At 34.6% G+C, this 57,671-nt stretch carries 54 protein-coding genes (1 of these 54 cut by a window edge); 24 read left to right on the forward strand and 30 right to left on the reverse strand.

Going from position 1 to position 57,671, the window contains the following annotated elements; translation table 11 throughout:
• The 7 genes from MTP08_RS12840 to MTP08_RS12870 all read left to right on the forward strand — a co-directional run.
• On the forward strand, positions 1 to 1,043 hold the 3' portion of the coding sequence (locus MTP08_RS12840) for an HAL/PAL/TAL family ammonia-lyase (RefSeq protein ID WP_243576276.1). Its footprint begins 475 nt before the window's first position; the window shows 1,043 of its 1,518 coding nt (coding positions 476–1,518); its start codon lies off the left edge, out of view; it ends in the stop codon at positions 1,041 to 1,043.
• Positions 1,044 to 1,091: 48 nt separating this feature from the next.
• Positions 1,092 to 1,823 carry a 3-oxoacyl-ACP reductase FabG gene (gene fabG, locus MTP08_RS12845; protein ID WP_243576277.1) on the forward strand — a complete coding sequence of 244 codons (732 nt, stop codon included), beginning with the start codon at positions 1,092 to 1,094 and terminating at the stop codon, positions 1,821 to 1,823.
• 133 nt (positions 1,824 to 1,956) lie between these two features.
• Positions 1,957 to 3,177: a beta-ketoacyl-[acyl-carrier-protein] synthase family protein gene (locus MTP08_RS12850; RefSeq protein ID WP_243576278.1), complete on the forward strand. Its 1,221-nt coding sequence runs from the start codon at positions 1,957 to 1,959 to the stop codon at positions 3,175 to 3,177.
• Between the two features lie 4 nt (positions 3,178 to 3,181).
• The gene (locus tag MTP08_RS12855) at positions 3,182 to 3,436 is read left to right on the forward strand and encodes an acyl carrier protein (RefSeq protein ID WP_243576279.1); all 255 of its coding nucleotides are present in this window, start codon (positions 3,182 to 3,184) and stop codon (positions 3,434 to 3,436) included.
• Between the two features lie 109 nt (positions 3,437 to 3,545).
• The gene (locus MTP08_RS12860) at positions 3,546 to 4,430 is read left to right on the forward strand and encodes an LpxL/LpxP family acyltransferase (RefSeq protein WP_243576280.1); all 885 of its coding nucleotides are present in this window, start codon (positions 3,546 to 3,548) and stop codon (positions 4,428 to 4,430) included.
• Between the two features lie 152 nt (positions 4,431 to 4,582).
• The gene (locus MTP08_RS12865; RefSeq protein ID WP_243576281.1) at positions 4,583 to 6,097 is read left to right on the forward strand and encodes a phytoene desaturase family protein; all 1,515 of its coding nucleotides are present in this window, start codon (positions 4,583 to 4,585) and stop codon (positions 6,095 to 6,097) included.
• Positions 6,098 to 6,107: 10 nt separating this feature from the next.
• Entirely contained in the window at positions 6,108 to 7,784 is a 1,677-nt protein-coding gene (locus MTP08_RS12870) for a C45 family autoproteolytic acyltransferase/hydolase (protein WP_243576282.1), read from the forward strand.
• A 25-nt stretch (positions 7,785 to 7,809) separates the two neighbouring features.
• Here MTP08_RS12870 and MTP08_RS12875 read toward each other — a convergent pair whose 3' ends face one another.
• Both MTP08_RS12875 and rho read right to left on the reverse strand, forming a co-directional pair.
• Positions 7,810 to 8,406 (reverse strand): superoxide dismutase, encoded by a 597-nt coding sequence (locus MTP08_RS12875; protein WP_209388512.1) that lies wholly within the window; start codon positions 8,404 to 8,406, stop codon positions 7,810 to 7,812.
• A gap of 175 nt (positions 8,407 to 8,581) precedes the next feature.
• A complete protein-coding gene (gene rho / locus MTP08_RS12880) occupies positions 8,582 to 10,399 on the reverse strand; it encodes a transcription termination factor Rho (protein WP_243576283.1) in 1,818 nt (605 codons plus the stop codon).
• A 144-nt stretch (positions 10,400 to 10,543) separates the two neighbouring features.
• Here rho and MTP08_RS12885 point away from each other — a divergent pair, with 144 nt between their 5' ends.
• The 3 genes from MTP08_RS12885 to MTP08_RS12895 all read left to right on the forward strand — a co-directional run bounded on the left by MTP08_RS12885 (position 10,544) and on the right by MTP08_RS12895 (position 13,417).
• The gene (locus MTP08_RS12885) at positions 10,544 to 10,933 is read left to right on the forward strand and encodes a DUF4293 family protein (RefSeq protein ID WP_243576284.1); all 390 of its coding nucleotides are present in this window, start codon (positions 10,544 to 10,546) and stop codon (positions 10,931 to 10,933) included.
• Positions 10,934 to 11,210: 277 nt separating this feature from the next.
• On the forward strand, positions 11,211 to 13,049 hold the full coding sequence (locus MTP08_RS12890) for an ABC transporter ATP-binding protein (RefSeq protein ID WP_243576285.1): 1,839 nt from the start codon (positions 11,211 to 11,213) through the stop codon (positions 13,047 to 13,049).
• A 20-nt stretch (positions 13,050 to 13,069) separates the two neighbouring features.
• On the forward strand, positions 13,070 to 13,417 hold the full coding sequence (locus MTP08_RS12895) for a DUF1801 domain-containing protein (protein ID WP_243576286.1): 348 nt from the start codon (positions 13,070 to 13,072) through the stop codon (positions 13,415 to 13,417).
• 42 nt (positions 13,418 to 13,459) lie between these two features.
• Here the strand turns inward: MTP08_RS12895 and MTP08_RS12900 are convergent, their stop codons facing one another.
• The 6 genes from MTP08_RS12900 to rsfS all read right to left on the reverse strand — a co-directional run bounded on the left by MTP08_RS12900 (position 13,460) and on the right by rsfS (position 19,722).
• Positions 13,460 to 14,788, reverse strand: coding sequence for a peptide-N-glycosidase F-related protein (locus tag MTP08_RS12900; protein ID WP_243576287.1), 1,329 nt, complete (start codon positions 14,786 to 14,788; stop codon positions 13,460 to 13,462).
• Positions 14,789 to 15,000: 212 nt separating this feature from the next.
• Positions 15,001 to 15,654 (reverse strand): phosphatidylserine decarboxylase family protein, encoded by a 654-nt coding sequence (locus tag MTP08_RS12905; protein ID WP_243576288.1) that lies wholly within the window; start codon positions 15,652 to 15,654, stop codon positions 15,001 to 15,003.
• Between the two features lie 63 nt (positions 15,655 to 15,717).
• Positions 15,718 to 16,590, reverse strand: a complete 873-nt coding sequence (locus tag MTP08_RS12910) for a phosphatidate cytidylyltransferase (protein WP_243576289.1) — start codon at positions 16,588 to 16,590, stop codon at positions 15,718 to 15,720.
• 22 nt (positions 16,591 to 16,612) lie between these two features.
• The gene (locus MTP08_RS12915; RefSeq protein ID WP_243576290.1) at positions 16,613 to 17,194 is read right to left on the reverse strand and encodes an LUD domain-containing protein; all 582 of its coding nucleotides are present in this window, start codon (positions 17,192 to 17,194) and stop codon (positions 16,613 to 16,615) included.
• Positions 17,195 to 17,327: 133 nt separating this feature from the next.
• Entirely contained in the window at positions 17,328 to 19,337 is a 2,010-nt protein-coding gene (gene ftsH, locus MTP08_RS12920; protein ID WP_243576291.1) for an ATP-dependent zinc metalloprotease FtsH, read from the reverse strand.
• Positions 19,338 to 19,353: 16 nt separating this feature from the next.
• Entirely contained in the window at positions 19,354 to 19,722 is a 369-nt protein-coding gene (rsfS, locus tag MTP08_RS12925; protein WP_209388521.1) for a ribosome silencing factor, read from the reverse strand.
• Between the two features lie 86 nt (positions 19,723 to 19,808).
• Between rsfS and MTP08_RS12930 the strand changes: the two genes are divergently transcribed.
• Positions 19,809 to 20,522, forward strand: a complete 714-nt coding sequence (locus MTP08_RS12930; RefSeq protein ID WP_243576292.1) for a biotin--[acetyl-CoA-carboxylase] ligase — start codon at positions 19,809 to 19,811, stop codon at positions 20,520 to 20,522.
• On the opposite strand, the gene MTP08_RS12935 is transcribed toward MTP08_RS12930, so the two are convergent.
• The 4 genes from MTP08_RS12935 to MTP08_RS12950 form a co-directional block, all read right to left on the reverse strand.
• A complete protein-coding gene (locus tag MTP08_RS12935; RefSeq protein WP_243576293.1) occupies positions 20,516 to 21,628 on the reverse strand; it encodes an LptF/LptG family permease in 1,113 nt (370 codons plus the stop codon). The genes MTP08_RS12930 and MTP08_RS12935 overlap by 7 nt on opposite strands.
• 9 nt (positions 21,629 to 21,637) lie before the next feature.
• Complete coding sequence (tgt, locus tag MTP08_RS12940) at positions 21,638 to 22,768, reverse strand: tRNA guanosine(34) transglycosylase Tgt (protein WP_243576294.1); 1,131 nt, start codon at positions 22,766 to 22,768, stop codon at positions 21,638 to 21,640.
• Between the two features lie 52 nt (positions 22,769 to 22,820).
• Complete coding sequence (locus MTP08_RS12945; RefSeq protein ID WP_243576295.1) at positions 22,821 to 23,198, reverse strand: DUF4296 domain-containing protein; 378 nt, start codon at positions 23,196 to 23,198, stop codon at positions 22,821 to 22,823.
• Between the two features lie 155 nt (positions 23,199 to 23,353).
• On the reverse strand, positions 23,354 to 24,070 hold the full coding sequence (locus MTP08_RS12950; protein ID WP_243576296.1) for a polyprenol monophosphomannose synthase: 717 nt from the start codon (positions 24,068 to 24,070) through the stop codon (positions 23,354 to 23,356).
• 75 nt (positions 24,071 to 24,145) lie between these two features.
• On the opposite strand from MTP08_RS12950, the gene MTP08_RS12955 reads away from it, so the two are divergent.
• From MTP08_RS12955 to MTP08_RS12970, 4 genes are all read left to right on the forward strand, one after another.
• Positions 24,146 to 24,814, forward strand: a complete 669-nt coding sequence (locus tag MTP08_RS12955; protein ID WP_209388527.1) for a DUF4271 domain-containing protein — start codon at positions 24,146 to 24,148, stop codon at positions 24,812 to 24,814.
• A 10-nt stretch (positions 24,815 to 24,824) separates the two neighbouring features.
• Complete coding sequence (locus MTP08_RS12960; RefSeq protein WP_209388528.1) at positions 24,825 to 25,565, forward strand: uroporphyrinogen-III synthase; 741 nt, start codon at positions 24,825 to 24,827, stop codon at positions 25,563 to 25,565.
• A gap of 88 nt (positions 25,566 to 25,653) precedes the next feature.
• Positions 25,654 to 27,699 carry a S9 family peptidase gene (locus MTP08_RS12965; protein WP_243576297.1) on the forward strand — a complete coding sequence of 682 codons (2,046 nt, stop codon included), beginning with the start codon at positions 25,654 to 25,656 and terminating at the stop codon, positions 27,697 to 27,699.
• A 68-nt stretch (positions 27,700 to 27,767) separates the two neighbouring features.
• Positions 27,768 to 28,112, forward strand: a complete 345-nt coding sequence (locus MTP08_RS12970; RefSeq protein ID WP_209388530.1) for a hypothetical protein — start codon at positions 27,768 to 27,770, stop codon at positions 28,110 to 28,112.
• Between the two features lie 53 nt (positions 28,113 to 28,165).
• Here MTP08_RS12970 and MTP08_RS12975 read toward each other — a convergent pair whose 3' ends face one another.
• From MTP08_RS12975 to MTP08_RS12985, 3 genes are all read right to left on the reverse strand, one after another.
• Positions 28,166 to 28,489, reverse strand: coding sequence for a hypothetical protein (locus MTP08_RS12975; RefSeq protein ID WP_243576298.1), 324 nt, complete (start codon positions 28,487 to 28,489; stop codon positions 28,166 to 28,168).
• Positions 28,489 to 29,304, reverse strand: coding sequence for a 3-methyl-2-oxobutanoate hydroxymethyltransferase (gene panB / locus MTP08_RS12980; RefSeq protein WP_243576299.1), 816 nt, complete (start codon positions 29,302 to 29,304; stop codon positions 28,489 to 28,491). Before panB ends, MTP08_RS12975 begins: the two co-directional genes overlap by 1 nt.
• A gap of 107 nt (positions 29,305 to 29,411) precedes the next feature.
• Complete coding sequence (locus MTP08_RS12985; protein WP_243576300.1) at positions 29,412 to 30,125, reverse strand: Crp/Fnr family transcriptional regulator; 714 nt, start codon at positions 30,123 to 30,125, stop codon at positions 29,412 to 29,414.
• Positions 30,126 to 30,213: 88 nt separating this feature from the next.
• Between MTP08_RS12985 and MTP08_RS12990 the strand changes: the two genes are divergently transcribed.
• From MTP08_RS12990 to MTP08_RS13025, 8 genes are all read left to right on the forward strand, one after another.
• Entirely contained in the window at positions 30,214 to 32,592 is a 2,379-nt protein-coding gene (locus MTP08_RS12990) for a heavy metal translocating P-type ATPase (protein WP_243577760.1), read from the forward strand.
• Positions 32,593 to 32,701: 109 nt separating this feature from the next.
• Positions 32,702 to 32,923 carry a cbb3-type cytochrome oxidase assembly protein CcoS gene (gene ccoS, locus MTP08_RS12995; protein WP_209388535.1) on the forward strand — a complete coding sequence of 74 codons (222 nt, stop codon included), beginning with the start codon at positions 32,702 to 32,704 and terminating at the stop codon, positions 32,921 to 32,923.
• 5 nt (positions 32,924 to 32,928) lie between these two features.
• On the forward strand, positions 32,929 to 35,190 hold the full coding sequence (gene ccoN, locus MTP08_RS13000) for a cytochrome-c oxidase, cbb3-type subunit I (protein WP_243576301.1): 2,262 nt from the start codon (positions 32,929 to 32,931) through the stop codon (positions 35,188 to 35,190).
• Between the two features lie 17 nt (positions 35,191 to 35,207).
• The gene (locus tag MTP08_RS13005; RefSeq protein WP_209388537.1) at positions 35,208 to 35,405 is read left to right on the forward strand and encodes a cbb3-type cytochrome oxidase subunit 3; all 198 of its coding nucleotides are present in this window, start codon (positions 35,208 to 35,210) and stop codon (positions 35,403 to 35,405) included.
• An 11-nt stretch (positions 35,406 to 35,416) separates the two neighbouring features.
• Positions 35,417 to 36,295 (forward strand): c-type cytochrome, encoded by an 879-nt coding sequence (locus MTP08_RS13010; RefSeq protein WP_209388538.1) that lies wholly within the window; start codon positions 35,417 to 35,419, stop codon positions 36,293 to 36,295.
• 91 nt (positions 36,296 to 36,386) lie between these two features.
• On the forward strand, positions 36,387 to 37,841 hold the full coding sequence (ccoG, locus tag MTP08_RS13015; RefSeq protein ID WP_243576302.1) for a cytochrome c oxidase accessory protein CcoG: 1,455 nt from the start codon (positions 36,387 to 36,389) through the stop codon (positions 37,839 to 37,841).
• A 10-nt stretch (positions 37,842 to 37,851) separates the two neighbouring features.
• Positions 37,852 to 38,304: a FixH family protein gene (locus tag MTP08_RS13020; protein ID WP_209388540.1), complete on the forward strand. Its 453-nt coding sequence runs from the start codon at positions 37,852 to 37,854 to the stop codon at positions 38,302 to 38,304.
• A complete protein-coding gene (locus tag MTP08_RS13025; protein WP_243576303.1) occupies positions 38,295 to 39,056 on the forward strand; it encodes a sulfite exporter TauE/SafE family protein in 762 nt (253 codons plus the stop codon). Before MTP08_RS13020 ends, MTP08_RS13025 begins: the two co-directional genes overlap by 10 nt.
• A gap of 480 nt (positions 39,057 to 39,536) precedes the next feature.
• Here MTP08_RS13025 and MTP08_RS13030 read toward each other — a convergent pair whose 3' ends face one another.
• A complete protein-coding gene (locus MTP08_RS13030; protein ID WP_243576304.1) occupies positions 39,537 to 41,699 on the reverse strand; it encodes a DUF5689 domain-containing protein in 2,163 nt (720 codons plus the stop codon).
• Positions 41,653 to 44,397 (reverse strand): TonB-dependent receptor, encoded by a 2,745-nt coding sequence (locus MTP08_RS13035; RefSeq protein ID WP_243576305.1) that lies wholly within the window; start codon positions 44,395 to 44,397, stop codon positions 41,653 to 41,655. Before MTP08_RS13035 ends, MTP08_RS13030 begins: the two co-directional genes overlap by 47 nt.
• Positions 44,398 to 44,637: 240 nt before the next feature.
• Here MTP08_RS13035 and MTP08_RS13040 point away from each other — a divergent pair, with 240 nt between their 5' ends.
• A complete protein-coding gene (locus MTP08_RS13040) occupies positions 44,638 to 45,837 on the forward strand; it encodes an endonuclease/exonuclease/phosphatase family protein (protein WP_243576306.1) in 1,200 nt (399 codons plus the stop codon).
• 63 nt (positions 45,838 to 45,900) lie between these two features.
• Here MTP08_RS13040 and MTP08_RS13045 read toward each other — a convergent pair whose 3' ends face one another.
• The 13 genes from MTP08_RS13045 to MTP08_RS13105 all read right to left on the reverse strand — a co-directional run bounded on the left by MTP08_RS13045 (position 45,901) and on the right by MTP08_RS13105 (position 57,446).
• Positions 45,901 to 47,079 carry a DUF2062 domain-containing protein gene (locus MTP08_RS13045; RefSeq protein ID WP_243576307.1) on the reverse strand — a complete coding sequence of 393 codons (1,179 nt, stop codon included), beginning with the start codon at positions 47,077 to 47,079 and terminating at the stop codon, positions 45,901 to 45,903.
• Positions 47,079 to 47,564: a hypothetical protein gene (locus MTP08_RS13050; protein WP_243576308.1), complete on the reverse strand. Its 486-nt coding sequence runs from the start codon at positions 47,562 to 47,564 to the stop codon at positions 47,079 to 47,081. The genes MTP08_RS13045 and MTP08_RS13050 overlap by 1 nt, the downstream gene beginning before the upstream one ends.
• Before the next feature lie 3 nt (positions 47,565 to 47,567).
• On the reverse strand, positions 47,568 to 47,942 hold the full coding sequence (locus MTP08_RS13055; RefSeq protein ID WP_243576309.1) for a hotdog family protein: 375 nt from the start codon (positions 47,940 to 47,942) through the stop codon (positions 47,568 to 47,570).
• 2 nt (positions 47,943 to 47,944) lie between these two features.
• Positions 47,945 to 48,580 carry a hypothetical protein gene (locus MTP08_RS13060; RefSeq protein ID WP_243576310.1) on the reverse strand — a complete coding sequence of 212 codons (636 nt, stop codon included), beginning with the start codon at positions 48,578 to 48,580 and terminating at the stop codon, positions 47,945 to 47,947.
• Positions 48,546 to 49,172, reverse strand: coding sequence for a LolA family protein (locus tag MTP08_RS13065; RefSeq protein ID WP_243576311.1), 627 nt, complete (start codon positions 49,170 to 49,172; stop codon positions 48,546 to 48,548). The genes MTP08_RS13060 and MTP08_RS13065 overlap by 35 nt, the downstream gene beginning before the upstream one ends.
• Positions 49,165 to 49,920: a polysaccharide deacetylase family protein gene (locus MTP08_RS13070; RefSeq protein ID WP_243576312.1), complete on the reverse strand. Its 756-nt coding sequence runs from the start codon at positions 49,918 to 49,920 to the stop codon at positions 49,165 to 49,167. Before MTP08_RS13070 ends, MTP08_RS13065 begins: the two co-directional genes overlap by 8 nt.
• A 26-nt stretch (positions 49,921 to 49,946) precedes the next feature.
• The gene (locus MTP08_RS13075; RefSeq protein WP_243576313.1) at positions 49,947 to 50,519 is read right to left on the reverse strand and encodes a hypothetical protein; all 573 of its coding nucleotides are present in this window, start codon (positions 50,517 to 50,519) and stop codon (positions 49,947 to 49,949) included.
• A gap of 30 nt (positions 50,520 to 50,549) precedes the next feature.
• Positions 50,550 to 51,611: a beta-ketoacyl synthase N-terminal-like domain-containing protein gene (locus tag MTP08_RS13080; protein ID WP_243576314.1), complete on the reverse strand. Its 1,062-nt coding sequence runs from the start codon at positions 51,609 to 51,611 to the stop codon at positions 50,550 to 50,552.
• On the reverse strand, positions 51,611 to 52,807 hold the full coding sequence (locus MTP08_RS13085; protein ID WP_243576315.1) for a beta-ketoacyl-[acyl-carrier-protein] synthase family protein: 1,197 nt from the start codon (positions 52,805 to 52,807) through the stop codon (positions 51,611 to 51,613). The genes MTP08_RS13080 and MTP08_RS13085 overlap by 1 nt, the downstream gene beginning before the upstream one ends.
• Positions 52,808 to 52,843: 36 nt before the next feature.
• The gene (locus tag MTP08_RS13090) at positions 52,844 to 53,362 is read right to left on the reverse strand and encodes an acyl-CoA thioesterase (protein WP_243576316.1); all 519 of its coding nucleotides are present in this window, start codon (positions 53,360 to 53,362) and stop codon (positions 52,844 to 52,846) included.
• Positions 53,350 to 54,114 carry an HU domain-containing protein gene (locus MTP08_RS13095; RefSeq protein WP_243576317.1) on the reverse strand — a complete coding sequence of 255 codons (765 nt, stop codon included), beginning with the start codon at positions 54,112 to 54,114 and terminating at the stop codon, positions 53,350 to 53,352. Before MTP08_RS13095 ends, MTP08_RS13090 begins: the two co-directional genes overlap by 13 nt.
• Before the next feature lie 227 nt (positions 54,115 to 54,341).
• Complete coding sequence (locus tag MTP08_RS13100; RefSeq protein ID WP_243576318.1) at positions 54,342 to 56,453, reverse strand: TonB-dependent receptor; 2,112 nt, start codon at positions 56,451 to 56,453, stop codon at positions 54,342 to 54,344.
• 240 nt (positions 56,454 to 56,693) lie between these two features.
• Complete coding sequence (locus tag MTP08_RS13105) at positions 56,694 to 57,446, reverse strand: WG repeat-containing protein (protein WP_243576319.1); 753 nt, start codon at positions 57,444 to 57,446, stop codon at positions 56,694 to 56,696.
• Positions 57,447 to 57,671 lie beyond the last annotated feature (225 nt).

The raw sequence follows: 57,671 nt of genomic DNA on the forward strand, positions 1-57,671 counted from the left end.
TCTATAAAGGTGAAAGAAAATCAACGAAAGAAGTTTTTGGGATTGAAAATTTACAGCCTATCAAAGTAGAAATACGTGAAGGTCTTGGCTTGATGAACGGAACTTCTGTAATGTCGGGAATAGGGATTGTAAATGCACACAAAGCAAGAAAACTTACCGAAATTTCTCTGCAGTTTTCGTGTGCAATTAATGAGCTTGTTCAGGCGTATGACGATCATCTTTCTGAATCTCTCAATAACACTAAAAGACATATCGGGCAGCAAAAAATTGCTGAGAAAATGAGAAATCATCTTGCAGACAGTAAGCTGATCAGGAAAAGAGCAGACCACCTCTACACCCGTTTTGATGAACAAGAGAAAATTTTTAAAGACAAAGTTCAGGAATATTATTCAATACGGTGTGTTCCGCAGATTTTAGGCCCTGTTTTAGATACTTTAGAATTTACAGAACAGATTTTGGAAGACGAAATCAATTCTGCGAATGATAATCCTATTATTAATGTAGAAGAGCAGCATGTTTACCATGGCGGAAATTTCCATGGCGATTATATTTCTCTGGAAATGGATAAACTGAAAATTGTGGTTACAAAACTGACAATGTTGGCAGAAAGGCAGCTTAATTATCTTCTAAATGCAAAAATTAACGAAATTTTCCCTCCATTCGTAAATCTGGGTAAGCTGGGTTTCAATTTTGGAATGCAGGGCGTTCAGTTTACAGCAACTTCCACAACGGCAGAAAGCCAGATGTTGTCAAATCCTATGTACGTTCACAGTATCCCGAATAACAATGATAATCAGGATATTGTAAGCATGGGAACCAACGCTGCGGTGATCTGCAGAAAAGTAATTGAGAACGCATTCGAAGTACTTTCCATTGAGGCAATTACCATTGTGCAGGCAATAGAATATCTTGGTTTCCAGGATAAAATTTCTTCAAAAACAAAAGAACTGTATGATGAGATAAGAAACATTATTCCTGCTTTTTCGGATGATATGGTCATGTATCCTTATCTGCAAAAAGTAAAAGATTACCTTAAAAAGTAATAGGTTTAAAGTTTTGAAAACCAATTAAATAAAACTAAAACAAAACACATGAAATGTGCAATCATAACCGGCGGTTCCAGAGGGATAGGAAGAGCAATTTGCCTTAAGCTAGCGGAAGAAAAAAATTACCATATTTTAATTAATTATACTTCCAATGAAGCTGCCGCAAGTGAAACTTTAGAAAAGGTTAAAGCTCTAGGTTCTACAGGAGAAATCTTGAAATTTGATGTTGGGAATGCCGAAGAAACCAAAAATATTTTAACAGAATGGCAGGAAACTCATCCCAATGCCATCGTGGAGGTCATTGTAAATAATGCCGGGATTACCAGAGATGGCTTGTTTATGTGGATGAGTACTGAAGACTGGAACTCTGTGATTAATACAAGCCTGAACGGTTTTTACAACGTCACCAATTTCTTTATCCAAAAATTATTACGAAATAAATACGGAAGAGTCATCAATATGGTTTCCGTTTCCGGCGTGAAAGGTACGGCTGGGCAAACGAATTATTCTGCTGCAAAAGGAGCTTTGGTAGCCGCTACAAAAGCTTTGGCACAGGAGGTTGCCAAAAGGAATATTACCGTAAACGCTGTTGCTCCGGGCTTCATAAAAACAGATATGACGCAGGATTTTAACGAAGATGAGTTGAAGGCAATGATTCCCGCCAACCGTTTTGGTGAAGCGGAAGAGGTGGCAGATCTGGTTGCATTTTTAGCATCAAAGAAGTCATCTTATATTACAGGAGAAATCATCAATATCAACGGAGGAATTTATTCGTAATTAATGTATATTATTGCAATATAACAATGTACCAAATTAATGTAAAAGGATAGCAATATAACAATTTACCAATCTGATTCGGCTTTGTAAAATTGATGCATCGGTACATTATTAAATTGTTAAATTTAAAAAGATGGAAAACAGGGTTGTGATTACCGGAATGGGAATTTATTCCTGCATAGGAACTTCTTTGGAAGAGGTGAAAGAATCTCTCTATCAGGGCAAATCCGGTATTGTTTTAGACGAAAACAGAAAAGAATTTGGCTTCCGCTCGGGTCTTACCGGCGTGGTTCCGAAGCCTGATCTCAAAAACCTTCTCGGCAGAAGACAGCGCATCAGTATGGGTGAAGAAAGCGAGTATGCTTACATCGCTACGCTCGATGCATTGAAACAGGCTAATATCACGCAGGAATTTTTAGATGAGAATGAGGTGGGTATTTTATATGGAAATGACAGTGTTTCTCAGGCAGTTGTAGAGTCTATCGACATTGCAAGAGAAAAAAAAGACACAACACTCATGGGCTCGGGAGCAATTTTCAAGTCGATGAATTCTACTGTTACGATGAATCTTTCAACCATTTTTAAATTAAGAGGGATTAATCTTACCATCAGTGCAGCTTGTGCAAGCGGTTCTCACTCGTTAGGTCTTGCTTTTATGATGATTAAAAATGGCTTTCAGGATATGATTATCTGTGGCGGAGCACAGGAAACCAACAAATATTCGATGGCGAGCTTTGATGGGCTGGGCGTTTTTTCTGTTCGTGAAAATGAGCCTACAAAAGCATCAAGACCTTTCGATTCTGGAAGAGATGGTTTAATTCCCAGCGGTGGTGCTGCAACTTTAATTGTTGAAAGTTTAGAATCTGCTCAAAAAAGAGGAGCCAATATTATTGCAGAAATTGTCGGCTACGGATTTTCTTCCAACGGCGGTCATATCTCTACTCCTAATGTAGATGGTCCTGCTTTGGCCATGAACAGAGCATTGCAACAATCTGGTTTGCAGGTGAAAGATATTGATTATATTAATGCTCACGCTACGTCTACCCCAATTGGGGATGCTAATGAAGCAAAAGCAATCTACGAAATTTTCGGTGATGAAGTTCCCGTAAGTTCTACAAAATCAATGACGGGGCACGAGTGTTGGATGGCTGGAGCAAGCGAGGTGATTTATTCTATCCTAATGATGGAGAACGATTTTGTGGCGCCGAATATCAATTTGGAAAATCCTGATGAAGAAGCACAAAAGATAAATTTAATCTCCGAAACCAAAAATCAAAAAATTGACGTATTTTTGTCGAATTCTTTTGGATTTGGCGGAACCAATTCCGCTTTAATCGTTAAAAAATTTGAATAAAAACATGGAAAAAGAAAAAATTGTTGCCATTGCAAATGATTTTTTAATCAATGAATTTGAGGTAGATGGAGACGAAATAAATAACGAGGCACACTTCAAAAAAACTTTGGGATTAGACAGTTTAGACTATATAGATTTGGTAGTGGTTATCGAATCTAATTTTGGCGTAAAACTGGGCGAAGCAGATTTTAAAGACATCATCACTTTCGACGATTTCTATTCGACGATTGAGAAAAAAATTGCAGAAAAAAACGCTTAACTATTGATTAAAATTTTACTCAAAAATGTAATAATATAACATCTGACAGTAATGCAATATTTAAAGAGATTGCTGTTTTGTCAGATTGATACATTATTAAACTAATGCTATGAACAAATGGAAAGGTAAATCTAAAGGTACTATTTTAGGGTACCGGATTTTTGTTTGGTGCATTAGGAATTTAGGCATCCGCAGTTCATATTTTGTACTTTATTTTGTTGCATTTTATTACTTTTTATTCGAAAAGAAAAGCAACAGATATTACAGGTATTATTTTCAGAAACGCCTTAAGTATGGTTTTTGGAAAACAAAGCGTTCTCAATTTAAAAATTACTTCACATTCGGGACCATTTTAATCGATAAAACTGCTATTTCAGCTGGTTTGCGCAACAAATACACCTATGAATTTGACGGAATTGAAAATTTAAAAAACCTTTTATCAGAAAAAAAAGGCGGCGTCCTCATCAGTGCACACATCGGAAATTTCGAAGTGGCAGAACATTTTTTCGCAGAGATAGATTTCGATTGTCAGATTAATTTAATCACAACAGATCAGGAAGTTACCATTATAAAAGAATACTTGGAAAGCGTTTCTGTGAAGAAAAGCAATATGAAGTTCATTTACATCAAAGAAGATATGTCGCATATTTTCGAGATTAACGAAGCACTTTCAAAGAATGAACTCATCTGCTTCACAGGCGACCGTTATTTCGAAGGTTCAAAATTTTTGGAAGCTGATCTCTTGGGAAAAACTGCCAAATTTCCTGCCGGTCCATTTCTTATAGCTTCCAGGCTGGGCGTTCCGGTGGTTTATGTGTATGTGATGAAAGAAAAAAATCTACATTATCATCTTTATGCAAGAGTTGCCCAAAATATCAAAAAGAGAGATTCTCAGGGACTTTTAAACTCCTACGTTCAGAATCTTGAATCTATGGTGAAAAAATATCCGCTTCAATGGTTTAATTACTTCGATTTTTGGGACGATGTAGATTAAAATTTAATATTTTTAGGGTACTTTTTCATCCACAAAAGGATTTGCGATTAGGATATAAACAACTCCACACATAAAAATTCCCCTCCCTTGGAGGGGTTCGGGGTGGTTTTATACATATTTAAAATAAAAACGGAAGTCAAAATATCTTAAAATTGAAAAAACATTACGACATATTAGTCATCGGGAGCGGTATCGGAGGGCTTGTTTCCGCATTGATCCTTGCAAAAGAAGGCTTGAAAGTCTGTGTTTTAGAAAAAAATAATCAATACGGCGGTAATCTTCAGACATTTTCCCGTGATAAGCATATTTTTGATACCGGAGTTCATTATCTTGGCGGACTTTCCGAAGGGCAAAATCTTCATCAGTTTTTTTCTTATCTGGAAATCATAGACGACCTTGAACTTCATAAAATGGATGAAGATGCTTATGATAAAATCACTTTCGGCGATGATAAAACCGAATATCCTCATGCACAAGGTTATGAAAATTTCGTAAAACAACTTTCTTTACATTTTCCTGATGAAAAAGAAAATCTGGAGAATTATTGTGAAGAAATCCAGCGGGTTTGCAGTAATTTTCCCAGATATAATGTAGTGGGACAAAACAGGTATAATGAAGAAGTTCTTCATCTGAATACCAAGAGATTTATCGAGTCCATTACCGCAGATAAAAAATTGCAGGCGATTTTGTTGGGTTCCAATTTTCTCTATGCTGGTGATTCTGAAAATATCCCTTTTTACGTACATGCTTTAACGGTAAATTCTTATATCCAAAGTGCTTATAAATGTTCAAAAGGCGGAAGCCAGATTTCAAAATTACTCATCAGAAAATTGAGGGAATATGATGCTGATATTTTTAAACATGCTGAAGTTTCTGAAATGATCTTTGACGAAAAAGATATTCTTAGAGGAGTAAAAATACGTTCGGGGAAACAGGTTTATTCAAACCTGTTTATCTCAAATATTGAAATTCGTTCCATCATCAAATTGATCGGAGAACATCGACTGAAAAAATCATTTGTCAATAGAATTAGCAGTTGGGAACCGGTTTCTTCGTGCTTCAGTGTTTATTTTGTTTTAAATCCGAACACCATTTCAAACTTTAATTATAATGTTTATCATTTTTCGTCTAAAGATTTAGTTTGGAAAGCTTTTCAATATAAAAAAGAAAACTGGCCGGAAACCTACATGCTTTCATCAACGCCATCTAAGAAAAATCAAGAATTTGCAGAGAGTTTAACGGCAATTTCCTATATGAGCTTTGAGGAGGTGAAAGAATGGGAAAAGACTTTCAACACGATTGCTGATGAACGTGAAAGAGGAGAATGGTACGAAAAATTTAAAAATGAAAAAGCCGAAAAAATGCTTCAGGCTTTGGAAAAAAAGATGCCTCATCTTAGAGAATCCATAAAAAGCATTTATACCTCATCACCACTGTCATATCGGGATTATATCGGAAGTTTTGAAGGAAATATGTACGGTTATTCAAAAACCTCAGAAAACCCTTTAAAAACCATGGTTTCACCACGTACCAAGATTCCTAACTTATTTCTCACCGGTCAGTCAGTGAATATGCACGGGATTTTGGGTTGTACTATTGGTGCTTTCAACACTTGTGCAGAGATTTTAGGTAAAGAATTGATTGATGAACGTCTGTCAAAATTGTAAAGTTTAACCGATGAAAATTAAAACAATAATTTTTTTCATTCTGATTCTGCATCTTACTGGTTGCGGAACAAGAAACTCGGTGAAGCACCTTCCGGATATAAAGCAATATTCTTTAGAAATTCCGAAAGTTCAGAAAATCAACGATTCTACCTTCAGTTTTAATCAAAATTATTTAACCAAAAACAAACAGCAGCTTTGGGAGCTTTATATCAAAGGAAATTCTTTACAGCTGGGTTATAACAACGGAGCTCTAACACAGAATTTAATGCAGAGACAGGAGGAAATTTTCTTTTCTAAGGTAGAAAATTTTGTTCCATCAAAATTTAAGCAGAATCTTCTGAGAGGTTTTCTCAAATGGTACAACCGAAAAATGTACCTGAATGTACGCAACGATTTTCAGGCAGAATTGTTCGGTTTATCTCGATATTCATCGGATCAATATGATTTTATTGCACCCAAATTCAGAAGAGCTATGTATTTGCATGGTGCACATGATATTGGACATGCTATGCAGGATTTGGCAATGGTAGGATGCTCGTCTTTAGCCGTCTGGGGTGATAAATCGGAAGACGGCAATCTGCTGATCGGAAGAAATTTTGATTTTTATGTGGGCGATGATTTTGCCAAAAATAAACTGATAGAATTTGTAGAACCGGAAGAAGGAATTCCGTACATGTCTGTAAGCTGGCCCGGAATGATTGGAGTGGTTTCTGGGATGAATAAAGAAGGTATAACAGTCACAATTAATGCCGGGAAATCTAAAATTCCGTTGGTAGCTAAAACACCTGTTTCGTTCGTTACAAGAGAGATTTTACAGTTTGCCAAAACTATTGACGAAGCCATTGCCATCGCAAAAAAACGAAAGGTCTTTGTGTCCGAATCTATTTTGGTAGGAAGTGCCAACGACAAAAAAGCACTTACTATTGAGGTTTCTCCAGATAATTTTGGCGTTTATGAGGTTGAAAATTCCAATACATTGGTTTGTACCAATCATTTTCAGTCTGCGGCTTACAAAAACGACAAGCGGAATCAAAAGCAGATTGCAGAAAGCCATTCCGAATATCGTTATGAAAAATTACAGGAGTTTTTAAATGAAAATAAAAAGTTGAATCCTGAAAAAATTGCTAAAATTCTTCGAGATAAATCTGGTTTGAAAGGAGAAAAAATCGGATATGGAAATGAGAAGGCTTTGAACCAACTTTTGGCGCACCACGCAGTGATTTTTTCGCCGGAGAAAAGGCTGGTCTGGGTTTCTTCTAATCCGTATCAGTTGGGAGAATTTATCTGTTATGATTTGAATGAAATCTTCTCTGATAAGCAATTGAAAAATGGAAAATTTGCCAAATCGGAATTGAATATTGCCAAAGATCCTTTTGTTGATTCTCAGGAATATAAAAATTATGAAGAATTTAAAACTCTTAGCACTCAGTTTGACGGTAAAAAATTGCTCTCAGATGAGTTTATCAATCATTATCAATCTTTGAATCCGGATTTTTGGTTCGTGTATAATCAGTCTGGAAAATATTATTATGATCAGAAACATTATTCTAAAGCAAAATCAGAATTTGAAAAAGCTTTGACTAAAGAAATCACCACCATTCCGGATAAAAAGAATGTTGAGAAATATTTGAACAAAACATTAAGAAAACTCAATTATATTAAAACAAAAAAAGCTCAGATAAACTGAGCTTTAAAATTTATATAATCGGAGATTATTTGTTGAACAATTCTTCAACTTTATCCCAGTTAACTACATCAAAAAATGCAGAAACGTAATCTGGTCTTCTGTTTTGATAGTTTAAATAATAAGCGTGTTCCCAAACATCCAATCCTAAAACCGGAGTACCTTTCACATCTGCAACCGGCATTAATGGGTTATCCTGATTTGGAGTAGAAGTTACCGAAACAGACCCGTCTTCATTTTTTACAAGCCAAGCCCATCCAGAACCAAATCTTGTTTTAGCAGCATCAGAAAAATCATTTTTGAATTTCTCGAAACCGCCATAATTTTCAATGGCAGCTTTTACGCTTCCTACTGGTTCTTTACTTCCTCCTGGAGTTAAAATTTCCCAGAACAATGTATGGTTAAAATGTCCCCCTCCATTATTTCTTACTGCCGGCTTTTCTACAGCAGTTTTGCAAATTTCTTCAATAGATAATGCGTCTAAATCTGTACCTTCAATTGCTTTATTTAGATTGTCTACATAAGCCTGATGATGTTTTGTATGGTGAATCTCCATTGTTTTTGCATCAATAGTCGGCTCTAATGCATCATAAGCATATCCTAATTTTGGTAATTCGAATGACATAAGTTTTGTTTTTAATGTTAATATGTAAATTTAGCCAATATTCAAGCCAAGTTCAAAAAAACAGTATTATTTTAATAAATCTTTAACATTGATATTTTAATTCGTGAATAAGATTCCAGGAAAATAAAAAAGCACGGAATTAATCCGTGCTTAATAAATGAAAACTAAATTTCGTTTATTTATTCATAGACATTAGGAATTCTTCATTATTCAGAGTTCCTTTAATGTTTTTATTTACAAATTCCATAGCTTCCACCGGATTCATTTCAGAAAGGTATTTTCTAAGAATCCACATTCTTTGCGAAGTTACTTCATCCAAAAGTAAATCGTCTCGACGCGTACTGGATGAAACCAAATCTATGGCAGGATAAATTCTTCTGTTGGCAATTTTTCTGTCTAACTGAAGTTCCATATTTCCTGTACCTTTAAATTCTTCAAAGATAACTTCATCCATTTTAGATCCTGTATCTATTAAAGCAGTTGCAATAATCGTTAAAGATCCGCCACCTTCAATTTTTCTTGCCGCTCCGAAAAATCTTTTCGGTTTATGAAGTGCATTGGCATCAACACCACCAGAAAGCACCTTTCCGGAAGCAGGAGTTACGGTATTATAAGCTCTTGCCAATCTTGTAATAGAATCTAAAAGAATTACTACATCATGGCCACATTCTACCATTCTTTGTGCTTTAGCCAAAACAAGATTGGCAACTTTTACGTGTTTATCCGCAGCTTCATCAAATGTAGATGCAATTACTTCGGCATTCACGCTTCTTTCCATATCGGTTACCTCTTCAGGTCGCTCGTCTATCAAAAGAACCATCATGTAAACTTCAGGATGATTGGATGCAATAGAATTAGCAATATCTTTCAGTAACATGGTTTTACCGGTTTTAGGCTGAGCGACAATCATTGCTCTCTGACCTTTTCCTATCGGTGCAAAAAGATCTACAATTCTTGTGGATATGGTAGAATTATTTCCTGCAAGATTAAATTTTTCTTCGGGGAAAAGCGGCGTAAGATATTCAAAAGCCACTCTGTCTTTAATGAAAGCCAAATCTCTACCGTTTACTTCGGTAGGTTTCAGAAGAGAAAAATATTTTTCTCCTTCTTTTGGCAAACGTACAATTCCCGTTACAGTATCTCCGGTTTTTAAACCATAATTTCTTATCTGAGCCGTAGAAACATATACATCATCCGGCGAAGAAATATAACTGAAATCGGATGATCTTAGAAACCCGTAATTATCCGGTAAAATTTCTAAAACTCCTTCTATACTTACCATTCCATCAAAACTGAATTCCTTTTTAGGCTCAGATTCTTCATGTTTTTCTGAATTCCTGTTAGGATTTTGGTTAGGATTATGATTAGGGTGATTGTTCTGATTTCTATTTTGAGAATTTCCGTTATTTTGATTCGGATGATTCTGACCTTTTTGATTTTGAGACTGACCTTGTCCTTGTGGTCTTTTAGGCCTTTCTTCTTTAGCCTGAACTGGCTGAGAATCTGCATTTACAGGAGTTTCGGAAGTTTCCTCGACTGTTGTTTCTGTTTTTGGAGTAACAGAAACTCTTTTTCTTTTTTGCTTTGGAGCGTTTTGCGGTTTTTCTTCAGAAGTTTCTTGAGCTTCTTTGTTTTCGGGAACTTCAGGCAAAACAATTTCTTCTGGTTTTATATCATCCTGTGTTGCAATCTGCGTTTCCTCTTCTTTTGCTTCGGGCTCTGCAACTGGCTTTCTGGTAGTCTTCTTAGGAGCAGGTGTTTTTCTGGAAGTGTTTTTTACAGGTTTTTCTGCAGTTTCTTCTACTTTGTTTTCAGAAACTTCTGTAGAACTGAAATATTCTTTTGTTACCTTAGGGTTAGAAGCCTGAAAATCTAAAATCGCAAAGATTTTATCATTTTCATTGCTTGTTCTTGCAACCTTCACGCCCAAATCCTTTAAGATTTTAGTCAACTCCGTAACGGATTTTGACCTCAACGTTTCTATGTTAAACATATATTATGTAAAAATGTAATTAATTGTGAGTAAGAAAAGTAAGTCGGGTGACTTTTGTTTTCAAGTACATTGTATAATGCAAATCTACACTTATTTTTGAATTTTGCAAAATTTATATTATTTTTGCTGAGAATTTTAAATTCTATGCTACAAAGAATACAGACAATTTGGATGTTACTTGCCGTTTTGGGTGCAGTATTTCTATTTATAACAGGAAAGGATGTAGATATTTTCGGAGCATTTCCGGTAATTGATGTTGCATCTGTTATTCTTGTTTTACTGGGTGCATTCAGTCTGTTCAGCTTTAAAAACAGAAAGAGACAATTAATGCTGAATACCATCTGCATTATTATAAACGCTTTGTTGATTGGCATATTGGCGTACTGGTTGCAAAATTTATCCGGAGGAATGAATTTTCCTGAGAAGGGTATTGAGCCAATTTTCCCGTCTATCGCTGTAATTTGTTTGCTTATCGCAAATATTTTTATCCGAAAAGATGAGAGGCTCGTAAAATCTGTAGACAGGCTCCGATAACCTAACAACGATTTTTTGAGTGAGAACAGCTTCTTTATAAGGAGCTGTTTTTTATTTACCTAAACACTCCATTCAATCTGAAATAAAAATGCTCTGCTTGAAACATTTTTCAAAAAAAAGTTACTTATATAAAGTAAATAATTTGTTTACAACGTCAATCAATATAACCGATTTTTGAAAACAGGAAATTTAATCCCGAATAAAAAGTTATTAATAGTATACTAAAAATGTTTCATCATTATATTTTTAAGTATTTTTGCTAATCCAATTATAATTAATGAACGAATATAAAAAAATACTCAAGTTCGCAAGACCGCACCGTAAATATATCTACGGAAGTTTATTTTTCAACTTACTATACTCCGCATTTCAGATTGCTTCTTTGGGAACAATTTTACCCGTTTTGGGAATGCTTTTTGGCACTATTAAACGTGAAAAGTTCGAGGCTGTACCAGTATATTCCGGGAATCTAGTCGATTTATTTAAATATCTAAAATCATACGCCAATTATTATATACAAACTTTAGTGGATGATTATGGTACTTTAAATGTTTTGGCTTGGCTTTGTTTCATCACTGCATTTATGTTTTTTCTAAGAAACTTATTCAGATATTTAGGTTCTTATCTTTTGATTAATTATCGTGTAGGCGTTACTAAAGACCTTCGAGGTGAAATGTACCGTAAAGTATTATCTCTACCTGTATCATTTTTTACAGACAGTAGAAAAGGCGATATGATGTCGCGTATGTCTAATGACGTTGGCGAAGTAGAAGGAAATATTTTAGGTAGTTTGGTGGAATTAATCAATGCTCCGTTTATGCTAATTAGCACATTACTTAGCTTGTTTTGGTTAAGTCCAGAAATGACACTGTTCTCCCTTCTCGTTTTACCCGTAATGGGAACTCTTATTGCTTTGATTGGCAAAAGCCTAAAAAAAGATTCTCATGAAGCCCAACATGAAATGGGAACTATTTTTTCTATCGTAGATGAGACCTTAAAATCTTCTAAAGTAATTAAGATTTTCAGTGCTGAAAAGATTATGAACAACCGATTTATGGGTTCTATGAACAAATGGATCAACAGTTCCATAAGATTGGGAAGAAAAAAAGAACTTGCTTCGCCCATAAGCGAATTTTTAGGGTCTGTTACTTTCTTAATTATTGCGTGGTATGGCGGTAAACAGATTGTAGTAGAACATAGCATTGCTCCGCAAGAATTTCTTGTATTTTTAGGAATGTTCTTTCAAATCTTACCTCCGGTAAAGAGTTTATCTTCTTCTATTTCTAACATTCAAAAAGGTGAAGCTTCATTGCATAGGGTTCTGGAAATTCTTGAAGCAGATGTAAAAATAGAAGAAATTGCAGAGCCTGTTTCAATTTCTACTCTTGATAATCAAATTGAATTTAAAGACATCGGATTTTATTATGATAAATCTAATTTAATTCTAAAAAATTTCAATCTCACAATTCCTAAAGGAAAAACCGTCGCATTGGTTGGACAAAGCGGAAGCGGAAAAACTACAATCGCTAATCTTCTGGCTCGTTTTTATGATGTTTCGGAAGGCGAAATTTTAATTGATGGTGCCGACATCAAACATTTAAAACTTACAGAATATCGTAAGCTTTTAGGGATGGTTACTCAAGAATCTGTCCTATTTAATGATACTGTATATAATAATATTTTAATGGGCAAACCGGATGCAACAAGAGATGAAGTTATTGCCGCCGCAAAGATTGCCAACGCAGATACATTTATTTCTCAGCTTCCTAATGGTTATGAAACCAATATTGGTGATGATGGTGGTAAACTTTCGGGCGGACAAAAGCAAAGAGTTTCCATTGCAAGAGCTGTTCTCAAAAACCCTCCTATTATGATTTTGGACGAAGCAACCTCTGCTTTGGATACAGAATCTGAAAAATTTGTACAGGATGCACTAGAAAAAATGATGGAAAACCGTACTTCACTGGTAATAGCCCACAGACTTTCTACCATTCAGAAAGCAGATTGGATTGTTGTGATGGAAAAAGGCGACATCATAGAACAGGGAAGCCACCAAGAACTTATGGCAAAAAATGGAGTTTATCATAAATTGGTAGAGCTTCAAAATTTCGATTAATTCGTTGCACAACTTTTAAAATGAACCCTATACAAGAATACTTCTACAAAATCTGTGAACCAGAAAGAAGTATTCTTTTGTTTTTAAGAAAAAAAATACTGGAATCTGATATGGAAAATATTACCGAAACGCTGAGTTTCGGTGTTCCTTTTTTCAAGTATAAAAAGAAAATGCTCTGCTATTTTTACTTCAGCAAAAAGCATAAGCAATATTACATCAGTTTTTATCACGGCGACCGATTAAACCATCCTTTGCTTATTAGTGAAGGCAGAAAGAAATTTAAAATCTTATTAATTGATGCAGATTCAGATTTGCCTATTAAGTCGATTTTGAATATCCTTAATGACGTTAAAATGTACATTAAATGAAAAAGAGAAACTTCGATAGTTTCTCTTTTTCATTTATAGAATTTATTTTCTGATAACTTTATGTTTAAACTGAGTTCCACCTTCTAATGTAATATCCAAAAGATATGTTCCTGCGATATAGGATGTGAGATCTATTTTTGAATCTTTAACTTCATTAAGTTTTTTTCCTTCAATAGAATAAATGGCAATATTTTTAACTTTTTTATCTGATTTTATATTGACGAAGTCGGATGTTGGATTGGGATAAACCGCCACATCAACTATTGAAAGATCTTTAACCGATAAAAGATCATTATTGCTCTGCATATACATTGAAAGTACAATACGCCCATCCTGATTATAGAAAACTGCACTTGGAACTTCATATTTCAAAACATGATTTCCCGCTGCAAGAGATGTTGCCGTAAAACTTCTGATCGGAATGGAATTACCGGGACACCAGTTATTCCAAGAAGTCCACCAGTTGATATTTTGCGGGTAGCTTCCGTAAATCCCATTCCCTTGAGTATTATATTGTCTATATGGCTCGCAAGATATTCCACCAGGAGTAAATGTTAAAACCTGAGCATTATCCAGAGATACAAAATTTTGTCTTCTTACATATTCTTCACCATTAGGACCGGCACCATGTGGCGATGTAACAATAAAAAATTTAGCATTATTCGTATTTTGAGACAAATTAAAATTTACCAATCTCACCGTTTCTCCTGGCTGATCTGTATTATTATAATTATTTAATTCGTTTGAATCTAATAAAGGAAGTAAATTATTATACGTACTCGTAATTGAAGGATCGTTATAGGTAACAAAATCAAGCGTTCCGGCAAATACATCATTTCTTCCTGAACAACCTGCTACTTCTGTATTTGCAGCGTAAGGAACACCAAAAACATCCAGTTCTACCCAGATATCATAAGTATTTCTTAATGTAGTATTACTGAAAACCGAATAAAGATTGTCTACCTGAAAAGTATAAGGAACTTCTGTTGGCGAAACATTTTTATTCATGAATGGTGTAATGTATCTTCCAATTTCGATTCTCTTAACTAATGGATCATTAATTGTGTAAGAAATTTTATTTTTAGGCACTAAAGCGATATGCACTCCTCCAATTCTGTCATAATTGTCACAAAGTGCACCAATGGTAACATTCATTTCAATTTTATTTTTGAAAGAGTTCAGTTCTGCATTCGTGAGTTTTTTAGTATATCTGGAATTTGTCAATCGTAATGTATTAGACGGAACAGGAGCAGAAACATTAGCTGCATACCCATCGTAAAAAACGATCTGAGAAAATACATTGATATTTGTTTGTTGCGCATTACTGCAAACTCCAATAAAGTAAAGTAAAAGTGGTAAAAGTTTTTTCATGGACTTAAATATAATTTTCAGACATCAAAATTAAATTTTAATTTTAAACTCGACAATACAATTACTAAAAATTATAAATTATTTTCACGAATAAGATGAAATAAATACCGATTCACTAATAAAAATTAATTTTCAATTAAATACCGAAATTTAAAATCATAAAAAAAACCATTCCGATTTGAAATGGTTTTTCTTATAATTAAATTTTACTTTTAATTTTTCATTTTCGCTATAACATCAATTCCGCCTTTTGTTTTATCACCAATTTTACAGATAATTTCTGTATCTAAAGGTAAAAACACATCCATTCGGGAACCGAATTTAATAAATCCGAACTCATGCCCGGCTTTTGCGGAATCTCCTTCATTACAGTAAAAAACAATTCTTCTGGCAACATATCCTGCAATTTGTCTGAAAACAACTTTATGGTTGGTTAAACTTTCCACAGCCATTGTAGTTCTTTCGTTTTCTGTAGAAGATTTTTCGTGCCATGCAACCAAATATTTTCCGGGATGGTATTTTTTGTAAATTACTTTTCCCGAAACTGGAAATCTACAGATATGAACATTAAGAGGAGACATAAAAATAGAAACCTGAATTGCTTTTTCCTTCAAAAATTCGGATTCTTCTACTTCTTTAATCATTACTACTTTCCCATCAACAGGAGCAATTACACTTTCCACATGATCCAGAATCTCGCGGTTGGGTACTCTGAAAAACCAAAAAACAAGGCAGTATATTACCAATAAAGGCACAATAATCAATAAGGAAAACATTTCCAAATAATAAATAGAAACTGCCGAAATAATGGTAAAAATTATGGTGGCTACCGCAATTGTTCCTTTCGATTCTTTATGTAATTTCATAATGATGCTAATTGTTGTTCTTTACCCATTTCTCATTACTGAGGATAAGTAATAATATAATTTTTAAATAAACTTTTCTAAAATAAAGTACAAATATACTACAGGCACACAAATGATGAAGCTATCCAGCCTATCCAATACTCCTCCATGTCCCGGAATGATATTTCCGCTGTCTTTCACCCCGAAATTTCTCTTCAGCTGGCTCTCTACCAAATCTCCCAATGGTGCAAATGCTGCAATCAGAAAACCTACTACCATCCAGTTTCCATGAAGCTGTGGTTGGTAATGCTCTACAAAATAAGAAAGAACAAGTGTTAAAACGACTCCTCCAGCATAGCCTTCCCAGGTTTTCTTTGGTGAAATCTTTGGAGCCATTTTATGCTTTCCGAAAAATTTCCCTACCAAATACGCAAAGGTATCACTGCTCCAAATCAAAAGAAAAAGAAAGAATACCTCCAAAGTAAAAGTATTATCAAAACTTGAGAATTTAGGCAGACCTAAAGCTAATGAAAAGGGTAACCCAACATATATAACGGTAAAAATAAGCTTTCCGCTATCGTAATACAGTTCACTGGAAAATTTAAATAATGTTACTACCGCTATCACGATTAATGATAACGCTAGAATTTCGTAAAGCCTGAAATCGAAATAAAAGTCGTGATGAAAAAACCTTTTGGAAAATGTGTAAAAGATAAATAATACAACGGGGAAAACTATCCATTTTTCGTATCCCTTTCCAAACTGCATAATTTTGATACACTCCCAAGTTCCGACCAGCATAAAAAAACTGATTAAACCATAAAACAGATATTGCTGCTTAATAAGTCCCGGCGAAACCAAATCCAGAAGCTGTGCTCCAAAAGGAGTTGTACAAAGAAAAATTACCGCTACATAAACCAGTCCTGAAAGTGTTCTCTGAATAAGATTCTTGTCCAAAATTTAAAATTTAATCGCTATTTTAGTCCTCCAAAAGAAGTAAAAAAAGCTTTGTATTATTATTGGCAGCCGCATCCAGTTTAGAATGACCTCCGCTGATTGATGTAAGATTTTTGATGTTTCCCGTTCTTTTTATTTTCCCCATAGCATCATTCAGATTATTTACAATCTGCGATACATTTGCCATAATAATTATTTTACCGGGAAGCCTTGATGAATGATAATGAAGAATATTATTGTGAGACAGCATAATTCTTCCGTCATAGGCAATTAAATACTCACAAGTAATAAATGCCGCATCGTTGTAAGACTGAAGTTCCGGATTATGATCTACCTTTAAGACATTCAAAAATCCCTGAAGATCCTTATCACAACAGAACAAAGAGTTTACTCCTTCAATTTTAATGATCTGGTTAAGCGTCTGCAAAGCTTCAGCTTCATCTGCACAATAGTTGAAAAACCCACCGGAATGCGTAAACAACTGGGCAAACTTGTAATCGAGATCTGCATTTTTCAGCGAATCTCCAAGTTTTTCCAGACTTTGTTTTTCGTCATCCTCGGGCTGATTGGTAAGTTTGCTTACAATTCTTTTAAAAAAACTCAAGTCAGTATAATTTAGTCAACTTAGTACAAAAATAGAAAATATAATCTTATTGGCTCTAAAAATATAGTGTAAAAACAAAAAAAATCCCGATAAATAAAAATTTATCAGGATTTTTTAAATATTAGCTAAAATATTAGATCTGTGCAGAACTTTCTGGTGCCTGAATTTCTCCTTCAGAAATCTTTCCCTCATCATCTTTAGGCTCCTGACCGTTTTCAGGAATGGTATTGGTCACCGGTTTTTCGGTTAATTCCGGATCCCAAGCTCTTTTACCAAAAATTTCTTCTAAATCTTCACGGAAAATAACTTCTTTTTCTAATAATTTTCCTGCTAAAGCATCTAGTTTATCTTTATTATCCGTAAGAATCTGAACAGCTCTTACATATTGATTTTCGATAATTGATTTAATTTCAGCATCAATTTTAGTAGCCGTTTCTTCCGAATATGGTTTACCAAAATTATATTCTGACTGGCCTGAACTGTCGTAGTAAGAAATATTACCGATATTAGGACTTAACCCATAAATGGTAACCATCGCCTGAGCTCTTTTGGTAACAGTTTCTAGATCTGAAAGTGCTCCCGTAGAAATATTATTGAAAATTACCTGCTCTGCGGCTCTTCCGCCTAACGTTGCACACATTTCATCTAACAATTGCTCTGTAGTGGTAAGCTGTCTTTCTTCCGGAAGATACCAAGCTGCACCTAAAGAACGCCCTCTCGGAACAATAGTAACCTTCAAAAGTGGTGAAGCGTGCTCTACAAGCCAGGAAATAGTTGCGTGACCTGCTTCATGATATGCTACTCTTCGCTTTTCAGATGGTTTTATAGCTTTATTTTTCTTCTCAAGACCACCAATAATTCTGTCTACTGCATCCAAGAAATCCTGTTTAGTTACAACTTCATGATTATTTCTTGCTGCAATAAGTGCAGCTTCATTACATACATTGGCAATATCTGCACCACTGAAACCAGGAGTTTGTTTTGCCAAAAATTCTCTGTCTACATTTTCATCCAGTTTAATTTTGTTCAGGTGAACATCAAAAATCTGTCTTCTTTCATGCAGTTCCGGAAGATCCACATAAATTGAACGGTCAAAACGACCAGCTCTCATTAATGCTTTATCTAAAATATCGGCTCTGTTTGTTGCCGCCATTACGATTACATTAGTATCTGTTCCAAAACCATCCATCTCTGTTAAAAGCTGGTTAAGGGTATTTTCTCTTTCATCGTTACCACCAGAGAAATTATTTTTACCTCTTGCTCTACCAATCGCATCGATCTCATCAATGAAAATAATTGCGGGAGATTTTGCTTTTGCCTGAGCAAAAAGATCTCTTACTCTTGAAGCTCCTACTCCAACGAACATTTCCACAAAATCTGAACCCGAAAGAGAGAAGAAAGGAACTTTTGCTTCCCCTGCAACAGCTTTGGCAAGTAAAGTTTTACCAGTTCCCGGAGGCCCTACCAAAAGAACACCTTTAGGAATTTTACCTCCCAGTTTTGTATATTTTTCTGAGTTTTTCAAGAAATCTACCACTTCCTGAACCTCTTCTTTAGCCCCTTCTAGTCCTGCTACATCTTTGAATGTTACTTGAATTCTTTCTTTTTCGTCGAAAAGTTTAGCTTTAGACTTACCAATAGAGAAAATCTGACCTCCAGGACCGCCTCCGCTTCCCATTTTTCTGAAAAGAATAAAATAGAAAAGCCCTAGAATAGCAATCCATACCAAAGCCTGAATTAAGAAGCCAACAAGTGGACTTTCGCCTTCAGCATAATCTTTTGTGGTTTTAATCGCTGGATTTTCTGCCTTTAGGGTTTCGAATTTTGCTAAGAAAAGCTGAAGATCTCCATATTTCACAGAAAAGTCTGCTTTTGGAGACATCCCGAGTGATGAAAACGGATTAGGTGTTTTATCCTGAGCTTTAACAGACTCTACTTTAGCATCTTTTGTTAAATATACTTCTGCTTTCTGTGCCTGTTTATCTATTAAAACTTTCTGAATTTTCCCTGTCTGCATGGTCTTGAAAAAAGTATCTTCATCCATAGACTTTGCTCCGCTGTCGCCAAGTGAATTGGCTACAACAAACCCCAAAAGTGCTATAATCATGATTGGGAAAAACCAGTTAAATCCTTTATTATTCATTTATTTTTTTTAAAATTTATATTGTATTTTCAATTCTTGTGATTTTAGCATCACCCCAAAGTTCTTCAATATCATAATATTCTCTGGTTTGCTTCTGAAAAATATGTACTACTACCGAAACATAATCTACCAAAACCCACATAGAGTTTTCTGTACCTTCTACATGCCAAGGTCTGTCGTGAAGTTCGTTTCTCACTTTCTTCTCAACACTTCCTGCTAAAGCCGAAACCTGTGTATTGGAGTTACCGCTGCAAATGATAAATGTTTCTGCAACTGAATTTTCGATGTTGGAAAGATCAAAAATCATGATATCTTCACCTTTCACATCCTGGATAGCCTCTATAATTTTATCTATTAGTGCTTGCTTTTCTGCCGTTTTATTCATTAAAATATACTATAATCTGCAAATTTATTGTTTTTCTTTTACTTTAGCTTTATTTTTAGCGCTTTAATGTCTTAAAGTTTTCTTAAATGAACGACCTTTTTTATGTAAATGAGTGTTCTTCTACTAATGACGAAATAACCCATTTTTTACTTTATAATTCTTCAGATTTTACAGGTCTCTATACATTTTCCCAAACAAACGGAAGAGGACAATATGGAAATCGATGGATTTTTACATCAGAAAAAAATCTGGCGTACACATTAGCGGTACGAAGTTCGGTCTTTCATTATTCCGATTTTTTGTTCAATTATTATACCGCAATCTGTACCCGACAATATATTGCCAATCTGACACATCACAAGGTAGAGATTAAATGGCCAAACGATATTATTTTAAACAGAAAAAAAATTGCCGGAATTTTAATTGAGAAAAAAAACATTCACAGCCAACCTTATTTTATTATCGGTATAGGAATCAATATTTTACAGGAAACCTTTGATGAAATATCTAATGCAGGATCTATTTTAACCCAGACTGGAGAGAGGTTCAATTTAAAATCTTTTGCTGAAAATTTTCATCAATTTTTGATAGAAAAACTTGAAAATATTCCTTCGGAAGGAGATATTTTGAATCAGCTGAATTCCAGTTTGTTCCGAAAAAACATCATTTCTGTTTTTGAACTGAACAACACAAGACAAAATGGCATTATACGCAACGCTGATGAAAATGGAAAAATATGGATTGATCTTGAATCCGGATTACAGTCTTTTTCTTTAAAAGAAATAAAACTTCTTTACTGATTGGCTCGCTTCAAATATAAAAATAAAGTAACCGGGAAGAAAATAATATTCGGAATCCACATTGCCAATGCAGGTGGAATGCTTTTATTTTCCGATACCACTTTGAGTGCCTCAAATGAAAACACAAAGATGAATGCAAGAGAAATCCCGATAGCAAGATTTATCCCAAGTCCTCCTCTTTTCTTCTGAGAAGAAAGTGAGAGTGCCAAAAATGTAAGAATAATAATAGATACAGGCATCGAAGTACGCTGATGAAACTCGTTTAGGTGAGAATTAAGATTGCTGTTTCCTTTAGAACGCTCTCTTTCAATAAACTTCATCAGTTCAGGTGTTGTTTTATTTTGCCCCAACAATTCATTAGGAAACAATTCCTGCGGATCCTGACCAAAATTTTTCTTCAGCTCAAAACCCTGCCCAAGTACTTCAGAATCATCTTTATTAATCGTTTTCTCGAGGTAACTGTTCAGAATAAAACTTTTTTTATCTTTATTCCACAAAACATCAGATGACTTCAGTTCGTAAGTAAGTTTTCGGTTTTTATCAAATTTCTGATAGAGAAAACCATAACCTCTTTTTTCTCTTTTATTCCACGAATTAATAAATATAAACTCATTTTTGCTGAGCTGTGCAGAAACGGGTGCCGTTCCAAGGATTTTTTCTTTGTTGGCGGTATTATAAGTATAGGCTTCTAACTCGTTTTTCTTAATATTTGCCCAAGGCAAAACAAAATGATTTACCACCAAAGAAATAAGAGCTATAAATAAAGACGTTAGCAAATAAGGTCTGGCGAATCTGTGAAAACTTGCACCACTGCTTATAATAGCAACAATCTCCGTATTATTTGCCATTCTTGAGGTAAAATAAATTACCGAAATAAAAACAAGAATGGAAAGGAACGTAACAACAAGATTAACAATCCAATAGGGATAAAAATGAACCAAAAAATAGCTTACCGTAAGTTTAGGATCCAACGCTGTTGCATTTTCTATACGTGGGATTTTCTGCTGAACATCTATAACCAATACCACAATAGAAAGCAATACCAACATAAACCCGAAAGTTCCGAGGTATTTCTTTACGATATATCCGTCTACAATTTTAAGCATAAATAGTTTCTAAAGCCTTTGTCTGAGTACAGGTACTACAGAATCTTTCCACTGATAAAAATCTCCCGCCAAAATATGCTCTCTTGCAACTTTTACCAAATCCAAATAAAAAGCAAGGTTGTGAATTGATGCAATCTGCTTTGCAAGATATTCTTTAGATACAAATAAATGCCTTACGTATGCCTTAGAATATTCCTGATCTACAAAGCTTGTCCCAAACTCATCCAACGGAGAAAAATCTTTCTTCCATTTTTCGTTTTTCATGTTCATAACACCTTGCCAAGTAAACAGCATTGCATTTCTTGCATTTCTGGTAGGCATTACACAATCCATCATATCAATTCCCAAACCAATAGATTCCAGAATATTCCAAGGAGTTCCTACTCCCATTAAATATCTAGGTTTCTCTTTTGGTAAAATATCGGTAACCTCATCGGTAATTCTGTACATTTCTTCTTCTGGTTCTCCCACAGAAAGTCCTCCAATTGCATTTCCTTCTGCTCCTGCTTCGGCAATTACTTCAGCAGAAATTTTTCTTAAATCTGAAAATGTGGAACCTTGTACAATTGGAAAAAATCTTTGTTTATGACCATAAAGTTCAGGATTTTTCTCATTCCAGTCTATGCATCTCTTCAACCAACGGTGCGTCATTTCCATAGAAAGTTTCACTTGGTTGTAATCGCACGGATATGCAACACACTCATCGAATGCCATAAAAATATCGGCTCCAATCTGTCTTTGGATTTCCATTGATTTTTCTGGCGTGAATAAATGATAACTTCCGTCTATATGCGACTTGAATTTAACCCCTTCTTCAGACATTTTTCTACTTCCAGAAAGTGAAAACACCTGAAAACCTCCTGAATCGGTAAGAATAGGAAGATCCCAGTTCATAAATTTATGTAAACCTCCCGCTTCCTGCATTACTTCCATTCCTGGACGAAGGTAGAGATGATAGGTATTTCCTAAAATAATCTGCGCCTTTACATCATCCTTTATTTCTCTCTGATGAACCGTTTTTACACTCGCAACAGTACCAACAGGCATAAAAATAGGCGTTTGAATACTTCCGTGATCGGTAGATAAAACTCCCGCTCTCGCTTTTCCTTCTGAGGTTTTCTCTATATTAAAAAAATTCATTTTATTACTTTTATCATTGTTTACCGGATTTTACAACTCGGCAAAACATCAATTACCTACGTTCTAAAGTAGGCAGCTCTTTATTAATAATCTGTTCAGATTCTTTTTCAATTTTCTCTGCAGCTTTTGGATCTTTATCCTTAAGAATTTCCTGGGCATCTTCTACAATACCTCTCATTTCCTGTTTAATAACGTAATATTTGTAGCTTTCGACAAAATCTGCAGTTTTAATGTTATGGGATTTCAGAATAAAACGGGTTTCGCTTTCCAAACTTTTCCCCGGATACAAAAACATAATTTGATCGTTGATTGCCATTTCAGCAATAATTTCTGCCATTGTACTTTTACTGACAAGATTTTTAGGCTTATCAACATATTCCGTGCAGGATAAAACAAACAAAAAGATAAAAAAACCTATAAACTTCTTCATCAACTTCCTTTTTTTGTTTTTAAAATTATGTACAGACAGATCATTTTTGTTGATTTTAAATATTTGAAGAACTTAGTACAAATATAAATCTTGCTATTTTATATTGGAATTATTTTTTCAGCTTGAAATCGTAGTTAGGAAATCTATCCTGAATTTTACAATCTGTTGATTAAAGATTTCCATTTTAAATTTAAGACTCCAAATACAGCTTCGTGGATGATACCTCCGTTCATTTTACTTTCGCCCAAAATTCTGTTGGTAAAGATAATGGGAACTTCAACAATTTTAAACCCTTTTTTGAAAGCTCTGAATTTCATTTCAATTTGAAACCCATATCCTTTCAACCTAACATTATTCAGCCCTATTTCTTCAAGTACTTTTCTTGAAAAACATACAAATCCTGCAGTCGTGTCGTGTATGGGCAATCCTAAAATAAATCTCACATATTTTGAAGCAAAATATGAAAGCAGTACTCTTCCCATAGGCCAGTTAACCACATTTACTCCTTTAGAATACCTAGAACCCACTGCCATGTCTGCATTTTTACAAGCTTCAAAAAGTCTTGGAAGATCTTTAGGATCATGAGAAAAATCGGCGTCCATCTCAAAAATATAATCGAACTGATTTTCTATAGCCCATGTAAAACCATGAATATAAGCCTTGCCCAAACCATCTTTTACTTTTCTTACAGACAAATGAAGATAATGCGGAAAATCTTTCTGCAAAGCTCTCACCAAATCTGCGGTTCCGTCGGGAGAAGTATCGTCTACCACCAAAATATGAAAATCATCTTCCAATGCAAAAACTGCAGAAATTATAGATTCTATATTTTCCTTTTCGTTGTAAGTTGGAATTATGACAAGTTTTTTCATTTCAGTTTGCAAAGATAGTTTATTTAAGTTTTTTATTTTATACAAAATAATCTATAATTTTGCAAAAAATTTCTTTTGCCATCAACCCAGAATTTTGTAAACCAAGTAAGAATACCCGAAAATAACGATTGGGTTGTTCTTATTATAGTTGTGTGCCTGTTTCTTTATATTTTTATGATGAATGTGGTAGAACGTGAAGCGAATTTAAAAGATTTTCTGCTTCAGAAATATTACGATGCAAGCAACAATTTCCCGAGTTGGATTATCACATCGGTAATAACAGTATCTTGCTTTAGTGTATTGGTTTCACAGTACATTCCTTTTGTTCCGAAATACGTTGCAGAAATTCAGCCTTTTGGTTATCAGCTTAATAAAATAGGATATACTTTAATTGTAGTTTCTTTATTCTATCTAGTTAGATCCTGTTTAGGTTATTTACTTTATCAGTCTATAGGCGATGGCAAAAAATGGAGTATTTTCTATTTTACAGCGACCAAGTTTTACTTCATTTTTTCTATCTTGATGATAATTCTCTGTGTTGCACATTATTATTTCCCTATCGACAGAAATAGAGCATTTGTTTACTATCTCTGTTTCTTTGGTTTCGTATTCATTTTCAAACTGTTTTTCTATTTGTTTCACAGAAACAACATATTACCTCAAAAATGGTATTATAAATTTTTGTATATTTGCACGCTCCAAATGGCACCAATTCTGATGCTATGGAAGTTATTATTTATTTAATAGAGTACAGATGAGAATAAAATCAATATTGGTTTCTCAACCAGCGCCGAGTGAGTCTTCTCCATATATGGAAATTGCGAAGAAGGAAAAAATAAAGATTGACTTCCGCCCGTTTATCCACGTAGAAGGTGTAGACAATAAAGAACTCAGAACACAAAAAATAGATCTTACGCAGTATACCGGTATTATTTTTACCAGTAAAAATGCGATAGACCATTACTTTAGACTTGCTGAAGAATTACGCTTTGCAGTTCCCGATACGATGCGGTATATCTGCCAATCGGAAGCCATTGCCAATTATCTTCAAAAGCATATTGTATACAGAAAAAGAAAGATTAGCTTTGGTGAGAAGAATTTCTCAGATCTATTGCCTCTTTTCAAAAAATTTCCTGCCGAAAAATATTTACTGCCATCTTCAGACGTTTTAAGTCCGGATATTGTAAAAACAATGGAGGCATCCAATGTAGAATGGACGAGAGCAATTATGTACAGAACCGTTTGCAGCGACCTTACCGACATCAACATAAAGGAATACGATATGTTGATTTTTTTCAGTCCGCAAGGAATTAAATCTTTACAGCAAAACTTTCCAGATTTCAAACAAGAAGATACCAAAATTGGAGTTTTTGGACCAACCACTTCTGCTGCGGCTGAAGAAGCAGGATTAAAAGTAGATTTAATGGCTCCTACAAAAGAAACACCTTCCATGACTATGGCATTGGAAAAATATATTAAAGCTTTACATAAATAAAGCTAAAAATTTCACACAATTAAGCCGTCTTGCTCCCAAAAGGTAAGATGGTTTTTTTTTAATTACATTTGAACAAGAATTTACATAGATGAAACCTCCAAAGGCAAAAAAAATAGAAAAAATACTGGAAATGCATGATGATAAAAGAAACGATGCTTATTTCTGGATGAATGAAAGAGAAAACCCCGATGTAATTAAATATCTGGAAGAAGAAAATGCATACGCAGATTTTGTCATGAAAGATACAGAGCAGTTGCAGGAAGAACTTTACGAAGAAATGAAAGCTCGCTACAAAAAGGATGATGAATCTCTTCCCTATTTTTTTAATGGCTACTGGTATATTGTACGATACGAGGAAGGAAAAGAATATCCTATTTTCTGCAGAAAACATCAATCTCTCGATCATGAAGAGGAAATAATTATTGATGTAAATATTCTTGCCGATGGACAGGATTTCTTCGAAGTAGCTAATGTTGCCGTAAGTCCAGATAATAATCTTGCGTCTTTTTCCTCCGACAATGTGGGAAGAAGAATTTACAATCTTAATTTTAAAGATTTAAAAACCGGCGAAATACTTCCTGACACGATAGAAAATACTACCGGAAAAGCAGTTTGGGCAAACGATAATGTGCATGTTTTTTACATTAGAAAAGATGAAAGTCTTCGTGCATATAAAGTTTACAGACACAGATTGGGAACCGATTCTTCTGAAGATGTACTCATTTTTCATGAAGAGGATGAAACTTTTGATGTAAATGTTTTCAAAACGAAATCCATGAAATATATCTTCATGGCGAGTTCAAGCACAATTTCAGATGAACATCATTTTATTCCGGCAGATAATGTTTTTGCAGACTGGAAAGTAATTCAGCCCAGAATAGACGATCTTGAATATTCTGTGGAACACTACGAAGATGAATTTTATATTATTACAAATGCCGATGATGCTACCAATTTCAAACTTGTAAAAACAAAAATAGACCATTGCGGAATGGAAAACTGGGTAGATGTTATTCCGCACCGACCGGAAATTTTATTGGAAGGTTTTGAAATTTTCAGAAATTATCTGGTTCTTGAAGAAAGAGAAGAAGGTTTGCTTCAGATAAAAATTATTGACGAAAAAAATCAGGAATCTCATTATTTGAATTTTTCCGATCCTACTTATACCGCTTATATCGGAATTAACTTGGAATTTGACACAGAAATCCTTCGCTACGGGTACACTTCTCTTACAAAACCAAGTACTACCTACGAGTACAATATGAAAGACAAAACAACCAAAATGCTGAAACAGCAGGAAGTTTTGGGAGGAAAATTCGATCCGGAAAACTATATTTCCGAAAGAATTTGGGCAAATTCTCGGGATGGAGAAACTAAAATACCAACTTCTCTTGTCTATCATAAAGACACCAAAAAATCTGCAGAAACACCACTTCTTTTATACGGCTACGGAAGCTATGGTCATACTGTGGATGCCAGTTTTTCGAATGTGAGATTATCTATTCTCGACCGAGGTTTCATATATGCCATTGCTCATATACGAGGAGGAGAATATTTGGGAAGAGAATGGTATGAAGACGGTAAAATGTTATTCAAGAAAAATACTTTTTTTGATTTTATTGATGCCGGAAAATTTTTAATTGAGGAAAACTACACTTCACCGAAACATTTGTATGCGATGGGCGGAAGCGCAGGCGGACTTTTGGTAGGTGCAGTAATGAATTACGAACCCACTCTATTCAACGGGGTTGTTGCACAAGTTCCTTTTGTGGATGTTGTTACCACCATGTTAGACGAAACTATTCCTTTAACCACCGGAGAATACGATGAATGGGGAAATCCCAACGATGAGGAATATTACCATTACATGAAAGAATATTCGCCTTACGACAATGTGGAAACAAAACATTACCCGAATATTCTCATAACAACCGGCTTCCACGATTCTCAGGTTCAATATTGGGAACCCGCAAAATGGACAGCCAAACTGAGAGAATTGAAAACCGATGACAACATCCTTATTTTCAAAACAGATATGAGTTCGGGGCACGGAGGAGCAAGCGGAAGATTCGAATCTTTAAAGGAAGACGCACTAGAATATGCATTTTTATTAATGATTGATAAAAGGCAATAATTAAAAAATTAAATTTTTAAAATTATTATTAAGAACTTTCATCAATCATCATTTATCAAATACCAATTATGATTAACGAAGCAGAATACTGGCAAAAAATAGAACACTTTTTCAGCGAAAATTTCGAAACTGAAAAAAATGCACCTATAGAAACATATCTTTTTCTAATCGGAGTGCAGGAATTAGGAAGCGGACAGCAGAAATATACCAAAGATGATAAAGTAAACCTCCTTCATATCGCAGTTTGCCGTTTGTTGGAGCCTTTCGGATATTTTAAATTTTCACATTACGATGATGATGGCTATCCTCATTTTGAAGAAGTCGAAAAACTTCCGGAATTGAAGCCCAACGAACAGCAGCTTTTAATGAAAAAAGCTATTATTCAGTATTTTCAGGATGAAGAACTGATTTAAAAAAAATTCCATTAAAGCTATTTATGCAATATCTTTAATGGAATTTTTTTACATTATCTTACAGCAGATCTGTTGGTAAACGAAATAATCACTCCACCAAACAATCCTACAGTTTTCATGTAAGAAAAGCTGGAATCTAATGGTAAAAATGCTCCGATAATACATAACGTAGCGGCTGCATACATCGGATATTTAAATTTAGTATTAATCAGCAATGGTGCCTGCAAGATAAAACTCAACCCTATCAGAATATAAAATAACCTACCGGATATAAGTGAGTTAACACTCTCAGAAAATAGATTTAACCAACCTATAGCAATACAGATGATCGCTAAGATAGAAAGTATTCCTTGTGCTGCCTGTAAATTATTTCTCATTAATAGCTTTCGTTTTTATTAGGAAAATCTGAAGTTTTCACATCCTTTACAAACTGCGAAACCGCTCCGGTAATTTCTGTATACAAATCTAAATATCTTCTTAAAAATTTAGGAGAAAAACCTTTGTTCATCCCAACCATATCGTGATATACCAAAACCTGTCCGTCACAATCGGAACCCGCTCCGATTCCGATGGTTGGTATTGAAATACTTTCGGTAACCTTTTTAGCCAAATCTGCGGGTATTTTTTCTAAAACCACCGCAAAACAACCAAGCTCTTCGAGTAATTTCGCGTCGCTAATCAGTTTTTCAGCTTCAGCTTCTTCCTTAGCTCTTACTTTATAAGTTCCGAACTGATAAATAGACTGTGGCGTTAATCCCAAATGCCCCATAATAGGAATTCCGGCATTAATAATTTTTTTAATAGATTTTGAAATTTCTTTTCCGCCTTCTATTTTTACAGCGTGAGCTCCACCTTCTTTCATCATTCTTACAGCAGACTCCAATGCTTTATCCGGATTACTCTGGTAGGTACCAAAAGGAAGGTCTGCAACAACCAAAGCTCTATCTATACCCCTTACAACACTTTGTGTATGATAAATCATCTGATCCAAAGTTATAGGAAGTGTAGTTTCGAAACCTGCCATTACATTTGCTGCGGAATCTCCAATTAAAACAGCATCAATTCCTCCGGCATCGACCATTTTCGCCGTGGTAAAATCGTAAGCGGTAAGCATGGTAATTTTTTCCTTATCGAACTTCATTTTTCGTAAGGTTTCAGTCGTAACTTTTTTAATTTCAGAATGTACAGACATAATATAATAAATGAGTAATAAGTATGATAAATGAACTTTCCTGTTCTGCCAGATTTTGTGTATAAAAAAATAATGATTGATTTAACCAATCAACCATCATTTGTTATCTACAAAACTACGTGCCCCAGTTTCATTAGTTTTTCGTGATTCAGAATTTTAATATTTCTTCCATCAACCTCAATCAGATGATCTCCTTTAAATTCAGAAATCAACCGTATAGCACTTTCTGTGGCAGTACCAATAATATTTGCTATTTCTTCTCTCGTTAACGAAATTTTTATAAAACCTTCAGGATCGGTTCCTAATTTCTGTTCCAAAAGCAATAAAATCTCTGCAAGTCGTTCTCTAACAGTTTTTTGCGCCAAAAATGTAATCGTATTAGAAGATTCTCCAAGTTCGTAAGAAATTTTCTGAAGCATTACAAAAGAAAGCTGAGAATCTACTTCAAGAAGGTACATAAATACATCTGCAGGTAAAAAAGTAGCTTCAATATCCGTCATTGCTTCTGCTTTTGCCTGAAAATTTTCTCCGCAAAGCAAAGACCGGTAACCGATAATATCTCCCTCTTTTATAAACCTAAGAATTTGATCTTTACCAAATGCACCCGATTTTGAGAGTTTCGCCGCACCTTTCTCCAAAACAAAAACACCTTTTGGCGTTTCACCATCTTCGAAAATAACGTCATGCTTTCCAAAACTGAATTTTTTCTTAGCATTAATATATTTTTCAAAATCTTCGGTATTCAGCCTTTCTCGGAATGATTCATCATTAAATATTTTAGCAAATCTTTCTTCAATGGCTATCTGTTGTTCTTGCGGCATTTTTATGACATTTATCACAAAAATAGAACATTTTAACCCGATAAACAAAAAAAAATGTTATAATTTTGTAAGTCAATAATTTATGAAGGTGAGCGAGAACTGTTTTCATTGCGGACAAGAGATAGAAAAGGAAAGAATTTCTTTCGATGAAAAAATTTTCTGTTGTACAGGCTGCAAATCTGTTTATGAAATTCTGAATACCAATAATCTTAGTAATTTTTACGAACTGAACAAAAAGGCAGGAATTCGTCCTTCTGATGATGATGCTTCTCAATTTGATTATCTCGACACACCTGAAATTTTTGAAAGACTGACCGATTTTTCTGAAGGTAATACGAGTCTTGTAACATTTAAAATACCGGTAATCCACTGTTCTTCTTGTATTTGGCTGTTAGAAAGCCTACACACTTTGCACCCGGACATCAATTATTCTCAGGTTAATTTTACAAGAAAAACACTTCAGATTTCTTTCAACCATAACCAACTCAAGCTGAGTGATGTTGCAAAATTTCTCACCAATTTAGGTTATAAACCTGCAATAAGCCTTGAAACCGCAGATAAAGGTGAAGAAAATTTAGACAAATCTCTTTTGGTAAAACTTGCAATTGCAGGATTTGCTTTCGGAAACGGAATGTTTCTCGCTTTTCCAGAATATATTGGTGGCGAAGATGTTTGGATGCAGCATTACAAAGGTCTTTTCAGAATATTAATGTTTATTCTTTCCATTCCTGTAGTATTCTATTCTGCATCAGATTATTACAAATCTGCGTGGTATGGTTTGAAAAATAAAATAGTGAATATTGACGTCCCTATTGTTCTGGGAATTTTTGTATTATTCAGTAGAAGCGTGTACGAAATTGCCACAGATTACGGACCTGGATATTTTGATACTTTGTGCGGACTTTTATTTTTCATGCTTTTAGGAAAAATGTTTCAAAAAAGAACCTACAGCTCGCTTTCCTACGACAGAGATTACAAATCTTTTTATCCAATTGCTGTTACAAAGGTCGATTTTAACGGAAAACAAGACAACATCCTTCTTTCCGAAATAAAAATTGGAGACAGAATTTTGGTTAGAAACCAGGAAATTATTCCCGTAGATGCTATTTTGATTAACGGAAAAGGAAATATCGACAACAGCTTTATTACCGGCGAAAGTGCAAGTATCTCTAAAAATCCGGGAGACAAGATTTTTGCAGGCGGAAAGCAAATAGGATCCTCTTTAGAACTGGAAGTAATTAAAAACGTAGACCAGAGTTACCTCACCCAGCTATGGAATAAAGAAGCGTTCAAGAAACATGAAACAGGGCTGGATACGCTCATCAATAACATCAGTAAATATTTCACATTTATTATCTTAGGAATTGCCATTATTTCCGGAACTTATTGGTATTTTATTGATTTGGAAACGATGTTTCAAGTTATTTCTGCTGTACTGATTATTGCGTGTCCGTGCGCTTTAGCATTATCTTCTCCGTTTACTTTCGGGCATATAATGAGGATTTTGGGCAGAAATAAATTTTATGTAAAAGATACTTTAACAATAGAAAAAATAGCAAAAGTAGACACGCTGGTTTTTGATAAGACAGGAACAATCACCCATAGAAAGAAATCCAATATAGAATACGAAGGTTCTGAAATTCAGGAGTTTGACTTGTTAAACATTAAAACTTTAGTTAAAAACTCCAACCATCCACTTTCTAAATCACTTTACGAATTTCTCAATGTTCAGGATGAATATTTCCCGGTTGATCATTTTGAAGAAATTTCAGGCAAAGGCTATTCTGCTAATGTAAGAGAAAATATTTACAAGATTGGTTCTGCAAAATACAACGATCAGGAATCTAAAAATCTTGAAACCGCCGTCTATGTAAGTAAAAACAATCAGTTTTTAGGAAAGTTTATTTTCAAGAATGAATATCGAGAAAATCTTAAAAAGCTGTTTACAAAACTTACCCATTACAAAATATTTATTTTAAGCGGAGACAATTCTTCCGAAGAAGATCAGCTTAAAAAAATCATTCCGAACTGCAGCGCAATGGCATTTAACCAGAGCCCAGAAAACAAACTGGATTACATCCAAAACCTTCAGAATGACGGATCGAAAGTAATGATGTTAGGTGACGGACTTAATGATGCAGGCGCTCTAAAACAAAGCAATGTTGGTGTTGCCATTTCTGACGACAGCAACAGCTTCACCCCATCGTCAGACGTTATTATAAATGGCGAAAAAGTAACACAACTAAATGATTATCTGAGTGTTTGCAAAGGATCTATCAACATTGTAAAATCTACATTCGTAATCAGTTTTCTTTATAATATTATTGGTTTGAGCTTTGCAGTAACCGGAAATATGAGTCCTTTATTTGCCGCGATTATCATGCCGATAAGTTCTATATCTGTAATAACATTTACTACAGTCTCAACATGGATTTTGGGTAAAAAACACTTTAAAAAGTCTGCTTAACATCGCTTATTTAGATTAATTTTAAATTATTCAAAACCCTTAATTTGTGATGAAAGTCATTATTTTTCACTAAATTTGAACCCCGTAAATAGGTTAATTTTGTTGCCAGATGGATATTCTATATTTAATGATCTTATGCAGCGTTTCATTAGCTGCCGTTTTTTTGGTCGTTTTTATAGTGTATGCCCGAAAAGGACAGTTTGAGGACGACGAATCTCCGGCTGTAAGAATCCTCTTTGACTCTGATGAAATCAAAGAAGAAAATCCCGTTTCGAGCAACGAAAACGATAAAAAAGGAGATAATAATAAATTTGAAGAAAAAAGTGAATAGTTAATATGGAGACACAAAAGTTTAGTTATGACAACAGTATTGTTCGTGCATTCCTATACGCAACCATAGTCTTTGGGATCATTGGTTTTGTATTCGGACTTACGGCAGCATTGATGCTTTTCTATCCTGAGCTTCCTGAATTTTTGTTCGGGACTGATGACGAAACAATCAAAAGTCTGGCGTCAGGAAACATACAAGGTTTAATTAATACGAATGGTGCATTAGGCTTCGGAAGAATCAGAATGCTACATACCAACACGGTAATTTTCGCATTCGTATGTAACATCGTTTACGTAGGAGTTTATTACTCTTTACAAAGATTACTGAAAACAAGAATGTATAGTGATACACTTTCTTGGATTCATTTCTGGACGTGGCAAATTATGATTGTTGCTACTTTCATTACATTCTTTATGGGGATAAACACTTCTAAAGAATATGCAGAACATGAGTGGCCAATCGATATACTTATTGCTATATCATGGGTTATTTTCGGGGTAAATATGCTCCTTACGATAAAGAAAAGAAGAGTTAGGCACCTTTATGTTGCAATTTGGTTCTATCTGGGAACTTGGGTAGCTGTTGCAATGCTTCATATCTTCAATAATTTAGAAGTTCCTTTGTCTTTCACAGGTTGGAAATCTTATTCTGCATACGCTGGTGTAAAAGATGCCATTGTACAATGGTGGTACGGACACAATGCAGTTGCTTTCGTTTTAACAACTCCGGTACTTGGTCTAATGTATTACTTTTTACCAAAAGCGGCAGACAGACCGGTTTTCTCGTATAAACTATCAATTATTCACTTCTGGTCTTTAATTTTCGTATATATTTGGGCGGGACCTCACCACCTTCAATATACTGCTTTACCAGCTTGGGCACAGGCAGTAGGAACCGGGTTCTCTATCATGCTTATTGCACCGTCTTGGGGAGGAATGCTGAACGGATTATTAACTCTAAGAGGAGCTTGGGACAAAGTAAGAGATAATCCTATTCTAAAATTCTTTGTAGTAGCTGTTACTTGCTACGGTATGGCAACATTTGAAGGTCCATTATTAGCAACAAAAAACATTAATAAAATCGGACACTTTACGGATTGGGTAATTGGTCACGTTCACTTAGGAGCTTTAGGATGGAATGGTTTCATGGCTTTTGGAGTTATTTACTACTTGGTACCTGTTATGTGGAGAACGAAACTATGGTCTGTAAAATTGGCTAACTGGCATTTCTGGTTGGGAACTTTAGGAATTATTTTCTATGCTGTCCCAATGTATATTTCAGGATTTACACAAGGTTTGATGTGGAAGCAGTTTAATCCGGACGGAACTTTATTGTGGAAAAACTGGCTTGATACTGTAACAGCAATCATTCCTTACTTTAAAATGAGATTTGTTGGAGGATTGTTCTATCTTACTGGAGGATTATTAATGGTTGTTAACGTATATAAGACCATTAGAAAAGGATCATTCCAAAAAGAAGTTCCTGCCGAAGCTCCTGCATTGGCAAATATTGGAAATAAGAGAAAAGAAGGAGAAGGATTCCACCTTTGGTTGGAAAGAATGCCAACTTTATTAACCATATTATCATTGCTTACTATTTCTGTAGGAAGTATGGTAGAAATCATCCCTACTCTATCACTAAAGAAAAGTGTACCTACCATTTCTGCTGTAAAACCTTATTCACCACTTGAGTTAGAAGGTAGAGATTTATATATCCGTGAGGGTTGTAATGCTTGTCACTCTCAAATGGTAAGACCTTTTAGAGATGAAATCGTAAGATTTAACGGTAAAAACGGACAGTATTCTAAAGCTGGAGAATTTGTATATGACAGACCTTTCCTTTGGGGATCTAAAAGAACAGGACCAGATTTGCACAGAGAAGGAGGGAAAAACCCAAGTTCTTGGCATTATAAGCACATGTTTAATCCAAGATCTACATCTGCCGGTTCTATCATGCCTCGTTACCCTTGGTTAATTGCTAATAATTTAGACAGATCTAAAATGGTTGACAAAATTGTTTTCATGAAGCAGGTTTATGACGTACCTTATACAAAAGCTGAAATTGACACCGCAAATCAGTGGGCAGATAATCAGGCAGCAAAAATTGTAAAAGACATATTTGTACAAGCAGCAGATTTGAAGAGTGCATATGCGAAAAGACCACAAGGTGAACTTGAGAAGAAAGAAATAGTTGCTTTAATTGCGTATCTACAAAGATTAGGTACAGATATTAAAACAACTGAAATTAAAACAGCAAGTACTAACTAAATTTTAAAAAGTTACTGATGATTCCGCAAAACTTTAAAGACATATTATCCAATACAGACAACGCTGGTTTTTACCAAACATTGGCTCTGATATTCTTTATGCTGTTTTTCGTTGGTCTTATAATTTATGTTTTTAGCCGACCTAAAAAATATTATAAGGAAGAAGAACATGCTCCGCTTGGAGATGATGAGGATGATTTCAATTTAAAAAATTAAACTATTTTATTATGAAACAAAGAACACCAGTTTTTGTAAACATTTTAATAATAACGGGACTTTTAATTGTTTTCTATTATTTATTTGTACAAGACTATTCGTTTTTTTCCTCACTTTATTTCTGGGGTACTGTTATAATTGGTGCAATTTTGGCCTACATTCACAGTGCAATTGGAGATTTAATCGAAAACAAAAATTTCGGGAAGTTATCAGACGGTGAAAAAGCAGCTTATCTTGCTGAGAAGAAAATACCTTTCTTAAAAAGACAGTACATGGCTGCCTTCAAAAAGCAATCTGAAACTGAAGAAAAAGATATTCTTATCGACCACGGGTTCGATGGGATTATGGAATTAGATAATCAGCTTCCAAAATGGTGGATCGGTTTATTCTGGTTTGGAACTGTTTTCTGTGTAGTATACATTTTTGCATTCTCTTTTACAGACTTTGCACATCCACTTAAAGAATATGATGCAGAATACAAAGAACAGGAAGCCAGCGTTAAAAAGTACATGGAAGAACAGCCACCTGTAACTATTGAAACTGCAGAGTTTTCTGAAGATAATATTGCTGCCGGTGAAGAAGTTTTCAAAACCAACTGTGTATCTTGTCACTCAGACGGAGGTAAAGGAGGAATTGGTCCTAACCTTACTGATAATTATTGGCACAATCAACCTGAAAAAACTTTATTCAAAAATGTATTTCATGTAGTGGAAAACGGTGTTACCGGAACAGCCATGCAGGCTTGGGGGAAAAACGGTGTACTTACAGGAAACGACATTCAGAATGTTGCAGCTTATGTATACTCAATTAATCAGCTTAAAAAACCAATTACGCCTGCTGAAGGAGGAGCTCCTCCATACGGTACAGAAGCTCATTGGGAAAAAAAGTAATTAAAATTTAGAAAATATATGAAAAAACATAATTTGTTATTAGATAAAAATAGTAACGAATTATGTTTTTTCGTTTTAAAACTAGTTTGAAATGTCAAAAACAGAGAATGAAGCCGCACGCGGTGGACAAGGCCAGGTTTTAGATCCTGAGACTTATAGAGATTCTATAGGCACAATGGAACAGTCCGGTAAAAGAAAATGGATTTTTCCTAAAAAACCAAAAGGTAAATATACCAATTACAGAAATATTGTAAGTTTTGTATTATTGCTGGTATATTTTACAATACCTTTTATAAAAATTAATGGCAACCCATTTTTTATGTTCAATGTCATCGACAGAGAATTTTTTATCGTTGGACAACCATTTTATCCTCAAGATTTCTTTATACTTACACTGGGTGCCATTGCATCTCTTATATTCATCATCTTGTTTACGATTGCTTTCGGAAGAATTTTCTGCGGATGGATTTGTCCTCAGACAATTTTTTTAGAATCTATATTTCGTAAAATAGAGTTTGCAATAGAAGGAGACCGCAATAAGCAAATGAAACTCGACAGGCAGGAATGGAACAGCGAAAAGATATGGAAACGAAGCCTTAAATGGTCTATCTACATCATTATATCTCTCATTATAACCCATTTTATGTTTATGTACATTGTGGGATATGAAGAGGTTTTAAAAATCATTTCCGAAGGACCTTTTGCAAACCCAACAAACTTTATGGTAATGATTTTGTTCACGGCTGCTTTCTACTTTGTATTTGCATGGTTCAGGGAGCAGGTTTGTACTTTGGTTTGCCCTTACGGAAGACTACAGGGAGTTTTGATAGATAAAGATACCATCAACGTTTTTTACGATTTTAAAAGAGGAGAAAATCGTTCTAAATGGAGAAAAGGCGAAGACAGAAAAGCTGCAGGAAAAGGAGATTGTATAGATTGTCTGCAATGCGTAGTGGTTTGCCCTACCGGGATTGATATCCGTGACGGACAACAGCTGGAATGCGTAAACTGTACTGCCTGTATTGATGCTTGTGATGAAGTAATGGATAAAGTAGGATTGCCAAAAGGTCTTATCCGATATGCTTCTGAAAATGAAATTGAAAAAGAAATACCTTTTAAATTTACAGGAAGAATGAAAGGTTTTGCCATAGTATTGGCACTATTGGTAGGATTTTTAGGATTTCTTCTGTACAACAGAGGAGATATGGAAGCAAAATTCATTAAACCGGCAGGAAGTACATTCTTCGTACGAGATGGTAAAATTACCAATACCTACAATTACACATTCTTAAATAAAACCAACGATAAAAAAATTGTTACCGTAAAAGTAATTGATCCTTCCCACGCAGAAATTAATTTCAGTGGTTCGAGTACCATTACCGTTGAAAGAGATAAAATTGCTAAGGGAACCATAAGCATCAGCTTTCCAGAAGCTGAAATGAATTTGTCGAAACAAAACATCACAATCGGGGTTTATGATATGAAAGGAAAATTAGTAGACTCTTACCAAACTTACTTCGAAGGACCTTTTAAATTACAGTTTTAAAGAAAAAATTATGAAAAATTTCACTTGGGGACATGGTATTGTTGTAGCCTTAGCCTCTTTTATTATATTTATTTTAGCCATGTTATTTTTATTTCCTAACGGACAAAAAAATTCTGAAATGGTTACAGAACATTACTATGAAGAAGAGCTTCAGTATCAATCTGTAATTGATGCTAAAAACCGTGCAGATAAATTGCAGGAAAAACCTAAATATTCTCAAGCTCAAAACGGAATAACATTAACCTTCCCTAAAGACATCAAAAATTCGGATACTAAGGTGAGTTTTGTTCTAAACAGATCTGATGACCAAAATTTAGACATCAAAAAATCTGTTCAATTAGATGCCAATAACGCTTTTACGATACCTGCTTCAGTTTTAAAACCAGGAAACTATACCCTAAGACTAAGTTGGGTAAAAGATAAAACCGATTATAGACTCGACTATGATGTGATATGGAAATAGCATTGATTATCTCTGCAATTGGTTTAGGCTTCGCATCCGGATTTCACTGTATCGGAATGTGCGGTCCCATTGCATTATCAATGGGTTTAACCAAAAAGCAAGCGACCAATTACTATCTACAGAATCTTACCTATCAATTGGGAAGGATTTTCACGTATGCATTTTTAGGTGCAATTCTGGGAATTGTGGGAGAAGGATTTGAAATGGCGGGATTTCAGCGGTACTTAACCATTACTGTTGGAGTTTTGCTTATAATCATGGCTTTATTTTCGTTTGGCGGTAAAGACTTCGCCTCGAAGATTCCATTCATATCTCAATTTCTTTTTAAGGTTAAATTAAACCTAGGAAAACTGCTTCAGAAATCAGATTACCGTTCAAGATTCACTACCGGAATACTTAACGGGTTTTTACCATGCGGAATGGTGTATATGGCACTTACTGCAAGTTTGGCAAGTGGCGGAGTTTGGCAGGGAGCTTTATATATGACTTTATTTGGATTGGGAACTCTTCCTTTTATGTTTACGGTAGTTTTGGTGGGAAACCTGATGAGCCAGGCATTCAGACAGAAAATTTTAAAGTTTATTCCTATTGTGATGATTATTTTGGGCGGACTTTTTATTATTCGAGGCTTAGAACTGGGTATTCCTTACGTTTCTCCCAAAAAAGCAGCTATGAAGGTTTCTCCTGAGCATGACATCAACTGTACCAATACAGATCCTAACCACAAACATAATCCTGAAACCTGCCACTGAAAAATCATCCGAAAAAAAGGGGAAATTAGTCGAAAACCAAACTAATATAAATTTCCGATAAGGAAAATCTTCAATATTTGATTTTCAAAACATAATCATTTTATCCCAAAGAGGAATAAAGAAATATTTTGGTATCGGAAAAGATTCAAGCAGAAGAATCTCACTATTTTCATCAAAAACAAAATCATTTCTTAAACTCAGATTATTAAATAATCAAAAAAAAATTTAATTAAACTATTTCTCCGCAATCAGCAATAAATTATTTTCTGCATTATCATTGTCGTTCTGTAGGAATAAAAACGTTATATTTCATAATATCAACATTCTTCCAGAATGACAAAAGCCTGTTGATTTTTGAGTATTATGATTAAAAAGGACATCCATCTAATTAATACCACAAACATGCAAAAATCTGTTATTTTGACAATAAAAAAAGACGAACATTGCTGTTCGTCTTTTTAGTATTTATTCAGTAAAATATTACTGTCCTTTGATTTTAAAATCATCAATCTCCCAAGTTGCTGCCGCAGAAGTTGTAGAGGTATATTTGAATGCAATTCTTACATTCTTTCCTAGAAAAGCAGACAAGTCTACATTCCCAGAACTTACCCAATCACCAAAAGCAGCATTATTGGTATCTAAAGTGGCAGGAAGCTGTACCCAAGTTGTAGTAGCAACATTTCCTGTAAAATTGTCTGTTGCATAAACCTGTAATGCATTACCATTATATCTTACATCACTTGTAAAACTTACCGCTGCTTTAGTTTTACCAACTAAACTGACAGACTTAGAAATAAGCCAGTCTTCATTTGCATTATTTCCTCCTGCAAAACCATTCATCATTGCATAATAATTAGACTGGTTTCCTTGGTTAGAAGTTGTCCACACCTGCGCACCTAAAACATTTACAGTTGTCCAATCTGCATTAAATCCTCCAGCTGCAAAACTTTCGCTGTACAAAACAGGAAGTGGTACATATACAGAACCATCACATCTTGGATCGTCTAAATCTGCTCCCAAAACATCTGTAATCAAAAGTTGGTAAGTCCCATTAAATACACTTAGAACACCATATACATCACCCTTACCGGCTTCTATAACCTGTCCGGCAAAATCTGCATTATTATTGGTTCTCAACAAAATTTTATTCCCAGAACAGTCTTCCAAAGTTCTATTGGTTGGAGATCCTGATGCATATACTTTTTCTAAATCTCCTTCAATAAACTGAAGATTTTTAATTTTAACCCATCTTCCAACATCTGCCATACCAATTTGGTTAATTGTTCTCTCTGTTGGTACAACAGCAGTAGTTGCTTTTTTAGAATCGAAAAAGTATTTATATACATCCGTCTCAGCAATTCTTCCTACTACAGCTCCAAATGGAGATCCTAATTGAATTTCTCCTGAAACAGCACCTACGTAAAGACCATTCAATTTAATGTAAACTTCTTTTCCAACAACAAATCTAGGATCGTTGTATAAATTTGTTTTATCAATATTAATTCTGATACCTCCAGTTGCATCTTCAACATAAATATATTTGAAAAGGTTGGAAGATTTATCGTTAGCAATAACTTTAGCTTTTAAAACAAAATCATTAGTAATAGGCGTTAATGCACTAGACGCTAATTGCTTTACTTCAGCAACCGTTTTCTGTGTTAAACCATTATCGCTGTATTGGCAAGGATCAGCTGTAATTCCATCAATTCTTGGGAATTTTGTCATCTCAAGATCTGTAACCTTATTAATGTACAACTGATAAGTGCTGTTATATTTGCTGTAAATTCCTACAAACTTACCGTTACCTGAAGGAAGTGTCTGATTGGCAAATGAAGCATAACCACTGTTTCTTACAATTCTTGCAGTACCTGAAGTATTATCTCTAATAGCTCTGTCTACAGTAACACCGCTTGGTGCAAAATTGGTACACAAAATTTTATTATCGAATTCTGCATTATCCATTTGAATTAAACAGCCAATCATATTATCGTTTACAGAAATCATCTGAGAAGAAGTCATAATTTTAGGAACAATTTGTCCTCTTATATTACAAGATCTGAAAATAGTTTGTGGAATCATTTTTTCCGGAATACGAGATACAGCACTGTTTTGGTTTTCTGCACCTGTTTTTACTCCTAACTGAACTACTCCACCATAAACACCAACAGCAAGACCATTAATTTTCACATAGATCTTAGAACCTTGAGGAAACTTGGTATAAGTACTTACTGCATCTACACTTATGGTAAAACCATGGGTAGGATCCTTTAAAGCATCCTGAATATAAATGGTTTTATAGATGTTTCCTGTTTCATCTGTTGAACTTACATATCCCTGAATATACAAATCGTCTGAAGGATCGTTGGGTGTATTATCCGCTGGAAATACATAAGCATTGTTATTCGGGTTATTGAGAGTATATTTTTCTCTCAATTCTTTCAAAGAAGTATTTGCAGTAAAATCCTGAATACACTGTACTCCTGCAAGATTGGGATCATCATACTTATCATCGTGTACACAGCCCGATATAATTAGAGCCGCAATCATCACGAAAATATATTTTAAAATGGAATTATATTTTTTCATTTTTATAATATTAGAATCTAAAATAAACATTTGTGAAGAATGTTCTTCCTCTGTCATACCAAAGTTTTGGTCCGAATGCAGGGTATTCTTTTGCAGAATCTGCAAGAGCTGCCGGGAAAGAAACATTTCTTCCTTGCTCAAAACCTCCGGTTACATAATTTCTGTTGTTCAAGATATTGTTAACAGAAACGCTTATTCCCATTCTGAATTTTCCAAAAAGGAAAGACTTACCAGCGTTGGCATTCAACATAAACTGATCATCGAATTTCTTCTGTGCAGTTAATTGCTGAATAAGTTCTGGTGTAACATTCTGATAAGGATCATTCGTATTAGGATCTATATACATATATGGAGTCTTGTTTAAGGCAGAAAAATCCAGATACTGATCCATTAAATAATTGGCAGAAGCACCAACCCACCAATATTTAGGCGAGTTATATTTTAATCCAAAAGAAAATGCTTTCTGAGGTGTTCCGGCTACCTTATAATTTTTAATATTAGCCTGTCCTTTCCAAAATTCTTCACCTCGGAAACCGTTAAGGTCATCAAAAGAAGATACATTAGCATTAGAAGTAAATTTGTATTCTCCAATACTTGCAGCACCGATCGCATTAATGGTTGGCGTAATTTTAACATCATAACCAACTTCTACACCCATATATCTCTTGTTTACACCAGTCATGGCTTCATTTACAAGCGTATTTAAAGATGTTCCTACTGCATCTGTTACATCTGCATAGTATCTTGCAATTTCGGTAGAATTACTAATGGTGGTATAGAAACCTGTAACTCTCAATTTCAAAATCTGTCCTCTGGTAATGTAACTCAAATCATTAGAATTAATAATTTGATTTTTAACTCCCGGAGTTACATAATCTACCATTCTTGGGTTAATGTAAATCTCGTTAAGAGTTGGAGCTAAGCTGAAAAACGCACCGTTGTAAACAATAAAGTTTTTACCGTTTATTTTATACGTAATTTTCGCTTTCAAACCTGCATCTAAAGCGTCATAAACGGCACTTTTTCCTTTAGAGTTATCAGCAAATCTGGCAATACCACTTCTGTAGTCTCCATTTCTCTGAGATTCTGAATATGAACTGAAAATAGACGCAACAACATTAAACTTATTGAAATCTACTTCAGAAGAAACATTTAATGAATAATGATTTCTTGTAAACATGTAAGAATACTGTGTTCTGTCTCCTACTCTTCTTTCTACATTATCATCATCGGCATTATATTTTGCATCGTTATTGAAAGCATTAAGATTATAGGCGAAATTAGCTCCCAGCAAATCTTTGATTCTTCTGAAATTATCCGATTTTAAATTTTGATAATTAAAGTTGATATTCAATTTCCAGTTATCCTTCAAATGAGTATCGAAGTGAGAAGAGAAGTTGAATGTTTTATCCTTATTTACATCTTCAACCAAACTGTAAACAGCACCTCTCGGTTTACCGTTCATATCGTTAAGATTCAGATAATTTGCCATGTAAAGGCTGTTCCAGTCGATTTGTGACTGTGCTTTGAATTCATCCGCAGTTAAAAGACCATAGCTAGGCATTTTACGGTAATAAGTCGGGTTAGGATCAGCTGCGTGGAACCAGTCTAATCTGCTTCTTGCATCACTTCCTATCTGGTAAGAAACTGTATTGATTAAATTAGAGGATTTCCCTAACTTCAAATAATCTGTAAGCATAAACATTGGTTCAAAAACCTTTCTGATTCTTGAATTTCTCTGTTCACCATCTTGCCATCCCCAGAATGAATTATAGTTTTTCCCCATAAGGTCGTAAACTTCCTGAGTGTTAGGAGCATTAGAGGCTCTGTAAGTAGGAGAACCAAATCCTGTTAAATTGATGGAGTGTCTATCACTGAATTTCTTCTCAATTGCCCCGAAATAAGCATAAGAATCTTGGTAAACACCATCAATAATTGCTTTATCTCCCCATCTTCGGCTTGCGGAAAGCGTAAATGCCCATCCATTTTTAGTAAGACCAGAAGAATACGTTGCCATCGCTCTGTGAAGGTAGCTTCTGTTCGTAAATGAATACGCAAGTGAAGTCTGCTTTCTGAATGATGATGCTCTTGTATTATAATATACAACTCCACCAAGGTTACCAAAAGCGTATTCTGATGGTGTAATATTATCTACATTCTCATAAGGATATCTTGTAACATCGTTAAGACCACCCCAGTTGCTGAAGTCTATTTTCCCATCGTCGCTTTTAGACATAGAAACTCCGTTGAAAATAACGTCTTCAAATCTCAAATCTACCCCTCTCGGTCTGAACCAATAAGCTCCCAATTCAAAAGCAGAAACATTCTGAAATGCATCTCTTCCAGAGCTTAAAAGACCAACCGTTGGCTGCATGGAGCTTCCTCCGTCTTCGGTATCACCCGCAGAATCGTCTATAACAACTACGCCCGCATCGGTTGCTGCACTGTTGTTCAAAACAATTACACCTAAGTCTTTTCTTTTTTCATCTGCAGTTACATCAAACTCAACTGTTTTAGATTCGAAGTTTGGCTTATTAATGGTAATAAGATAATGCCCAGGCATTAAATCTACAAACTGAAAATAACCAATTTTGTCTGCGGTAACGTCATTTACAGATTGTTCAAGATCAACCTCTGCTCTCTCAACCGGCTTACCGTCCTGACCTTTAACATACGCATACACAGTAGTTTGAGCGTAGTAATACGATGCAGGGAGCAAAGTAAACAAAGAGATTAGGGATAGTTTTTTAATCATAATAAACTTATTTTTAAAACCTTATTTTATTAAGGGGCAACAAATTTAGTATTATTTTCATTAAGTAAAACATTTTTAGCATTTTATTCTATTAATTATTCTTAACACTTCGCAATTATCACAACAATCCTCCCTTTTTATGGATTAAATGAAAAAATCATTTATTAAAATAATTTAATCTATTATTTATTTTAAAAAAGTGTAATTTTAAGCCCTCAATTTTTTGAATTTAATAATATCATGAAAAAATTATTGTCAGTTTTTGCCATATTGTGGTTTCTTGTGGGTTATTCTCAGCAGAAACAGGTAAAAAGAGCAGCTGTTGCTTTTCTGAATGTTGAAAACTTATGGGATACTATTGTATCTGCAGATTACATAGACGGAACAGTACCATTTTCTAACCCAAAATTTCACAGAAGTGTACCTGTAGATTCATTGAAGTATCTTGAAACAACAGAAGAATACACCGGTGAATGGAGCAACGAAAACTTGGTTGGAAAAAAAGTAATAAGAAAACAGATTCTTGCAGATGATTTTACTGCAAAAAGCCCAAAAAGATGGGGTTCTAAATACTATAATCAAAAACTTGCCAATGAGGCAAAAGTAATCTCCGAATTAGGAAGACAATATACCAACGATAACCCAGTAATCTGCGGACTGATAGAAGTAGAAAACCGACAGGTAATTCAGGACCTCATCAAACAGCCTGCTTTGGCAAAGAGCAATTATGGCATAGTACATTACAATTCTTATGATTCGAGAGGAATAGATATCGCCATTATTTATCAGAAAAGCAGATTTACTTTAGAAAACTCTTATACTAAGGAAATAAAAATCTTCAATGAAGAAGGCAGAAGAGAATACACCAGAGATGTCCTCGTAGCTATCGGCTATTTAGACGGTGAAAAAATTGCTGTTTTTATGAATCACTGGCCTTCTCGTAGAGGAGGAGAAGCTGTTTCTCAGGCAAAAAGAAATGCAGCCGCTACGGTTTTGAAAAACGAAATGGATAAAATTTCCGCAGAAAACCCGGGAATTAAATTATTTGCCATGGGAGATTTTAACGACGATCCGGTAAGTCCGAGTTTAAAGAAATATCTAGGTGCTGTTGGAAGCCCTTCAGAATTATCAGAAAAAACACCGTATTATAATCTAATGTACAAACTGTTTAAAGCTGGTGTTGCCTCTTTGGCTTATAGAGATTCTGGTAACTTATTCGATCAGATCATTGTTTCTCAGAATTTATATTCAACCGAAAAAATAACCCCTACTTACAGTATTTTTAAGGCTGAAATCTACGCTCCTTCTTATTTAATAAACAAAGAAGGACAGTTTAAAGGCTATCCTTTCAGATCTTGGGATGGCGATAGATTCACAGGAGGTTATAGCGATCACTTTCCTGCTGTTTCGGTTATTCAGAAAGAATACATAAAAAAATAAAAAGCAAAAGCACTCCACAGAGAGTGCTTTTTTTATGTGTTTAAATTTTTAGCTTCAAGAAAATTATAACCGTTCATTATCCGGACTTACCTTATTCAAAAAAAGAAAAGTAGCAACTCCAGAAATTAAAGACATGGTAACAGCTAAAATTAAACTTCCAATAATATATTGCAGAACATTATTTTTTACCAGATCAAAATTCCATTCCTTGTTGAAAATGTCGCTATCATTGGCAACGAAAGGCGAGCCAAGAAATAATGAGGCTACGATAATAAAAGGAAGAAAAATAGGCAAACTTACATTGGATGCAACAAAAGCAAGAATTTTATTGAGCTTGAATACCACCGAAAGCGAAATCACTAATAAAGTATGGTAACCTCCAAACGGTAAAAACCCAACAAAAACCCCAAGAGCAATAGAAAATGCTTTAATTCGATTAGATCCTTCACTTTCTAAAATATCTTCTTTAATGAATTGTTTAAAACTTTTTTTCCTTAAATCAATAATGAAGTTTCGTGGCTTAATATAGACTAAAGTAATCAAGACCAAAATCGTATTCAAAATGCTGATTCTGGTAAAATCTTTGAAAGGCCTGAAATGAGAAACCCGTTCCGCCGGATCATACAAGACTTTTACAGGGACATTCTTTACAGGAATGTGTCGCCAAGCCGTTCTTACGATGATTTCAATTTCAAATTCAAATTTCGGAGTGAAATACTTTTTGGGGATTTTATTTAATGGATAAAGCCTGTAACCGGATTGTGTGTCCTGAAGTTTAATGCCGGTCTCGAACCAAAACCAAAAGTTGGAAAAACGGTTTCCGAAACTGCTTTTTTTAGGAATTCCGTCCTGAGACATATTTCGGTTTCCGATGAGCAGAACTTCCTCATCTTCTTCCAGCAAAGCCTGAACAAAAACAGGAATATCATCGGGATAATGCTGCCCGTCCGAATCTATGGTAATTGCAAAATCATAACCCTCTGAAATGGCTTTACGGAAGCCGGTTTTTAAAGCGTTTCCTTTCCCTTTGTTTTGGGGAAGATGAACTGCCGAAATATTGTGATAGCTGCTTAAAATTTTTGAGGTGGAATCTGTAGAACCGTCATTAATGACGATGATATTTCGGGTGTATTCTAAGATACCATCCAAAACCCTCCGCAAAGTTTTGTGATTGTTGTACGTAGGAACAAGAACGCAGATTTTCTTTTCCGTGATTGCATTCTGAACTTCCGTGAGTGTCATTATTTTAAAGAATTTTTTTCTGCAGCCGTCATGGTTTTAGACTGCATTGCGAATTTTCTTATGTAGGTTTTTAAACCCGCATTTTGCTTGGAATAATTGTTTAGGATAAATATTTTGTCTTCTTTCACGTTTTTAGAATAGCCTACAATTTTTGGGATATTTTCCTGCACACTCATTCTTATGACACGCAATTCTGTATTGCTCTCATTGTTCTTTATCAAACTTTCAAGGGCAGAAGCACCACTTTTTACAAAAGTTTTTCTTTTATTTTTTTCAGTAGTTACTTTGGCTTCCAAAATTTGAGCTGCCGCTCTGTAACCCGATATTACTGGATCTGAAGAGGTGGTTTTATCGGCAACAGCAATAAAGTTTTTTGCGCCTTCATTAGAAAGATTGGCTTTAGAATAAGAATTTCTCAAAGCTTCCAGATCTCCACCCTGAAACACCAAAAATAAAGTTGCGACGATTGAAAATAAAAACTTCATAGCTTACAATTTACGATAGTTAACAGACATTTTAAGTGCAATAGTCTCGCCAAACGAGGTCGTGCTTTTTACTTTAACTTCCTCGTCATTTTCAGAAATTTGAAGTTGTACCAGCAAATCCGGCGTTTCAAAAGGATTGATGATTGCCATAAATTTCACATTGGAAGCCGATTTTAAAAACAAAGATTTTCCGGTGAATTCTTCCGTCAGTTCCTTTACAATCTGCATCATGCAAACCCCCGGCGTTACAGGATTTCCAGGAAAGTGTCCCTTGAAAATATCGTGGTCTTTATTCAATGAAATTTTAGCAGAAAACAGACCGTTTTCGTCTTTTTCAAACGAATCTAAAGTGTAAAATTGGTTGAGAATGCTTTGCATATTTATTCCGTTTCTGTGATTTGAAATAGTTTGATACTGATTTTAAAATCTTTATGCTGAATTTCTATTTTCTCTGCAAAAGTAGGTGTTTTAGCCTCAAAATTAAAATCAATTTTTTCTTTCTTATTTTTCGTAACTACAATCTGGCTAAGAAGTTTATTGTTTGAGTTTTTCCTTAAATAATAGATTTTATTACCCATTTTTGACGTGAAAATGTAAGAAAGATTATCTTGGAAACTTTCATTTACACTGTAATTTTTCCTCAACAGTTCCTGAAAATCATTTTTAAGGAAATTAATGATCATTTTTTTGTCCAAATCGGGAAGAACGTAATTGAGTTTGAAATCGTTTTCTGAAATCTCAAAATCAATCATTTTATTACCGAAATCTGTAGTCATCACGATACGATGCGTTGAGTCAGAAATTTTTTTAATAATGAGAATTCCGCTGATATCATTTCCGTAAACCTCCATCTGACATTTGTAAACATAGTCTTTATTGGAAGAAAAGAACAGATTTTCAACAGTTTTTTCAGAATTGGGAATGGGTTTTACATCCGTAAGCTGATAGGTTTTACAGGAAACAAACAGCAGAAAAATTAGACTATAAAGAAAATTCTGAAGCAGAAATCGGCGCATTGATTTTTGTATTTTTAAAAACAATATTCGTAGTGTCACCCGAAGCTTCCGTCATATTAACCTGAGAAACTGTTGATTCATTTTTCGGAAATTGTAATTCGATTTGTTTGATATACTTTAACAGCTGAGCAGATTTCGGGGTGAATTTGGCAATGTTAAAATTTCCATTTTTGAAATAGCTTACAGAAAATTCCGGGTCATTGAACATCTGTCCGTTGGAGCTTCCTACAATCAGTTTATTGATTTTTTCAAAAGTTTTGCTTTTTGCATCTACCGAAGATTTTTTTCCCTGGTCGTTGATGTAGATTTTATTCTCCTTGAAAACAATGCTGTATTGATAAGGCTTCGTGTATTTCCAGCTTAATGTATTGGGGGTTTTCAGGGACATTTTGCCTTGGGTAACTATGTTTTTATCCAAAAAATCCATTTTTTTGGTTTGGACAAAGTCACTTTGCAGGGTTTTTATCCCTTTGGTTTCAGAGGAAACTTTGGCAACAAACGCTTTTGCTTCCGCTCCAGACATTGCAGTATTTTGCCCCAAAAAGAGCCCGGAAACCAATAAAAATGTGCCTAAAGCAATATTTTTAATCATTATTTTTAGAATTAATCATTGAATCCATTGTGAAAGTCGAATACTTTTCACGCTCCAAAAATAACAATAATTCAACCAAAACATTATACGTTTTCTCGGAAGTGTCGTGAAGTAGAATAATACTTCCTTTATTGAGATTTTTTGTGATTCTGTTATAGATTTTGTTTTCGTTGTCAATTACTGTATCAAGCGAACGTACATTCCAACCAATACTTTTTTTCTGAATTTTTTTAATGGCTTTTGCAATATTCGGATTGGTTACACCGAAAGGCGGACGATATAAATTTGTTCTAATATTCCCAAATTTTAACATCACTTCATCGCATTTTTCAATTTCATCAATCATTTTTGAAGTCGATAAAAATCCAGTCTTATTCGAATGTGAAAAAGTGTGATTTCCCACAGAATGCCCTTCCGCAATAATTCTTTGGAAAATTTCAGGATATTTTTCAATCTGTTTTCCGATGCAGAAAAAGGTTGCTTTGATATGATTTTCCTTCAATAAATCTAAAAACTCAGGTGTAAATTCGGTCGGTCCATCATCGAAAGTTAATGCTACTTCCTTGATTTTGGTTCTTTTTTGAGTAATCGAATTCAGAAAATATTGCAACTGAATATCGAAAGAACCCCAAACAACCACCGCAGAAAACATCAGAAAACAAAACAGATACACCCAAAAACTCCCCTGAAATGCATAAATAAACACATTGCAGAAAACATAAAACAGGATGAATAGGTAATGTTTCATTATGTATGCTATTCTTTTAATGTAAATTATTCAATTTTTCTGGTGGCGACCAGTAATTTTTCACCTTGCTTATCAAGAACATATTTTTTTGTCCACAAACAGTCTTTGTTGTACTCGTATCGATATTTAATAATGTTTTTGTTCGAGCTATCAAAGGTTCGGGCTTGGTCGATTTTTTTTAATCTTTCAAAATTTCGTTTTTCTTCGGTGATGTTATTGCATTGATCATAAGAATAGTTAACGATTTCTTCTTCGAGATAGCCCGTAGAACCATTAAATTTTCTTTGATACTTTTCTGAAACCAACCCTTTTTTATTACGCTTAATCTCTATTTTGTAATCAAGATTAATGTTAGGTGTAAAACCATCCGAAAGAGAGTCTTTTTCTAATTTTTCTGGGATAGGATTAATTTTAGAAACCGAAACAAGCGAATCATTTTTATATAATTTCGCTAAATTGGGTTTCCCATTCTCAAGTTCATAAACTACCATTTCATCCGACTTGCCATATCGTATGCTTACCTTAGAATATTTTGCCCAATTTTCGTTTTGCTCCAATATATCTTGTGCATAAAACAAATTAGGTATTATAATTAACAAAAGATATGTTAGAGTTCGACTATTCATTTTTTAAACATTTTTTAATAAAACCAAACTATGGTCTTTTCCTCCCAAATGATTGTAGAGAAGAATGTTTTTAATTTCTGGTTTGTTTACGAAATTAATCATCATCACTTCCGGGATTTCCTGATTTTTGAGAATCTGACAAGCCATAAATGTTGAAAAACCACTTGCGGTATTGAATTCTCCGCTCAAATGTTTAAAATACAATAAAGATGAATTTTGAAATAATTCTGAAGCCTTTTTATAATAAATATCTGATTCTGAGTCGCCACTAAAACCAAGAATCACGGCATCAATTTCATTATTTTTCAAATTGTTTTTAGCTAAAAAATCTTGAATGAATGATTGGGTTTCTTCTAAATTTAATTCGTTAATAATCTGAATATCTTCAAGTTTCGCATAAGAAGTTTCAGTTTTTTCTTTCCCGACTACAAAAAAACTAGCACCTTCTCCCCAAATTACCCCTTCTGTTTGTGAATTGAGAAAATCTGCGGGAAGATTTCCCTCTTTTTTTATGGTATTATTGAGTTTGTACAACTCCATAGTTCGGTCGGTTTGTTCGTCGCAAGAACCTACCAAAACTTGTTCTGCTTCGCCGTCATTAATCTGAAGTTTCGCATCTAGAAACGAAAATTCCAGAGACGAAGATGTGTTCACATAGGTGAAATTGTAAGCGTGGCACTGCAAACCTAAAGCAATTTGTCCCGCAACCGTATTATGCGTAGATTGTATGAAATAAGTTGGAGTTAAAAACTCTTCATTGTTCTCAATTACGTTTTTCAGAAACTTTTCCGAGTCCTGCGAACAGCCCATTCCGGTTCCCACGATAATGGCATCAGGATTTTCTATTCCTGCTTCTTTCAAAGCATATTGCGAAGCTACGGAACTCATTTTTACCGTTTTAGACATTCTTCTGCTTGCTGCAGGCGGAATGAATTCTTTGTAATTCGGTTCAATGGCTTTTAAAATCTGTACTGTATTTTCTGGCTTGAGATTTTTGAAAAAATCGTCTTTTAATGTATCCTGAACCGAGATGCAGGCTGCACTGTTGATGTAAACTGCACTCATTATTTAGAAAAAATTAAGGTTGAACAATTTCCTCCAAAACCAAATGAGTTGGAAAGAACGTGATTGATATTTCTCTCTTTGAGTTCCGTTACAGGTGTCAAATCGAATTCTTCCATTTTTGTTTTAAAATTCAGATTCGGGAAAATCAAATTATTCTGAATCGCCAACAGAGAATATACCGCTTCAATTCCCGCTGCCGCCGCTAGAGTATGACCTGTAAAGGCTTTCGTAGAACTGAATTCCGGGACTTTGTTTTCTCCAAAAATCCGAATCATTGCAATACCTTCCGACAAATCATTATTCGGAGTTGCGGTGCCGTGAACGTTGATATAATTGATATTTTCTTTGTCCAAACCCGAAACTTTCAATGCTTTTTCCATCGCCAGAAAAGCGCCTTGTCCGTTTTCCGAAGAAGCGGTTTGGTGATGGGCATCGTTGGCATTTCCGTATCCCGAAAGATAACCGAGAACTTTTTTATTTTCTTTTTTCACGATTTCATCAGATTCCAAAATGATGAAAGCGGCTGCTTCACCTAGATTCAGACCTTTTCTGTCGTTATCAAAAGGCGTGTTATAAGAATCTGTAAGAATCATCAGTGTATTGAAACCATTTAGCGTAAACTTTGAAAGCGAATCTGTTCCGCCCACAATCACACGGTCTAAAACGCCATTTTTAATGAGTTTCGCACCCATCATAATGGCATTGGCAGCAGACGAACAGGCTGTACTGATGGTAGAAACCATTCCTTTCAAACCCAGATAATCTGCAATCAGTAAGGATGAATTTCCCGCATCGTGAGAGTCAATATATTTTTGCTTTTCAGGGAAGTCTTCGTACGTGTAGAAATATTTTTCGGTGATATCCATTCCGCCAACGCTTGTTGAGGAAATAAGTCCGGTTTTATATTCATTAATATCAGAAATTCCGGCACTTTCAACAGCTTCTTTTGCCGCAACCATTCCCAGTAAGGACGTTCTGGTTGCATTGTTATCTGTGTTTAAATGCAGTTTTTCTGCTAATTCTTCATTAGACAATTTGATTTCGCCCGTTTTAATAGTTCCGGCGTGGCGGGTTTCAAACAAACTAATATCCGAAATACCGTGTTGTCCTGATTTCAGCGACCTCAAATTTTCCTCCACATTGTTTCCAATTGCGGAGATTATGCCCATCCCTGTTATGGCAATTTTTTGATTCATATAATATTGGAAGTAATGCTTGGTGATTGTTTTTTATTAAGATTCCTGAAAAAGTTTCTTCAACTCCACAGAATCTGCCGGTTTCATTCTTCCGGAAAGAATTAAGGAAAGCTCTTTTCTTCTTAAAGCTGCAGCATATCTTTCTTTCTCCAAATCTGTTTCTGGCTCCATTTCAGGAATGGGTATAGGTCTGTTAAATTCATCAACCGCAACAAAAGTATAAATTCCTTTATTGGTATGAATTTTTTTTCTGTTGATAGGATCATCCAACCAAACATCTACATAAATCTCCATAGAGGTAGAAAATGCTCTTGAAACTTTAGACTCCATCACAACAATACCACCTTCGGGAATGGGATAATCGAAAGAAACGTGATTCACAGATGCGGTAACCACTCTTCTCTCGCAATGTCTTGTCGCAGAGATAGAAGCACATCTATCCATTCTTGCCAAAAGCTCGCCTCCGAAAAGATTTCTGAGCTGGTTGGTATCGTTGGGAAGAACGATATTCGTCATTACTGTAAGAGATTCTGATGCCTTTTTTACTTTTGCCATTTAGATTTTCTTTTATGAGAAGTTGGTTTCCAACTTTTTGCTGATTGTTTTTTGATAGAATCCTGTTTTAAAGAATCTGCTTTGAAAGCCTTTACAGAATCCTGAAATTTTATTTTTGCCGAATCTATTTTTACCGGAGCTTTTTTCTCGATTCTCTGAGTTTTTGTTTTTACCGAAAGATCATCAAAAGATTTTTTACCAAAAATAAGTTCCTGCTGCGTATATGCAAAATACAAAATTCCCAAAACCGGAACAATGAAAAGAAATATCCAAAGTATCGATTTATTGAGTTTGTAATCTTTTTCGGAGTTTTCCTCTGAAACGGTTGGATGCTGATCGTTAATCTCTGAAAATCGGATTTCTTCTAACCCATAAAAATCGGGATCGTCCGACTGTAAGCGGTTTCCTTTAAATACAAATTGGTCATTTTCCAAAGAAAGTGTTCCGAGACCATTGATATCTAAAGTTTTTTCCGACTGCAATCTTTTTTTCCAAAAATCTACCTGAAGATAGAGCTCTCTTTCTGCAGATGCTTCAGAAATTTGTTTCTGCTGACTTAAAAAAACAGTGAAATTTCTATCCTGAATATGATAATCCTGTTGAAAATTAATTTGGCTGGACGGCGGAAGAATACTTCCGTTTTCAGAATTAATAACTGCTTTGGAGTTTTCCAGAGAGAATGCACCAAACTGCGGAACTACAACAGTTCCGAATTGCTTCAGATATTCTAAAATGTATGCTGAAATATTCATTTGGCGACAAATTTATGATTTTTTAATGAGTTTTTGAGAGATTTATTTTCAGGTTGAAATATAAAAAACTTCAATTTCTTACTATTTGTAAAAATATACAGAATTGTTCATTTTCAAATCGGTTTACTTATTATTTATCATTCAAAGACAATAAAAAAGACTGCCGAAACAGTCTCAAAAAAATTAATTCTAAATTGCTTAGAAAAATATGATTAAGGATTGGTTTTTTATTGAATTTTCCAACTGATTCCAAACATAAAGTTGGTTCCTGCCTGAGAAAAATATACCGGGCCGTCGTAAACGTATCCGTTATTTACGTATTTCTGATCGAAAATATTATTTACCAAAAGTTTTAATGACACCTCTTGTCTTTTGATTTTGAACTGATATTGTGCATTAAAATCTGTAAGGAAATAATCTTTTAGCTGTAAGGCAGCTGTTTCTGTATTATCCAAATACTGTTTTCCTACATATTGGTTCGTTAAAGCAAACTGGAAATTTTTAACAGGATTGAATTTCAGACTTAAATTGGCAATTAAATTCGGCGAAAAAGAAATTTCTGTATTTCCTAAATGATCTACACCATTATTATTTTCAACAATAAAATCTAGGTTTCTGTTTTGGCTCACACTTACATTTCCAGACACCTCCCATTGTTTTGAGAGTTTTGCCAAAGCTCCGATTTCTACACCTCTTCGGTAACTTTTCCCTGAATTGGTTCTGATAAATTCTCCGATATTACTAATCTGCCCATTAAGCACCAACTGATTGATGTAGTACATATAATAAAGATTGGCAGTAAATTCCAATACGCCAAAGCGCTTTTCTATTCCAGCTTCAAAATCATGAAGTTTTTCTGCTTTTACGTCATTATTGGCAAAAAGGTCATCCCGATTAGGCTCTCGCTGAGCCAGTGCATAAGAGAAAAACACCTTACCATTGCTCAATCTGTAATTAACTCCCGCTTTTGGATTAAAAAACAGCCAGTTTCTTTTAAGATTTGCTCCTTCACCATCACCTTGCATTAAAATTCTAGTATCATAATCGATATTTCTTAACTGCAAGTCGCCAAAAAGTTCAAAATTATCTATTCTTACCAAAGCTTTTGCAAAACCGGCAACTTCATTCTTCACCGAACGATTTCGGTAATATTCGTATTCGTTAATCTGCGGAAAGAAAACTCCCGTTACATTTCCGTAATGTCTTCCGTAATATTGGTTAGCAACGGCTCCGAAATTCAAATCTACATTTTCAAATTTTCCGTACAAAGTAGAAACTACACCATAAAAATCATTATTCAGCCATTTCTTTCTAATGAAATCCGAACGATCTCTAAGAGTACTTCCATCCAACATATTAGGCAGGTTATATCGGGAAAATTTGTTATTCTGTCTGTAATTTTCATAATAACCACTCCCTTTGGTGTAATGAAATGTGGTTTCAAGGTTCCAACGGTCATTAATTCCCTGTTCCCAAAGCAACTGATAATGATTTTGTCTGTAATTATCGGTTTCGTTGTCGTAAAATCCCGATATATCTCCATTTTTATCATAAATTGCTCCTGAAGGATTAAATCTTGGATTGGTTTCCCAGGTTTGTCTATCAATTCCATTCCAGGCTTGATACGTTTTTTCTTTTCCTCCGAATGCCATGAAACGAAGTTTTGTTTTTCCTTCTTCAAATAATGCCGTAAAATTATACGAATTCAGATCCGAAAAAGCTCTGTCGATATACCCATCAGAATGAATATGAGAGTAACGCCCCATTACAGAAAGACGGTTTTTCCAGAATTTACCAGAACCCACTTCAGCAGAATATTTGTAGGTATTAAAAGATCCGTAGCTGTCGTCTGTTTTCAAGTAAAACTTTTCTTCGGGTTCTTTAGAAATAACATTAATACTTGCTCCGAAAGCAGAAACACCATTATTGGAAGTCCCTACACCACGCTGAATTAAAATTTGCGATGCAGAACTTGTTAAATCTGGCACATTCACAAAAAATGTTCCCTGACTTTCGGAATCATTGTAAGGAACGCCGTTCATCATCACATTAATACCTCTTCCTGCAACACCTCGAATTCTAAAACCGGTGTATCCTACTCCATTTCCAGCGTCTGAAGTGGAAATGATAGAAGTTTGATTCTTTAGCAAAATAGGTAAATCCTGACCGAGATTTTTACTTTCCAGATCTTTCTGAACGTTAATGATTTCTTTTGCTACGGGAAGTCTTCGTGTGAAATTAACGGTTTCTATTTCTCTTATCTTAAGAGAATCCTGATTTTGAGTTTGTGCAAAACCCAGAGAACTTGCGGTAAGTCCTAAAAAAAATAATCCTTTCATTCTTATAAATTTTAAAATTTAATGGAATAAAAGGGGCGATTAAAATAATGTAACAATTAACTGATTTAACAGTCTAGCAATAATTGGTACATTGTTATACTGCTATATTGGTACATTTTCAAATTTCCCTAAACAGCATTACCTGTTCCAGGTTCATTGGGTATAATCTCAGCTCCGATTGGGGCACCCCTTTATTTCTGCGGCAAAAATACAATTTATTTTTGATTAAATTAAAATTTATCAGTACGATCTGTTGTAAGAATCGATAAGATAATAATTTGCATCATCTTTAGTCACTTCAAACATCTTTCCCAATTTCCAGCTGTAATTTCTTTTAATATCAGAATATTCGAAAGGAATAACAATTTTATTATTCACATCAATTACTCCAAACTTATCATTATACGTAGCAATAATCATAGGATTGGCAACATCATCCCCTTCCAGCACATAGAGAAACTGATACTTTGGGTAAATAGCAAACTGCGACTGATCGTCGGGATTTTTAAACTTAGAATCTTCAATAATTCCGTATTTTCCTTTTAAAATATAGGCATGAAATAAAGCTTTCTGCATTTGTGCATTACATCTTCCTAAATCTTCTTTTTTGTATTGATAAACTTTTTTCCCGTTTTTATTAATTCGATACGTGATGCCTTTATTATCAACAGTTGCAAAATCACTGCTACCAAAAATTTTAACTTTTTCGTTAGGAGAGTTAAGCAGATTACAGTCTTCACCAAAGAACATAACCAAATCATATTCAGCGGGAATAACCATTTTTCCTTTCTGATTAACAAATCCGGATTTTCCTTTGATTTTTTTGGGAATCAGTAGCGGTATATTCTCATTCACTACCGGAAGATTAACTGTATTGCCCTGCGAAGATTTTCCGATTTTATAATCTGAAGGTTTTTTTTTGAATGTCTTAGACTGACCGAAAGCCAATACACAACAAAACCCTAATAAAAGAATATTGATTTTTTTCGTCATTTTAGTTTTCATTCGGCGGCAAAAATAGAAAATATAAAATTTATATTTATAAAGAATCTAAATAAATTCAATCTGAAAAAATTCTATTTTTTTGTATTTTTGGGGACATTTTTTAAATGTTTGACAATTATTTGGTTTTGAAAGAAGCTCATTCGCTTTAAAACTGAAAGAAAAATTAGCAAATTACAAGAGTTCAACCATTTAAGAATGCTAACTGTGAGTATT

This window comes from Chryseobacterium oryzae (assembly GCF_022811665.1).
Taxonomy (GTDB): Bacteria; Bacteroidota; Bacteroidia; order Flavobacteriales; family Weeksellaceae; genus Chryseobacterium; species Chryseobacterium oryzae.

Excerpts from the sequence above, each read along its gene's own strand:
- fabG (WP_243576277.1), top strand. The coding sequence starts at position 1,092 with ATGAAATGTGCAATCATAACCGGCGGTTCCAGAGGGATAGGAAGAGCA.
- MTP08_RS12850 (WP_243576278.1), top strand. The coding sequence starts at position 1,957 with ATGGAAAACAGGGTTGTGATTACCGGAATGGGAATTTATTCCTGCATA.
- MTP08_RS12855 (WP_243576279.1), top strand. The coding sequence starts at position 3,182 with ATGGAAAAAGAAAAAATTGTTGCCATTGCAAATGATTTTTTAATCAAT.
- MTP08_RS12860 (WP_243576280.1), top strand. The coding sequence starts at position 3,546 with ATGAACAAATGGAAAGGTAAATCTAAAGGTACTATTTTAGGGTACCGG.
- MTP08_RS12870 (WP_243576282.1), top strand. The coding sequence starts at position 6,108 with ATGAAAATTAAAACAATAATTTTTTTCATTCTGATTCTGCATCTTACT.
- MTP08_RS12875 (WP_209388512.1), bottom strand. The coding sequence starts at position 8,406 with ATGTCATTCGAATTACCAAAATTAGGATATGCTTATGATGCATTAGAG.
- rho (WP_243576283.1), bottom strand. The coding sequence starts at position 10,399 with ATGTTTAACATAGAAACGTTGAGGTCAAAATCCGTTACGGAGTTGACT.
- MTP08_RS12885 (WP_243576284.1), top strand. The coding sequence starts at position 10,544 with ATGCTACAAAGAATACAGACAATTTGGATGTTACTTGCCGTTTTGGGT.
- MTP08_RS12890 (WP_243576285.1), top strand. The coding sequence starts at position 11,211 with ATGAACGAATATAAAAAAATACTCAAGTTCGCAAGACCGCACCGTAAA.
- MTP08_RS12895 (WP_243576286.1), top strand. The coding sequence starts at position 13,070 with ATGAACCCTATACAAGAATACTTCTACAAAATCTGTGAACCAGAAAGA.
- MTP08_RS12900 (WP_243576287.1), bottom strand. The coding sequence starts at position 14,788 with ATGAAAAAACTTTTACCACTTTTACTTTACTTTATTGGAGTTTGCAGT.
- MTP08_RS12905 (WP_243576288.1), bottom strand. The coding sequence starts at position 15,654 with ATGAAATTACATAAAGAATCGAAAGGAACAATTGCGGTAGCCACCATA.
- ftsH (WP_243576291.1), bottom strand. The coding sequence starts at position 19,337 with ATGAATAATAAAGGATTTAACTGGTTTTTCCCAATCATGATTATAGCA.
- rsfS (WP_209388521.1), bottom strand. The coding sequence starts at position 19,722 with ATGAATAAAACGGCAGAAAAGCAAGCACTAATAGATAAAATTATAGAG.
- MTP08_RS12930 (WP_243576292.1), top strand. The coding sequence starts at position 19,809 with ATGAACGACCTTTTTTATGTAAATGAGTGTTCTTCTACTAATGACGAA.
- MTP08_RS12935 (WP_243576293.1), bottom strand. The coding sequence starts at position 21,628 with ATGCTTAAAATTGTAGACGGATATATCGTAAAGAAATACCTCGGAACT.
- tgt (WP_243576294.1), bottom strand. The coding sequence starts at position 22,768 with ATGAATTTTTTTAATATAGAGAAAACCTCAGAAGGAAAAGCGAGAGCG.
- MTP08_RS12945 (WP_243576295.1), bottom strand. The coding sequence starts at position 23,198 with ATGAAGAAGTTTATAGGTTTTTTTATCTTTTTGTTTGTTTTATCCTGC.
- MTP08_RS12950 (WP_243576296.1), bottom strand. The coding sequence starts at position 24,070 with ATGAAAAAACTTGTCATAATTCCAACTTACAACGAAAAGGAAAATATA.
- MTP08_RS12960 (WP_209388528.1), top strand. The coding sequence starts at position 24,825 with ATGAGAATAAAATCAATATTGGTTTCTCAACCAGCGCCGAGTGAGTCT.
- MTP08_RS12965 (WP_243576297.1), top strand. The coding sequence starts at position 25,654 with ATGAAACCTCCAAAGGCAAAAAAAATAGAAAAAATACTGGAAATGCAT.
- MTP08_RS12970 (WP_209388530.1), top strand. The coding sequence starts at position 27,768 with ATGATTAACGAAGCAGAATACTGGCAAAAAATAGAACACTTTTTCAGC.
- MTP08_RS12975 (WP_243576298.1), bottom strand. The coding sequence starts at position 28,489 with ATGAGAAATAATTTACAGGCAGCACAAGGAATACTTTCTATCTTAGCG.
- panB (WP_243576299.1), bottom strand. The coding sequence starts at position 29,304 with ATGTCTGTACATTCTGAAATTAAAAAAGTTACGACTGAAACCTTACGA.
- MTP08_RS12985 (WP_243576300.1), bottom strand. The coding sequence starts at position 30,125 with ATGCCGCAAGAACAACAGATAGCCATTGAAGAAAGATTTGCTAAAATA.
- ccoS (WP_209388535.1), top strand. The coding sequence starts at position 32,702 with ATGGATATTCTATATTTAATGATCTTATGCAGCGTTTCATTAGCTGCC.
- ccoN (WP_243576301.1), top strand. The coding sequence starts at position 32,929 with ATGGAGACACAAAAGTTTAGTTATGACAACAGTATTGTTCGTGCATTC.
- MTP08_RS13005 (WP_209388537.1), top strand. The coding sequence starts at position 35,208 with ATGATTCCGCAAAACTTTAAAGACATATTATCCAATACAGACAACGCT.
- MTP08_RS13010 (WP_209388538.1), top strand. The coding sequence starts at position 35,417 with ATGAAACAAAGAACACCAGTTTTTGTAAACATTTTAATAATAACGGGA.
- ccoG (WP_243576302.1), top strand. The coding sequence starts at position 36,387 with ATGTCAAAAACAGAGAATGAAGCCGCACGCGGTGGACAAGGCCAGGTT.
- MTP08_RS13020 (WP_209388540.1), top strand. The coding sequence starts at position 37,852 with ATGAAAAATTTCACTTGGGGACATGGTATTGTTGTAGCCTTAGCCTCT.
- MTP08_RS13025 (WP_243576303.1), top strand. The coding sequence starts at position 38,295 with ATGGAAATAGCATTGATTATCTCTGCAATTGGTTTAGGCTTCGCATCC.
- MTP08_RS13030 (WP_243576304.1), bottom strand. The coding sequence starts at position 41,699 with ATGACAGAGGAAGAACATTCTTCACAAATGTTTATTTTAGATTCTAAT.
- MTP08_RS13035 (WP_243576305.1), bottom strand. The coding sequence starts at position 44,397 with ATGATTAAAAAACTATCCCTAATCTCTTTGTTTACTTTGCTCCCTGCA.
- MTP08_RS13040 (WP_243576306.1), top strand. The coding sequence starts at position 44,638 with ATGAAAAAATTATTGTCAGTTTTTGCCATATTGTGGTTTCTTGTGGGT.
- MTP08_RS13045 (WP_243576307.1), bottom strand. The coding sequence starts at position 47,079 with ATGACACTCACGGAAGTTCAGAATGCAATCACGGAAAAGAAAATCTGC.
- MTP08_RS13050 (WP_243576308.1), bottom strand. The coding sequence starts at position 47,564 with ATGAAGTTTTTATTTTCAATCGTCGCAACTTTATTTTTGGTGTTTCAG.
- MTP08_RS13055 (WP_243576309.1), bottom strand. The coding sequence starts at position 47,942 with ATGCAAAGCATTCTCAACCAATTTTACACTTTAGATTCGTTTGAAAAA.
- MTP08_RS13060 (WP_243576310.1), bottom strand. The coding sequence starts at position 48,580 with ATGCGCCGATTTCTGCTTCAGAATTTTCTTTATAGTCTAATTTTTCTG.
- MTP08_RS13065 (WP_243576311.1), bottom strand. The coding sequence starts at position 49,172 with ATGATTAAAAATATTGCTTTAGGCACATTTTTATTGGTTTCCGGGCTC.
- MTP08_RS13070 (WP_243576312.1), bottom strand. The coding sequence starts at position 49,920 with ATGAAACATTACCTATTCATCCTGTTTTATGTTTTCTGCAATGTGTTT.
- MTP08_RS13080 (WP_243576314.1), bottom strand. The coding sequence starts at position 51,611 with ATGAGTGCAGTTTACATCAACAGTGCAGCCTGCATCTCGGTTCAGGAT.
- MTP08_RS13085 (WP_243576315.1), bottom strand. The coding sequence starts at position 52,807 with ATGAATCAAAAAATTGCCATAACAGGGATGGGCATAATCTCCGCAATT.
- MTP08_RS13090 (WP_243576316.1), bottom strand. The coding sequence starts at position 53,362 with ATGGCAAAAGTAAAAAAGGCATCAGAATCTCTTACAGTAATGACGAAT.
- MTP08_RS13095 (WP_243576317.1), bottom strand. The coding sequence starts at position 54,114 with ATGAATATTTCAGCATACATTTTAGAATATCTGAAGCAATTCGGAACT.
- MTP08_RS13100 (WP_243576318.1), bottom strand. The coding sequence starts at position 56,453 with ATGAAAGGATTATTTTTTTTAGGACTTACCGCAAGTTCTCTGGGTTTT.
- MTP08_RS13105 (WP_243576319.1), bottom strand. The coding sequence starts at position 57,446 with ATGACGAAAAAAATCAATATTCTTTTATTAGGGTTTTGTTGTGTATTG.